Origin of the sequence: Bradyrhizobium algeriense (genome assembly GCF_003062295.1) — a bacterium.
Taxonomy (GTDB): domain Bacteria; phylum Pseudomonadota; class Alphaproteobacteria; order Rhizobiales; family Xanthobacteraceae; genus Bradyrhizobium; species Bradyrhizobium algeriense.
Genome location: NZ_PYCN01000009.1, coordinates 115,343 through 172,031, shown reverse-complemented (window position 1 = coordinate 172,031; position 56,689 = coordinate 115,343). Strand labels below are relative to the sequence as shown.

Genomic DNA, 56,689 nt, shown 5'->3' with positions numbered 1-56,689 from the left:
GACGAAGACGAGCTGGATCGGCACGCCGGTCGCGGCCAGCATGTCGCGATCATCGACGCCGGCGCGCACCATCATCCCGACGCGGGTTCGATTGAGCGCCAGCCACATCCCGATGCCGATCACCACCGCTGCGACGAAGATCACGAGCCGCACCATCGGATAGCGCAGATAGACCGCCTCGCCCGACGATTTGACCGCGGTGACTAGCGGCAATTCGATCGGGCCGACCAGCCAGTTCGGGGTCTGGATCTGATAGAAATCGCCGCCGAATACCCACAGCATCAGGTCCGCAAATACGATCGAAAGCCCGATCGTGACCATGGTCTGGCGCAGATCCTCGCCCTCCATGCGGCGGAAGACGACGATTTGCAGGACGACGCCGACCAGCGCCACACCGATAAACGCGATGATGAAACCGAGCACCCAGGAGCCGGTCCAGGTGCTGATGGCGTAACCGATGTAGCCGCCGAACAGATAGAGCGAACCATGCGCCAGATTGACGTTGCGCATCAGGCCGAAAATCAGGGTGAAGCCGCTGGCCACCAGGAAGTAGAGGCTGCCGAGCGTGATGCCGTTGAAGACGGCGTTGAGAAAGACCCGCTTCCTGCCGATCGCCTCTTCGAGGCCGGGCGGCCACACGGCAAGGATCAGCCACAGCATCACCGCGACCGCGATCAGCAGGATCAGCGCCCATGCCGGATGGCGTTCGATGAATCCTGTCACGGTAAAAGCCCGGCCGTCGCCATACCGTCCTCCCAGACGCCGCGGCCGTTTCGGCTCGCGTTTTCAGGGCATCCTAACGGCGCCGCAAACCTTGCACTTGATTGTCAGTATCTTTTCGCGCCTGATACGCTCAGGGACGCAAGACTTTGGCGGCGCGGCGGTATTCCGTCGGCGCCATCCCGACATTGGCGGCGAAGAAGCGCGTGAAACCGCTCTGGGAAGAGAAGCCAAGATCGAAGCCGATATCGGCGATCGGCACCTCGGTCGCGACCAAGGCGTCCAGTGCCTGTTCCATGATCAGTGTATTGAGATAGAGGTTCGGGGTGACACCGGTCTGGGTGCGGAACAGCCGGTAGAAATGCGGACGCGACAGGCCGGCCTCCCGTGCGATCGAATCCAGTTCGATCTCCGCGCCCGGGCTTTCGGACATCAGCTTGATGGATTTGCGGACGCGAAAATCAGTGACGGCGGCGGCGGTGCGCGTCTCCTGCACCGGCTCGGAACTCTGCCAGCTCTCGTCATGGCAACCGTCGATCAACTGCCTTAGTTCGCAATCGAGGCTGCTTAACGACGGTGCGCCGCAGACCAGCGCGGCGGTTCGCCTGATATGTCGGTCGAGGGCAACCGTACGCTTGAAACAGGTGCGGCCGAACCGCAGGCTGTGGGCCCGCGCCGCATCGGGAGCGAACCATTCGGCGTTGACGTAGAGCACGAAGAAGATTGCCCCGTTCTCCATATCCGTCGGAACAAAATTGTGTGGTTCCCAAGGGTTGATCGCAACAATGGAGTCTTCTGTGAGAAGCCATCGCTCATCGCACACATCAATGCGGGCTGGCGTTCCACCGACATGAAAAATCAGATGCCCTTCGCGATGCGCGTGCATGTTGAAGGGGCGGTTCAACTGATAGACCGTCGCGCGACCGAACCGGCCGTGGAAGACGGCCAGAGCCTTGCTCATGCCTTCCCTCCCGCGGGATGTTCTTGTCTTTTCGACCAGCGTTCAACATCCACCGCGAGAATGCAAGGGAAGATCACAATCCGCCGGATCCCGTCCGGACCCCGGCGCGTGGCCGGGGCCCGTTCGCAAATGCGAAGAACTCAGTACTTCTTGCACTCCGGAACCGTTCGGCTTGGAAGGCCGATCTTGGAGAAGACCGCCGGGTCGTAACCCAGGGTCTGATTCACGTTCGGGATCACCTTCACGACCTTGCTGAACAAGGCGCCCTTGCCGTCATCCACCACTTCGGTGACGAAGTTGGTTCCGATCGCCTGACGGTTGGAGTCGAGCTTGATCTTGCCGTTGGGCGCGTCGAGCTCGATCTTGGCGAGGGCTTCCTTGAGTTTCGCCTGGTTGTTGCTGAGATCGCCGTTGACCTGACGCAGCCCAAGGATCAGCGCCATCGTCGAGTTGTAGTAGTTGGTGGCGAGCAGCGAGGGGCTCGGGAACCGCTTGTTCGGCGGGAAAGCATCCTGATAGGCCTTCACGAACTTCTGCCAGCCTGGATCCTCCCAGGTATCGGCCTGGCCGCTCGCCGCGATGGTGCCGAGCAGCGCATTCTTGGCGTTGCCCTTGGCGGAGAGGATGGTCTGGTCGACCATGATCGAGCCGCCCATCAGATGCGCCTTGCCGCCGGCCTGTTGATACTGGTTCAGGAAGTTGACGGCGTCCGCACCGCCGAGGCCGAGATAGATCGCATCGACATCGTCGGGCAGCGCGGCAATGACGGACGCAAAGTCCTTGGTACCGAGCGGCACCCATTGCCGATTGGTGACCTGTCCGCCGGCGCCGCAGAACTCCAGTACCAGTCCGAACACCTGGGTGTAGATGAACGAATAGTCTTCGCCGACGGTTGCGATCTTTCGGTAACGCTTGGTGTCGTAAGCGTATTTGCCGAGGCCGACCTGCCACTGGGCGCCGTCCATATTGTAGCGGAAGAAGTTCGGCGCCGGGTCGACATAAGTCGTTTCCTGCGCGCCGGAGGCGGCATTCACAAAGGTCAACTCGGGGCGCGTCTTGGCAAAGTTCTTGACCGCGATGCCTTCGTCGCCGGACAAGGGTGAAAGCAGGATCTGGACCTTGTCCTGTTCAATCAGCTTGCGCACGGCGCGAACCGCGGAGTCGGGCGTGGCATCGGTCGATGCGATAATGAATTCGATTTCCTTGTCGCCGACCTTCTTGCCGAGCGTATTGATCGCCGTCTGATGGCCGCGTATTCCGTCCTCGCCGAGCACCGTATAGGTGCCTTCGAGCGTCGCGGTGACGCCGACCTTGATCTTCTCTTGAGCTAAGGCGGCGCCGGAAAGCAACAGACTGCTCAGCGCGACCAATCCCGCACAGCTTTTAATCATCGAACCCCTCCCTTGTATCGCCGGTTTTTGTATTGCCAGATTTTGTATCGGTAGGTCCTGTATCGTCAGGTCGTTCCAGGAATCGCCATGCGGTCGATGCCGGCTGCGTGTCGTGTAGCCGGATTGCATTGCGATCGGAACCGCCGGACGAAAACCTAGCTGATGACAGGGCCGGCGCGCGCAACTTCACCCTCCGCAACTTGACCGGTAGTCTCATTTTGCATGCTGCGCCGCGACGAGACTTGCAGTGATTTGCGAGCGCTGATTCAGCAGCGCAAGCTGTGAAGACGAAGCAATAAGTCTCTGATTTCGCTGACGAGTGCCGCAGGACTCAAACCCGTGACCGGAATGCGGCTCGAGTGCCAGCTTGAACCTCTGCAAGAGCAGTCATCTCGACGGGTCCGCTCGCGACCTCGATCCAAACGGTGACGAGCTTTGCCGTTTCCGTGGTGCGGCCTTGCACTCGGAAAGTTTGCCTTTCCGCAAAAACGAACGAATGTTTGAAGAGAAGAGCATCTTCGATGCGGAACCGCGGAGGCATCGTCATGGCCGATCTGCACAGGACGAGACGCCGGCCTATCGGAATGGGCCGTGGTACGGCCCGCGCGATTATCAGGATATTTATGGCAACCGCCCTGACCTGGTGCGCCGGCACCGTGGCCGCCGCGGGAGCTGATCTTTATCGTGCGAAGGTCACCGTGACGGGCCAGGGCGAGGCGAACCGCATTTTTGGCTTTGCCGTCTGTCTGGAGGACGTCCTCATCAAGGCGTCAGGCGCACTGAAGCTCAGTGGCGATCCGCGATTGGCAGCCTACAAATCGAAAGCAAAAAGTTTCGTCACGGGCTTCAGCTATCGCGACCAGTTTTCTGGCAAGCCCATTCGGGACGAGCAGGGTACCCGCGACCGGCCCTACGATCTCACCGTGGAGTTCGAGGAAAGCAAGATCGACGACATTCTCAAGACGCTTGGCCTCAAGCCCTGGCTTTCACATCGTCCGCGCCTTGCCGTCTTTGTCGAGATGGAACAAGGCGCAAGGAACTATATCGTGACAACAGATGGAACCCAGTCCGACCTGCAGCGCGACGCGTTGCTCGCCGCGGCTGACAAGCGCGGCATGGACATTGTGCTGCCGGGCACGGCGGCGTTGGCGAAGTCGAACATCACGGGCGCGGAGCTCAGGACGGCGCCATTCCCGGCGCTGGCGCCGATTGCGGCCGAGCAGGGTGGCGAAGTCGTTCTGGTTGGGCGATTGGTCTGGAACGATCGGGATCTCGGCTGGGCCACGCAGTGGCAGATGGACTGGGGCGGCCAGCCGCACCGTTGGCAGGTTCGCGGCGTCACCTTCGATGAGGCGTTCCGGCGCGGCATCGGCGGCGCGGCCCAGGTCTTGTCCGGCAACGGCGATCCGGTAACCCGGTCGTCGGCGGCGGGAGGAAACAAGCTTCATTGATTCCCGTAGGTGCCTGATTAGCCGGCGAGAAAGCCGCCATCGATTGCGACCACCGTTCCGGTCGCATATTGCGACGCCGGCATGCAGAGGAAAGCCACGGCGCCGGCAACATCTTCCGGCTGCCCCCATCGTTTGAAGGCGGTGCGGTCGGCAATGCGCTGGTAATGCGCGCGGTCGGATCGGCCGGCGGCATTGATCGAGGTCTCGATATAGCCCGGCGCCACGGCATTGACGCGGATGCCTTCCTCGGCCCAGGCCAGAGCGAGCGCCTTGGTCAGCATCACGACGCCGCCTTTGCTGGCGCAATAGGCGGGAATGCGCGGCAGCGCCAGCGTTGCGTTCATCGAGGCGATGTTGACGATCGAGCCCTTGCTCTTGGCCAGCAGCGGGCGGAAAGCCATGCAGGTCCGGAACGTGCCGGTCAGATTGACGTCGAGCACCTTGGTGAAGGTTTCGATCTCAAATTCCTTGTCGCGCGCCAAAATGCCGGCGCAATTGACCAGCGCGTCAACGCGACCATGCCGGTGCGCAAGCGCCGCGACCGCATCGTCGTCGGTGACGTCAAGCGTCGTCAGCTCAAGTCCTGCCTGAGGCTGCAGCGGCGTCCGGGCAAGATCGGCATCATTGACGGCGGTGGCGGTGACCGTCGCGCCGAGCTCGCGGAACAAGCTGCTGATGGCGGCGCCGATATCGCCGGCGCCGCCGATCACAACGGCATGAAAACCATGGGCCAGCGAGAAGGTGGAGGTCATCGTGATCGTCCGTGTCGTTTCAGGGGTGCAGGCGGGGCCGTCGACTCGCGAACGACGAGCGAGTAGTCGATTTCGTGATGCATGATGGCCTGTTCGCCGGCCAGCCGCCGGACCAGATATTCGCCGGCGCGCTGCCAGGTCTCGCCGGTGGGGACATGAATGGTGGTCAGGCTCGGCCGCAAATGCCGGCTCCAGTCGAGATCGTCGAAGCCGACGACGGAGAGGTCACGCGGCACCGAGAAGCCGCTGCGCTCAGCTTCCAGCAGCACGCCGTAGGCGATGACGTCGTTGCCGCAGACCACCGCGGTCGGGCGGTCATCTAGGCTGAGCAGATAGCGCGCTGCCTCGCGCGCATCGTCGAGCGTATAGGGCACCTCGACATGCCATTTATCCGGCAGTTCGACGCCGCTCTCGGCAAGGGCGCGGCGGAATCCGGCAACGCGGGCGCTGGCGCGGTCGTTGTTGCGCTGGAGCGCGGAGACGACCCCGATCCTGACATGTCCGAGTTCAACGACATGCGCGGCGGCGCGGTAGGCCGCGGCCTCGTTGTCGGTGCCGACGCAGGGGTAGGGACGATCGGGCCGATAGATGCCGACATTGATGAAGGGCACAGAATTGTCGGCGAGCATCTTGCGCAAGGCGTCGTGATGGCAATCGCCGCGCAGCACCAGGCCATCGACGCCGCGACTGATCAGGTTGCGCGCCTGCTCCAGCTCGGCGTCGAGGTCGTAGCCGCTGGTGGTCAGCAGCAGCATGTAACCGACCGAGGAAAGATATTTCTGCAGCGCGGCGATACCGCGCGCGAACATGGTGTTGTCGATGGTCGGCACGATCGCGCCGAGCGTGCGCGAGCGGCGCGACGACAGGATGCGCGCCGGCGCATGCGGGATGTAGCCGACCGCATCGATCGCTTGCGAGATGCGTGCGCGCAAGTCGGGGCTCACCGCTTCGGGATTGTTGATCGCGCGCGAGACAGATGCCGTCGATACGCCGGCCCGCGCCGCGACGGCACGAATGCCTTGTTTCAATGATCTGGTGGCGGGCGGGTTCATGGCGTGATGGATGTAACGTTACACAAATGGCTGACCAACAAAATACGCAAGTTTGGAAATTCTGCAAATTCATCGATGGATTGTCCATTCTCTTGACAGGCGAGAGGTGGCGCTTAGGATGTAAACGGTTTCAGAATGGCGCTGCCGAGCAGGCGGGACAAGCCAGGTCAGGGAGGAGTTCAATGAACGCCAGGATGTTTGCGGCGCGCGTCGCGTTGCCGGTTCTCGCGGTGGTCGCCGTCAGCGCACAGGCAAATGCGGCCGACTTCGACTGGAAGAAGTTCCAGGGCAAGACCGTCACATTCCTCGCCAACAACAATCCCGTGGGGCAGGCGCTGCTGACCTACAAGGCCGATTTCGAGAAGCTCACGGGGATAACGCTCAAGGTCGACGGCTACCAGGAGCAGCAGATGCGCCAGCGGCTGGTCACCGTCATGAATGCGCGCAGCGACGAGGTCGACGTGTTCATGACGCTACCGTCGCGCGAGGGAGAGCAGTTCGCCGTCTCCGGCTGGTATGCCGATCTCTCCGCCATGTCGAAGAACGAGGTGGCTACGGACTACGATCTTGCCGGCCTGAGCCAGGCGCTGCTCAAGGCCGGGACGTTCAACGGCAAGCTGACCAGCATGCCCATGAACATCGAGGGGCCCATTCTTTATTACCGCACCGACATCCTCAAGAAGTGCGGCGTCGAGAAGCCGGCGACCATCAAGGATCTCGAAGCCGCAGCACAGAAGATCAAGGCCTGCGACAGTACCATCACGCCGTTCGTCTCGCGCGGGCTGAAGCCCGCGGTCGCCTACACCTTCAGCAACATGCTGCACAATATCGGCGGCACTTACATGGCCAACGGAAAATCCAATCTTTGCTCGGCGAAGGGCAAGGAGACGCTGGATACCTACAGCCGGCTGCTGCGCGAATATGGCCCGCCCGGCGTGGTCAACTACAGCTTCCAGCAGATATCGGCGCTCTATCGCGGCGGCCGCGCCGCGATGTCGTTCGAATCCTCCAATGAACTGCGCACCGTGATGGACGGCGGCGAGCGGCTCAAGGATACCGGCCTGACGCCGTTCCCGGCGGGCGAGGCCGGTCAGGTGCCGACTGCGATCGGCTGGGGCATGGCGGTGTCCGCCTACAGCAAGGAGCCGAGTGCGGCCTGGTACTTCGTGCAATGGGCCACGAGTCCGGAGATTCAGAAGCGCACGGCGCTGCAGGGGATCGCGCCGCCGCGGCCGGCGGTCGCCAACGATCCTGAATACCGCAAGTGGATCGATGCCGAGCCGGTGCGCAAGGAATGGCAGGCCGCGCTCGACGTGCTCGCCACCAAGGGATCCTCCGAGGTCGGCTACCCGATCGTCGCCAATCCGCAATCGCGCGAATTCATCGGCCAGGCGGTGCAGGATCTGATCCTGAAGCAGAAGACCGTCGATCAGGCCTGTGCCGATGCGGACAAGGCGCTCGATGCGCTGATCGCGCAAAAGTAGCGGTCGACGTCACATCGACGACTGCAATCTGAAAGGAAGCACAAGCATGTCGGATGCCGCTGCGACATTGACGCAGGACCGGCAAAAGCTGGAACTGTCGGCGCTCTCGGCGCCGGCGGTGATCTTCACTGTCGCGATGATCGCGTTCCCGGTCGTCTACACGATCTGGCTCGGCTTCCAGAGCTTTTCGTCGACCGGTCAGCAGTCCTTTGCGGGCCTTTCGAACTACGCCAAGCTCGCCTCCGATTACGAGTTCTGGCACGGGCTGTGGGTCACCATCGCGCTCTATGTGCTCTCGCTGGTCCTGCAGCTCGTGTTCGGCGTCTGGCTGGCGCTGGTTCTGTTTCACGCCAAGCGCCTGCCCGGGATCGTGCGGTCGATGTTCATCTCGCCCTTCATGATGCCGCCGGTGGTCGCCGGCATGATGTGGCTCGTGATCCTCGATCCGTCGCTCGGGGCGGCAAACTACATCCTGCAGTCGCTCGGCCTGCCGCCATCGGAGTGGCTGGCTTCGCCGAGGTGGGTCATTCCGACCGTCGCGCTGATCGACAGCTGGCAGTGGACGCCCTATGTCGCGCTGATCGTGCTTGGTGGGCTGCAGTCGTTGCCGCCGAGCGTCTATGAAGCCGCCCAGATCGACGGCGCTTCGGCGTTCAAGACCTTCCAGCGCATCACGCTGCCGCTCCTGCTGCCGACCATCGTCACCGCAGCCATCCTGCGCAGCGTCGATCTCTTGCGCTTCTTCGACATCATCTACATCACGACCCAGGGTGGTCCCGGCAACGCCTCGAACACGCTCAACATCTACGGCTTCCGGGTCGGGTTTGAGTTCTTCAACATTGGCTATGCCAGCGCATTGATGCTGACGCTGACCGCGATCGTGTTCGGCGCGGTGCTCGCGTTCAACCGCCTGCGCGGCGCGGTCGCCTGGTAGATGCCGCGATGACCGACGCACCGACCACCGATCGCTGGATCCGCCACCTCAACCTGCTGCAGCTCGTGCTCGCGGGCATCATCATCATGACGCCAACGGTATGGATGGTGCTGTCGTCGCTAAAGCCTTCGTTCGAGGTGACGGCCTATCCGCCGACGCTTGTTTTCTCACCGACGCTGGAGAACTACGTCGAGCTGATGAAGACGACGCCGTTCGTCAGCTATGCGGTCAACAGCCTGATCGTCACCATCGGCTCGACCAGCCTCGGGCTCTTGTTCGGAATCCCCGCGGCCTTCGCCGTGTCATGGACCCGGATTTCGTGGCCGGCCATCCTGACGCTGGCGGCGCGCATGGCGCCCGGCACGCTGTTCCTGCTGCCGTGGTACGTCATGTTCCGCCAGGTCGGCATGATCGGCTCCTATACGGCGCTCATTCTCAGCCACGCCGTCATCACGCTGCCGATCGTGATCTGGGTGCTGCTGCCGTCCTTCGATGGCATCCCGCGCAGCGTGTTCGAAGCAGCTCAGGTCGACGGTTGCAGCATCACGCGCATTCTCTGGCGCATCGCGCTCCCGCTGGTCGGCTCGGGCATCGCGGTTGCTGCGATCCTGGCCTTCGTATTTTCCTGGAACTATTTCCTGTTCGCGCTGGTGCTGTCGAACGGCGACAGCAAGACGCTGATCGCGGCGGCCTTCAACTTCATCGGCGAAGGCTCGACGCAATGGGGCGCGCTGATGGCGGCGGCGACGCTGATCGCGCTGCCGCCGCTCGTTCTTGCCGCGCTGGTTCAGCGCTGGCTGGTCTCCGGGCTGACGCTCGGCGCGGTAAAGGGTTAGGTGCTCCGATGAATGTCTCTCCATCAGCCAATTCGATCATGAGTGCCGCCGTCTTCCACGGCCATGAACGCATCACCATCGAGCGCGTGGCGATGCCGGAAGTGGCTGTTGGCGAGGTGCTGGTGCGCATCTCGCGCACGGCGCTATGCGGCTCCGACTTCAAGCTCTGGCACAAGGGCGCGGAATTCACGGCTGGCCACGAAATCTTCGGCGTGGTCGAGCAGCCGGGCCATCGCCTGCATGGCCGTCGCTGCGCCGTCTATATCCCGTTGCATTGCGACCGTTGCGCCGCCTGCAAGCGCGGCGACACGCAGATGTGCCTGGAAGTGTCGAGCCTGATCGGCTGGAACCGGCCGGGCGGCTACGCCGAATATGTGCCGGTGCCGGAGAACTGCCTGCTGGAGGTCCCCGACGACATCGAGGATAGTATCGCGCCGCTGCTGCTTGACGTGATCGGCACCTCGGGCCACGCCGTGCGGTTCGTCAGCCGCGTGGTGCCGCCGCAGGAGGCTGGCCCTGTTCTGGTGATGGGCGCGGGGCCGGTCGGGCTTGGCGTCGTGCTGGCGCTGCGCAGCCTCGGCTATGACGACATCCATGTCTCCGATCCGAACGCGACACGGCTTGCCATCGCGCAATCCTTCGGCGCAAGAGCGCACCCGGTCGGCGACACCTCGAAACGCTTTGCGCTGATCATGGAGTGCTCGGGCGCGCATGCGGCGCGCAACCTCGGCATCGAGCTCGTCCTGCCTCGCGGCGCGCTGGTGCTGGTCGGCGAGAACGCCGCGCCCTGGACCATCGAGGAAGGCAAGGTATTCCGCCGCAAGGACTTTTATATGATCCGCACCTTTTATTTCCCGATCGCCGATTTCGAGCCGAACGTGGCGCTGCTGCGCCGCTACAAGGACGAATACCGCGTCCTCGTCGACGGCGAGTTCGACCTTTCGAGTTTGCCGGAAAATTTCGCACGCTTCGCCAAAGGCGAGTTGATCAAGCCCGTGCTGGCGTTGGACTGACGATCATGGCCTCTATCTCGATCCGCAATCTCGTCAAGCGCTACGGCAACTTTGCCGTGATCCCCGATCTCAACCTCGAGATATCAGATCACGAGTTTGTCGTTTTTGTCGGCCCTTCCGGTTGCGGCAAGTCCACGCTTCTCCGCATCATCGCAGGGCTCGAGCCGATCACGGCGGGCGAGGTCTATATCGGCGACAAACGCGTCAACGGCATCCCGGCGGCGCAGCGCGATATCGCCATGGTGTTCCAGGACTACGCGCTCTATCCGCATATGCGCGTCTACGAAAACATGTCCTTTGCGCTCGAACTGCGGGGGACGCCGAAGGCCGAGATCGACGCGCGGGTGAAGCACGCCGCGGCGCTGCTGCATATCGAACCCTATCTCGACCGCAAACCGAAGGAATTGTCCGGCGGCCAGCGCCAGCGCGTGGCGATGGGGCGCGCCATCGTGCGCAATCCCAAGGCTTTTCTGTTCGATGAGCCGCTTTCCAATCTCGACGCAAAGCTGCGCGGGCAGGTGCGGGCCGAAATCAAGGCATTGTCGCAGCAGCTGAAGACCACGATGGTCTTCGTCACCCATGACCAGATCGAGGCCATGACCATGGCCGACCGCATCGTAGTTTTGCAGAGCGGCGCGGTGCAGCAATACGACACGCCGGAGGCGGTCTATGAGCGGCCGGCCAACCAGTTCGTGGCAGGCTTCATCGGCTCGCCGACGATGAATTTCTTTCCGGTCGAGTGGCGCGCCGACGGCGTGGTGTTTTCGAAAGACGGCGCGGCGGTGCCGCTCGGCGCGGAGAGTTGCGGTCCGCTGCGCAATGCCGGCAATGGCGTGCTCGGAATCCGTCCCGAGCACTTCGCACTGGCGGCGGATCCGGCCGACGGCATGGCGGTGACGATCAAGCTGGTCGAGCCGCTCGGCTCGGATACGCTGATCCATTTCGACCTCGCAGGTGCGTCGGCGATTGCGCGTGTCGATCCATCGCTGCGGCCGAAGGTCGGCGAGATCCTCAGCCTTCGCCCGCAGCCGGGAAAGACCCATCTGTTCGACAGCACCGACGGCCGGGTGCTGCAGTGACCGCGCGCGAGGCGACCGAAGATCGGGAGGCGATCGCGGATATCGCGTCGAGCGCGGAGCGGGTCCGTATCGTCTGCCTCGGGCTCTCCGCGCTTGATCAGGTCTGGCGCGTCGACCGGTTATTTTTAGGCCAGAGCGAGAAGATCAGGAGCCTGGACTATGCGACGCTCGGTGGCGGAATGGCGGCAAACGCCGCCGTGACGGGTGCGCGGCTCGGCGGCTCCATCGCGTTCTGGGGCCGCGCTGGAGACGATGCCGCAGGGCGCGAAATGCGGTCGGCGCTGGCTTCCGAAGGGATCGACGTCGCAAACTTCAGATTATTTCCGGATGGACGCTCCTCGGTCTCGGGGATCATCGTCGACAGATCAGGTGAGCGGCAGATCGTGAATTTTCGCGGGGCCTTTCCCGAGGCGGCCGATTGGCTGCCGCTGGATGAAGTGGGGCAGACGTCCGCGGTGCTTGCCGATCCGCGCTGGGTCGAAGGGGCAATCGCGCTGTTCGGCAAGGCGCGCGCGCTTGGCATCCCGACTGTGCTCGATGGCGATGTCGCCGACGCCGAGGTGTTCGAGCGCCTGCTGCCGCTCACCGATCACGCTGTTTTCTCCGAGCCTGCGCTCGCCTCCTTTGCCGGATCGGCGGATGATGCGGCCCTGAACAAGCTGGCGCGGTTCAATTGCCGTGTCGTCGCCGTCACGCGCGGCAGCGAAGGGGTGAGCTGGCACGAGAACGGCCGCCTGCAGCGGCGCGCCGCATATCCCGTTTCCGTCGTCGATACGACAGGCGCCGGCGACGTCTTCCACGGCGCCTATGTCTTTGCAATCGGCGCGGGCCTTAAGGTGCAGGATGCCATGGCGTTCGCCGCTGCGGCCGCCGCGCTGAAATGCACCCGTTCGGGCGGTCGCGCCGGAATTCCTTCCATCAATGACTGTCTTGCCTTCATGAGGACGCACCAATGAGAACGATCGGAAAAAACCGGGGCATCGCGCGCCTGGCGGATGCGGATGGCCACTTTCGCATGGTTGCGCTGGACCAGCGGCCGCCACTGTTCGACGCCATCGCGCAGGCAAAGGGCATCACGCGCGACCAGGTCGAATATTCCGACGTGACTGCCGCCAAGCGGCTGCTGGTGGAAAATCTCTCGCCGCATTGCAGCTCGATGCTGTTCGATCCGAACTTTGCGGTGCCCGCCGCCATCGACCTGCTGCCCGCGCGCTGCGGTCTCATCATGACGCTTGAGGAGCACCGCGTCGAGGAGACCGCGGGCGGCCGCAAGTCCCGCGCCATTGCCAACTGGAGCGTGGAGAAGATCCGTGCGATTGGCGGTGACGCGGTCAAGGTGCTTGCCTGGTACCGGCCCGATGCCGACGCTGGTGTCAACGAACATCAGAGGCGGTTCGTGTGCGAGATCGGACAGGAATGTGCGCGCTACGACATTCCCTATGTGCTGGAGCTTTTGGTCTATCCGTTCCTCGGTAGCGCCAATCATACCGCTGATTATGTGGAATCGCCCGGCAAGCTGCCCGGACTTGTGATCGACAGCGTGCGCGAGTTCGCCAAGCCGGAATATGGCGTCGACCTGCTGAAGCTGGAGAGCCCGCTCGCCGCCAACAGCCTGCCGCCGCGGGATGGCAGCGCGGCGGCGCAAGCCGCGCAGAAGGAGTTCGACGCCATCGGCGTGATCTGCCGCGAGCGGAACATTCCCTGGGTGCTGCTGTCGGGTGGTGCTGCGCCAGAGAAATTCGAGCGGGTGCTGGAGTTTGCCTATGCGGCGGGCGCCGGCGGCTTTCTTGCGGGACGCACGATCTGGCTTGACGCCGTTCGCAAGCATTTCCCGGATCGCGCGGCGGTCGCGGCAAGCCTGCGCAAGGACGGCGTTGCGGTGCTGGAAAGCCTCAATGCGCTGACGAAGGCAAAGGGCACACGATGGAAGGCGCGTTTTCCCGCCTTTGGCGAGATCAAGCAGGAAGGCGATTTCGCGCGCGCATACTAACCGCGTCGTGACCTGATCGTTACCAAGTAAAATCGCTGGATCCAAAGATGGCCTTCTCCGTTCGCACAATCCAGGCGTTTTGCTACCGCTACCCCCTGTCGACGCCGGTGGTGACCTCGTTCGGCCGCATGCTGAACCGTCCCGCTGTGTTCATTCGCGCCGAAGACGAAGACGGCGTTGTCGGCTGGGGCGAGGTATGGTCGAACTTTCCTTCGACGGGCGCCGAACATCGGGCGCGGCTCGTCAATGAGGTGCTCGCGCCTGCGCTGATCGGGCGCGAGCTCGATGGTCCCGCGCAGGCTTTCGAGACCCTGACGCAGGGCACTTCGGTGCTGGCGCTGCAGTGCGGGGAGCCCGGGCCGTTCGCCCAGGCCATCGCAGGAGTTGATCTTGCGCTGTGGGATCTCCATGCGCGCCGGCACAGGCAGCCGCTGTGGCGGTTGCTGGGCGGCCGTTCCGGCGGGATCAAGGTGTACGCCAGCGGTATCAATCCCGGCGGGGCGCGGCAGACCGCCGAGGCGGCCGTGAGGCGCGGGCATCGCGCGCTGAAGCTCAAGATCGGCTTCGATGTGGCGGCGGATCGCGCCAATCTGGCCGCGCTGCGCGCCGTCGTTGGCGAGGGTATGCTGGCGGCGGATGTCAATCAGGGCTGGTCGATCGATCAGGCGCTGGAGATCGTGCCGCGGCTCGGCGAGTTCGGTCTGCGCTGGCTGGAAGAACCGCTTCGTGCCGATCGTCCCCGGCAGGAGTGGCGGAGGCTGCGCACAAGCGCCGGCATGCCGCTTGCGGCCGGCGAGAACATTGCAAGCTGCGAAGCCTTCGAACAGGTTCTTGCAGAGGACGTGCTTGATGTCGTCCAGCCGGATATCGCCAAATGGGGCGGGCTGACGATTTGCCGTGGACTGGCGGACGACATCCTGAAAGCGGGCAAGACCTTTTGCCCGCATTACCTCGGTGGCGGAATAGGATTGCTTGCGTCCGCACATCTGCTTGCCGGCGCCGGAGGCGACGGCTGGCTGGAAGTAGACGTCAACGACAATCCGCTCCGCGATCAATTCTGTGGACCGGTGTTCGACGTGTCCGAGGGCCTGGTCGCTCTGACCGAGGAGCCGGGCCTTGGAATAGCGCCCGATTTTTCATCGATCGAGCGCTACCGCACGCTATAGGGCGCTCAGGAGACTGCGGGTGCCGCCGGACCCGCTGGGTGCGTCAAGACCCGATCGGGCAAGCACCTGAACGCGAACGGAATCCTGTCAGCGTTGTAATGATCCGATCGCGCAATCGTGTGCGGCCAGGCGGCGCGCCGGACCTAGCTTTAAGTGCAGGTCGTTGCAACGCGTGGAGTGTGAACTATGAAACCACTTTCGCTTCTCTTGTTCGCCGTTTGCCTTGTGCTCTCGGATGCCGCGTTTGCCCGTGGCGGCATGGGATCGCACATGTCGATGCCGATGACAGGCGGCGGAGCGCTCGGCACGAGTGCTGCTGCACCGGGGACGAATTCTCTGGGTACCGCGCTGCCATCGTCCGGCATTGCCGGCCACGTCATGAAGGGGCCGTTACTTGGTACAGACCCCACCATCGACAAGGAAGACGCGCGGCTCGAGAAGATGCTTCAAGGATCAATCTGCCGCGGTTGTTGAGGACGGCCGCCAGCCAGCGAACAGTCAGTTGTCAAAACGTCTCGGTAATCTTGCTCAAGCGAGGGGGACGATCCGGGTCAAATCCGCGAGCGCGCGCCGTCTGCTCGATCATCCGATAGGCCGGAACGAGCATGGTGATCGGGTCGGTGGCGGGGTCATCCTCGGCCAACCAGGGCAGCGAGCCACGCGGTCCGCCGCATAGATGCAGCGCGATCTTTTGCTCGCGCAATTCTTCCGCCAGCGCGTCAACCGTGGCCGCCGTTTCATCCATGAGGCGCATCATGACAACCGGCGTGCGCGATGATAGCGCGGCGCGCGGCCCATGCTGCAGCTCGGCGGCGCTCAGACCGATGGAAGGCAGGCGCAGGATTTCCGAAAGTTTGAGCGCGATCTCCCGCGCCGAGCCCAGGCCCAGGCCCCGCGCCGCCACAAACACGGCTGACGCCTTGGCGAGATCATCGGCAATCCCGGACCAGTCGAGCGCCAGCGCGCGGTGCAGGCGCTCGGGCAGCCTGTCGAGGGCTGACCGCAGCGCACGATCTCCCGCCAGTTCGGCAACAAGTCCGGCGCCAGCGGCCATCGAGCCGATCACGGTCTTGGTCGCCGCTACGGAGTGCTCTTGGCCGGCCTCGATCGGAACGACGAACTCCGCTTCGTTGGCCACCGGCGACGACGTCGCATTGACGATGGCGACGGTGCGGGCGCCCGCGGCGCGCGCCGACCTGGTCGCCGCGACAAGATCCGGGCTGCGCCCGGATTGCGAGATCACGATGAACAGTGCATGGCGCAACATCAACGGCGTGCGAAATGCCGTGATCACCGAAGGAGCGCTGGCTGAAACGGGAAGGCGAAGCCGCGTCTCGACAAGGTATCTTAAGAAAACCCCGGCATGCCCGGAGCTTCCCCGGCCGCACACGACGCACAGGGGAGCGGAGCCAATCGCAACTCGCTGTGCGATGTCGCGCGTGGCGGGGCGGTTACGAACAATTTTGGCGACAACATCCGCGCTTTCCCCGATTTCGCTCGCCATCGCGGATGTCGTCACGGCTCAACCGCTCCGCCTTGCTTGCGCGCCGCCGCTCCCTTGGGATGCCGGTCACGATGCGAGTCACGATCCCCGGCGAGCTCGGCAAACACGCGCCGAAGGTTGCCGTCACAGTTTCTCAGAATGGTCTCGGCATCAACCCTGTCGAGACCCAACGCCAGAAGGCTTGCCGTCTTGATGTCTCCCTCGGCCTGCTCAAGCCAGCGTGCCGCGTCTGGCGGATCACAGTGCGCGATTTGCGCCACCATGGCCTCGGCGCGCCGCTTCAGCTTGGCGTTGGTCGGCGGCATGTTCACCATCATGCCGCGGTACACCCGGCCAAGGCGCAGCATGATCCCTGAGGAGATCAGGTTGAGCACTACCTTCTGCGCGGTGCCCGCCTTCATCCGCGTGGAGCCGGCGATCAGCTCGCGGCCGGTCTCGATCAAGATCGGAAACTTTGCCGACGCCAGCAGTGCGGTGCCGGGATTGTTGGCAACACCGATCGTCACTGCACCGAAAGAGCCTGCCTGCTGCAGCGCCGCGACCGTGAATGGCGTTGTCCCGCTGGCGGCAACCGCGATCACCACATCGTGCGCGGTGAGCTGCGCGGCATTGATCTGCATGACCGCATCATCGACATCATCCTCCGCGCCCTCGATGCTGGTGACGAACGCGCTGTCGCCGCCGGCGACGATGAAGCGGACGCGCTCGCTGGGCCAGGCGAAAGTCGGCGTCAGCTCGGCACCGTCCTGGACCGCCACGCGGGCCGAGGTGCCGGCGCCGACATACACAATGCGTCCGTGATCACCCAGCGCCGCTTTGGCCGCTTCGGTCGCCGCAGTGATCGCGGGAAGGGCATGGCCGATCGCCGCGACTGCCGCAACCTGGCCTTCCCACATCGCTTCCATCGCTGACGTCAGCGACCATGCATCAAGATCGGCAAAGCGGGGATCGACTTCTTCGGTGGCCATATAGTTGATCCATGCGCCATCAAACGCGGAACTTTGAAGCCTGTTCATGGTCAGTTTCTCTCTTGGGCAGCTCAAGCCGCCCTCGCGCCACCAGTAACGCCCCGGCGGCCGCGTCGGCGTCAGGACACCTCAGGCGGGCGCGCAGGTCAGGCGTCAGCCAGGGCGTAATGGCATCCGCCAGCCCGCCCACCAGCGAGAGCCGGTCAATTCCTCTCGCCAGGAACAGATCGAGCAGATCGCCAATGGCATCGGCCGCGCGTTCCACAATGCGACGGCCGACCGGATCGCCCTGATTGGCGTGCCGCATCACGATCGGCGCGAACGCAGCGTAGTCTGCGGCCCTGGCTTCTTCAGACCAGGCCACCGCCTGATAGGGATCATGATCGAATGCGCCCAGCACCTCTGAAAGTAATGGGGTCAGCTCGCCGCGGCGATCCGCGGCCCGCAGCGCCAGTCGAACAACCTGCAGGCCGATGTCGGCACCGCTGCCTTCGTCCGACACGGGAAAGCCGTAACCGGCGAGACGGATTTCGCGGCCGTCGATCAGGCCGACACCCACCGAGCCTGTGCCGGCTACCACGATGGCCCCGTCCGCGCCGCTGTGGGCGCCGAGACAGGCCGCCAGGCCGTCGCTGATGAAGATGACGGACGCAAAGGGATGCGCGATCTTGTTGAGCGCCGCTTCCGCACCCCGGCGACCGAGACCGGCCAGGCCAATTCCGGCGTGCATCCGCGCGAAATCCTCGCGCGTCAGCCCGGCCTGCGCGGCTGCCGCTTCAGTGGCCTCCATGATGGACCGCCAAGCCTTCTCGAAGCCAATCCGCGTCGTGGCAGGCCCCGAGCTCGCTTCACCGAGCACCCTGCCGTTTTCGTCCTCGATCCGGGCGCGGCAGCGGGTTCCGCCGCCATCAATGCCGAGATACGTGGTACCTTTTGTTGCCATGGAAAGTTAACGCCAAGGGTTCGCTCCGGGTCCTCCCAAAGCTCCTTGGTGTACATATGAAGTCCTGCACGGGACTCAGCCTCACGAGTCCGTGACTGCTATTCTCGGATCAATACTGATGGGCGACGCTAATCCTTCCTCTCTCACAATTGCCGCGCAGCACATCTTTGACGGTGCCGCCATGCGCGGGCCGGGATCGGTCAGGATCTCGCAGGGGCGGATTGAAAGCATGACCTTCGGCGAGGCGGAGGCGCGCGCCTCAATCCGCCTTCCCGCAGACGCGATCCTTGCACCCGGATTCATCGACATCCAGGTGAACGGAGGTGGGGGCGTTCTTCTCAACGACCAGCCCACGGAGGCTGGCGTTCGACGCATCGTTGAGGCGCACCGCAAGGCGGGGACCACGGGCTGCTTGCCGACCCTCATCACCGATCGCAGCGAGGTCATCGAGCGATTGGCTGCAGTCGCCCAGGATTGTCTGAAGATTCCCGGCGTTCTCGGCTTTCATCTGGAAGGACCGGCCCTCAACAGGTCTCGCAAGGGCATTCATCCGGAAGCCGAGATACGCGTGCCCGATCGGCGCGATCTCGCCGCGATCAAAAGTTTTGGGGGCCGCGGCCGCTCCATTGTGACCTTGGCCCCGGAATGCGTGCCCGCGTCCATGATCGATGAACTGATCGGCGCCGGATTGCGTATCGCGGCCGGCCACAGCGACGCCACCGCAGCCGAAATCGGGCAGGCGGTCGATCGCGGTGTCTTGGGGGTGACCCATCTGTTCAATGCCATGTCGCAGTTGAACGCCCGGGAGCCGGGCCTGGTCGGCGCCGCGCTGGGCGATGACCGGCTGTTTGCAGGGATCATCTGCGACGGCATCCACGTTGACCGCGCCGGTTTGCGTGTTGCCTTCCGCTGCAAGGGACGCGATCGATTGATGCTGGTCACCGATGCCATGCCATTGGTGGGCACGAACGACCGGCAATTCATGCTGCAGGGAAGGCCGATCACGTTGCACGAAAATCGCCTGACTGGCCCCGATGGCACCCTCGCGGGCGCTCACCTCACCATGATCAAGGCGGTGCGCAACGCCGTTGCGCTGCTCGGAATCTCCCTTGCAGATGCCCTCATTATGGCCTCGCGGACATCAGCGGCATTTCTGGGCCTTGAGTCCGAGCTTGGACGGATCGCGCCCGGGTACCGCGCGGACCTTGTCGCCTTCAATCCGAACTTTGAAGTCGTCGGCACATGGATCGGCGGTGCCGGTTCGATGGGCGAGGCGAGCGAGGCTTCTCACCGAGGTTAGATGCGCAACCATCTCATCATCGTTCAAAAATACGGCGGTGTCTGTCTTGAAACACCGGCGAAAATTCGCGCGGTTGCGCGCAGCCTCGCCGATCTGCATGGCCGTGGTCATCGTGTCGTGGCGATCGTCTCCGCCATGGGCAAGACCACCGACCAATTGATCGAGATGGCTTATCAGGTAAGCCCTGCTCCCAATCGCCGTGAACTTGACATGCTGCTAACGACCGGTGAGCGCATCAGCATGTCCCTGATGAGCATGGCGCTTGCCGATCTCGGCGTGCCCGCGATCAGCTTCACCGGCAGCCAGGCCGGCGTGATGACCGACGACTCCCATTCCTCCGCACGCATCTTGGATGTACGGCCCATTCGCGTGCGCGAGGAACTTGATCGTGGGCGCGTGGTGGTGCTGGCAGGATTTCAGGGCGTGAACCCGGTGACCAGGGAAATCACCACGCTTGGCCGGGGCGGCAGCGACACCACGGCCGTTGCGATGGCCGCGGCGCTGAAGGCAGAACGCTGTGAAATCATCAAAGAGGTCGACGGAATTTGTTCGGCCGATCCGCGCATCGTGCCTGACGCAAAGCCCCTGCGGCGAGTGGACTTCGCATCCCTGTCCGAAATGTGCTTCTGGGGTGCAAAAATCCTGCATTTTCGCAGCGTAGAGCTGGCGCAAAGTCAGGATGTGCCTCTGGTTCTCAAGCAGTGGGGTCGCGTTAAACACGGCACGCAAGTGATGAAAGAGGTTGCAGGCATGGAAAACGGAAAGGTTCTGGCCGTCAACTCGATGGCTCGCATTGAGCATGTGGAAATCGATTCCAACGATCTCAATCACGGTTTCGAGAAATTCGCGCAGCATCTCAAGCAAAACAGCCTGTCCTGGCCGCAGCTCCTCGCCTCGAGCTACGTCGCGGGAAGAACCAGCATGACCGTGGCCTGCGATTCAGAGTGGCTCGACGCCCTGTTGCGCACGCTGGAGCAAAGCCAGGATCTGCGCAAGCAGCGCGACGCTTCAAGCTCGGTCAGTCTCACCTGCTTCGGCGGCGTTTCGTCGGAGTTGCCGTTCAGGGCGTTGCAGGTTCTCGGACATCACGGGATTGTCCCCGACAAGTACGTGTTGTCGCCGCATTCGGTCAGTCTGTTTGTCCCTGTGGAGAACCGGGAGGCCGCGGTCAGGGCGTTGCATTCGCTTGTCCTGCAAACGTAGGTTCGAGGAGCGGCAGGGATCGCTTTCGCATACGTAGTTCGCGTCTCCGGATATCTGGTCGCCTGCTCATGGTTGAGAGTGAGGGAGGCCACCACTTGATTTGTTGGTGGGCCCGGCATCCTGGCGAGCCTTGGCAACGAGTCCGGCCTAGCTGGCTTGCACGCGCTTCTCGATAGTGACCTCCAATTCTCGCGTCTTTTCATCGAGTTCACGCTGCTTCCGCAACGTTTCCGCGTGGGCCTGTTGGGCCTCGGCGAGCTTGGCGTTTGCGCGCTTCCAAGAGCCGCTTGCCCTCAGCCAACTCACGGCAAGTTGATGGTCTTTTTCAAGAGGAGCTCGAGGCGATCGCCGCGATCTGACCTTGGTGTCCGAGTACTTCAAGCGCGTCGGAATCTCTCAAGCATGGCGAGGGAAACATGCCTGCACCAGCCAACTATTCTCTCGTGTTTGCAGACGAATTTACTGGGCTGAGTATTTCCAACACCACGACGGCAACCGCCAATTGGTACACCGCTCAGCCTTGGGGCGGCGGCTTTGGCAGCGCTTCGTTCTTGCCTGTTGGCAGCGGTAGTTCTCCGTTCTCGATCGTGCAACAGGGCGGCGAGAGTGCCCTGCAGATCGAAATGACGCGGAATGCGGCAGGCCAACTCCAGAGCGGCCTCATCTCGAACACGTTTCCGGACGGAACCAGCACCACTCCGCAGGATGGTGATCCGTATGGGTACTACGAGGTCAGAATGTGGTTGCCCGCAGGCCAGGGCGTGTGGCCCGCCTTCTGGGCCATTGAGGAAGAGCGTCTCTCGACGACAAGAGACCATGTCTTTGAGATCGACGTGATGGAGCAGCACGGTATCGCACTGGTCGATCGATATTCAAGCTCTTTGCACGACTGGAATTGGAACGGAACGGTCCTGGAAGGCCACACGAACCAATCCCATCAAAACCTGGTCGGTCAAGGTGTGCTGACGACAGGATGGCATACCTTCGGCGTCGAAATCAGACCAGATACCATGACGTTTTCCATGGACGGCCACGCCCACTTTTCGCTGCCCACGCCTGCCACGCTCAACACGGATCTGATGTTCATGATCGATCTGGCCGCAGGTGGCGGCTGGCCGATTGATCCAGCGCTCGATCATCAGATGCTGTATGTAGATTATTTTCGTGCCTATGAATTGGACAGTCTGGTGCCCGGCCCCGGTCCGGTGCTCGTCGGAACGAATGGCAACGACACTTTCGTCGTTGATATCGCGACCACTGGAATACACGAACAGCCCGGAGGCGGGTTCGATACCGTCAATGCAACGGTATCCTATACCCTACCCGAGAACGTCGAAAAGCTGCGTCTTTCTGGTTCAGGCCCCCTCGACGCGACCGGAAACAGCGGAAACAATCAGCTCTATGGCAATGGAAACGCCAATGCGCTGTCGGGTCTGGCCGGCGATGATTATCTGTACGGCGATGCCGGCAATGACAGGCTGCTTGGAGGGAGTGGGAACGATAAGCTCTACGGTGGAAACGGGACCGATCTGCTGACAGGTGGTCTTGGTATCGATCGGTTGGACGGCGAAGGCGGGGCGGACACGTTCCGTTTCGAGAGTATCGCGGAAAGCCCGTATTCTGCGCGGGACACCATTATCGCGTTTTCAGGGGCCGCAGGAGATCGCATCGACTTTAGTGCTGTTGATGCCAACGCGCTGGTCAGTGGCAATCAAGCTTTTACCTTCATAGGATCGGATCCCTTTACCGCAGCAGGACAGCTTCGATTGAGCAACGGGATTCTGTCAGCCGACGTCAACGGCGATCACATGGCCGACTTTGGTGTGGTCATTGGCTCGGCGCATCTGGGTCCTGATTACTTCATCCTCTGAGGCTTTAATTGTTGCGCATGGACGGCGGTTTGCTGCGCTGTCGCCTTCGAGGTGAGGCAGCGGAAAGGCGCCATGGTCACGACCATCAATAAGCATCCTCACATTTCGATGGGCCCACAGCAGCAACGCTAAGGACCATGCGAGGCCTTCTCTTTCCCCACGATCGCGGCGTCGTGCTCGTAGATCCATGCGGCGGCCCTGAACGACCAATCGGTTGATCCGGCGGTCATCTCGGCGTCGCGCTGTCGCTGCTCCGGGCCATCATGGAGGTGGAAGCGCGTCTTGTTGTCCGCCGACTGTGCTTGGAGGCGCGACGTTCGCGAAATACGCAGCCTCTCATAGTGGCGCAGAGACTCGGCGATGTCCGTTCCCGCCTCGGCGAGACACGCCGTCAGCGTCGCTCCGTCCTCGATGGCTTGGGCGGCTCCTTGACCCATAAAAGGCAGCATCGCGTGGCATGCGTCGCCGAGCAGCGTCACCCGCCCTGCGGACCAGCGCTCGAGTGGAGCACGGTCGAACAGCGCCCAAATGAACGTCTCGTCGACGGCTCCCAGGATCGACCGGACTTGCGGATGCCAGCCCTCGAAAGCCGCAAGCGCCGCCGCGACTTCCCCGCGGTCGGTCCATGACTCGCGTCTCCACGTTTCCTGCTCGACGACGGCGACGAAGTTAACCAGACGACAGCTGCGTACGAAATAGTGGACGAAGTGCCGGCCAGGGCCCATCCAGACCTGCGCCGTCACCTCGAGCTCCAGTTCGCGCAACCGCTCGGTCGGTATCAGCCCGCGGTAGGCGACGCAGCCCGTGAAGCGGGGGCGTTCGGGTCCGAACAGAATTCGGCGCACCTGCGAGTGGATTCCATCGGCACCCACCAGGACATCGAAATGTGCACGGACGCCGTTGGCGAAACGTGCCTCGACGCGATCCCCGTGATCCCTCAGATCGACGAGGCGATGAGCGAGATGCACGCGCTCGCCTGGCACCGCGCCGGCCAGCGCAGCTAACAGGTCGGCGCGATGTATCTGGTAGTGAGGGAAGCCGAACGCCGCTTCGAGAGGCTCCCCGAGCGGCGTGCGCAGGAGGGTCCGGCCATTTTCCCAGCGACGCTGATGCCAGGCCAGTGGTCGTACACCCGCCCTCGCGAGCTCCTCGGCTAGACCGAGTCGATGCAGGATGCGCGAGGCGTTCGGACTGATCTGAACACCGGCGCCGACCTCGCCCAAGGCCGACGCCTGCTCGTAGACGTGGACGTCGAAGTCGCCGCGAAGCAGCGACAATGCCGCAGCAAGACCGCCAATGCCTCCGCCGACGACGCCGATCGAAGCTCGTTTTCGCCCGCGTAGCGCCGAACGCCCCCGGTGCTGCGTGGCGGCCGCCGGCAACGCGTCGTTTCGGTGACGATCATGAGCTCGCACCGCCGCCTCCTTATGGTTTGCGGCCGATCACGGCGCCGTTCGCGGCGGGTGCGTCGAACCAGACCGTCTCGATGTGCCGGAAGCCGGCTTCCTCGAGCCACGCTGAATATTCGGTCGGCGTGTAGTTTCGTCCTTCCGTCTCGATCAGCATGTTGAGGCTCATCAGCGCGGCCGGCGCCGGCCCGGTCTTTTCGTCATTGACGAGAAGCTCGCTGATGACGACTGCGCCGCCGCTCGGCAAAGCCTCGAAGGACCGGCGCAGCAGCGCGCGGTTCTTCGCCTCATCCCAATCGTGCAGGATCATCGACAGGAGATGCACGTCGTGATCCTCGGGAAGCTGTTCGAAGAAGTTGCCGCCGGCGGTCTCGATGCGGCCGGTCAAGCCGGCCTCGGTAATTTTTCCCGCGGCGATCGCGGCCACGTGCGGCAGATCAAATACGGTCGCGCGCAGCTCCCCGTACAGTTTGCAAAGCTCGATGTCGTACGCGCCCGATCCGCCGCCGATGTCCAGAAGGCGGCGGAAATGATTGAGATCCACGGCTTCGCCGAGCTTGCGCGCGGTCATCGTGGAGACCGAATGCATCGCCTCCCAGAAGAGTGCCAGCATCGTCGGATCCTCGCCGTCGAATATCGAGGATTGCACTGCCGGGTCCCACGTGGTTGGCCGGTTCGTGCGCAGCGCTTCGGTAAGTTTGCCCCAGCCCGCGTAGAGCCGCTTGTCGGCCATCTGCACGAAGCCGCCGAAGTAATACGGCTTCCCGCGCACGAGAAAGGCTTCGCTTAAGGGCGTATTGCGATAACGGCCGTCCGTTTTCTCCAGAAGCCCGAGTGCAGCGCAGCCGGTCAACAGCATCTCGGCCGGGCGTGGATGCAGACCGAGCGCTTCCGCCAGCTCCGCAACCGTGGTGCCGGCGCCGCCTGCAAGGTGACTGAACAGGCCCTCCTCGTGTGCTGCAGCCAGGGTCTTGAAAGCCCAGAAGCCGGTCGAAAGTGCCATTAGCGGGACGGCGGAAGGAAGCTCCTGCGTGGTGACGATCGGTTGATCGGCCGCGCGCAGCCTTGTCTCGCCCGAGATCGAACCGGGCTGGCGGGCAAGCGTTGTCCTGTGCGCAGCAGCGCGCTGATGGTTGGGCATAGTGCTCTCCTCAGGTGTTGACGGTTAATTCGCAGCTCTTAAGCCGAGCGGGGGTATGCGCGCCGAGGCCGACCCACGATAAGGCGGTCGTTCTTCTGCAAAAGCTTGATGTGCATCACCTAATCTCCTTCAGCTCGATCATCGGGACGCTGCTCGCGGGCTGCTCCCTGTCTTTCGGCGGTGGCGAGAATGCGTTGGAGCGCGAATGCGCTGGCGAGCCCGAGCAGAGCGGCCGGTGCCAGGATGGCCGGCGCGGGGCCTGCCAGTCAGACGATGCGGGCGCATAGCGAAGCTCCCAGGGCCATCAGGAGAATCCCGGTGAGCCTGTTGAACCGATCCAGCGCGGCTTTCTGCAGGCTCCGAAACATGGTGTTCGTACTGAGGGCGAGGAAGAGATACCAGGATGCACTGCCCAGCATCACACCGATGGGCGTTGCCAGCGCGCGATCCATGATCAGCGGTTCGCCGGTTTCCAGCGCGGACGTGACGCCCAGGTACGGCAGTATCGTCATCGGGTTGGCGGCCGCGATCAACAGGGTCGATGTATAGGCCGAAAGCAAATCTCCGCATGTCGCGTCTCCGCATGTCCAGCCGTGCGCCGCGCCCGTGGACACGAGAATGGTTCTGAGGCCCATCAAAATCAGGACGATCCCTCCAGCGATGCGCAGCGGCGTGTGCAGGGCGAGCGTCATCTGCGTCAACACGGTCCCGCTCATCGTGGCCAGGCAACTGAACATGCCGTGCGCTGTTGCCGCACCCATGCCGCTCGCGATCCCAAACCGGATTCCGAATGCCAGCGTCCGCTGCACGCACATCAAGCCAATCGGGCCGAACGGGATAGCGACGCACAGGCCCAGCGCCGCCGCCGGCAGCAAGTGCGCGATGAACGGCGTCATTTCCAGAACGGCTTGGCCGCTTCGGCCATTGCCTCTTGCCGCGTCTTGCCGATGTCCTTGAGATGGTGGTCATCGAGCTCCGCCAGGGCTTGCCGCTGCCGCGACCGCTCCGAACACTGGGCACACCAGCTCAAGAATCGTGTTCCCCATCCAAGTCGACGTGTCTCGGCGCTGTCGTGACGGCTGGACGCCGCGGCTGCTTTCCGACTCGTGAACGAATTGCCGCCTGCGATTGCAAAAATCATCGGATGCTTCATGCGAAACCTCCTGTTCGATTCGATAGGTCAGCGTGCAGTGGCTGATTAGGTCGAGCTGCGACTCGTGGCCGTGAATTGCTTCACAACTCACGCGCTCGTGTCTCCAAGTTGTGAGTTCGCGATTTTGCAGGTCGGCGGACGTCCGCTTTAATGCGATCTGCGGTGATGATTGATCTGCGATTTAGAAAGTGCGTGCGGGTGCGAAATGGAACGCGCCCGCCCTGCATCGGTTCGTCGACCTTTTCAACGGTCCGACACTAGAAAGCGAAGCGGTATGACGGAAGGTCCAATTTCTGGATATTCAATCAGTCCAATTCATGCGGCGTATCGTGCAATCGCGCTTTCGCCGCGTGCCGTCACCTCAAGCGACATTGCTCATGCCGCTTTCGAGCGTCGAGATATACGTTCATCGAAGCATCTGCGCAGCCGCCTCAGCCCTTCGGCAATCTGCGCTGTCTCGATCGCCCCATATCCCAGCATGATGCCGACCTGAGGCTCTCCCTCCAGCGGGAAGGATTGAACGGCAACGCCGAGATCAAACGCTCGCAATGCAATCGCATTGATATCATCAACCGACGCTCTTCGCGCGTAGGCGGCGATATGCAGCCCGGTGCTCGATGGAACAAGGTCGAGGTAATCGCTGAAGTTCCTCTTGATCTCTGCGGTCAGTATCTCATGCCGTTCGCTATAGGTGCGGCTCACCCGGCGAATGTGGCGCGCAAACGCGCCCTCGTCGATGAACTGCGCCAGCGCGCTCTGCGCTACTGTCGCTGTATGCCAATCGGTGACGAACTTCGCCTTGTGCGCCGCCTCTCGCAGTGACGGCGGCACAACCATGAAGGCCAGCCGGAGAGCCGGCAGCAATGTCTTTGAGAACGTGCCGACATACACAACGCGTCCGGTCGAATCGATGGTCTGAAGCGGCTCGAGCGGACGTCCGCCGAAGCGAAACTCGCTGTCATAGTCGTCCTCGACGACAATCGCGTTGTTGCGGTCGGCCCAGGCAAGCAGCGCACGTCGACGCGACAGGCTCATGGCCATGCCGAGGGGAAACTGATGCGAGGGCGTCACGTGGACGATCCTGGCCTCGGCTGGTAGCGCCGCCACGACGAGACCTTCGCTGTCGACCGGCACACCGATCACGCGCGCGCCTAGCGCCTTGAACAAGTCCCTTGGAGGCCGATAGCCTGGTTTCTCCACCGCAACGACATCGCCGGGCTCGAGAAGCACGCGGGCGATGATGTCGAGGGCCTGTTGGGTGCCATTCGTCACGATGATGTCGTCGGGCGATCCGGAAACGCTTCGTGAGATGCCGATGTGGCGAGCGATCGCCGCGCGCAGGTCCCAATTGCCCGCAGGATTCTCGTAGACGCCTGCCGCCATCTCGCCCGAGCGCAGCGCATGGGCGACGACCCGCCGCCAGGCTCGGTGTGGGAACAACGAAGCGTCCGGAAGCCCGGCTCTGAAGTCGAAACGCGCCGCGCGGAGAAAGAATGTCGGAAGCGGTATTGTCTCCCAAACTCCACGCACCCGAATTGCGCGGACCGTCGATCGCCTTGTTTTCGATGCCGGACGTTTCGTCTCAAGATGATGGCTGACGAACGTCCCGGAGCCGGTATGGGATGTCGCAAATCCTTCTGCGAGAAGGCTTTCATACGCGACCGTCACAGTCGATCGTGAGACCCTCAGCGCGGTGGCCAGTTCTCGCGTGGGTGGCAAACGCTCTCCAGCTCGAAGGCGCCGGTCCAGAATTGCTTGCCGGATCTGACGGTAGATCTCGCCGCTGAGGTCAGTTCGACCAACAAGACTGACGTGAAAAGCCACGATCCTGGTCCATCTTCCATTGCAATGGACCAGCAACCCTGCACAACGGTGAACGTTCCATCATACCGCTTCACAGATGTGGAGATCGCAACCGAAGGTTCCTTGAGCGTGAAGCTTATCAGTCAAGGGCAGGGGCCGGTGTTCGTGGAATGCGTGGTCGTGGAACGCCCGCTCCCGACGCAAGGCGGTCTATCGCGAAACATGGTCGACCGTTGACGGGCCGTACGATGAACAAATCGAGCAGTGCGGTTTCGCCTGTTTGTGCGACATTGCCGCCAAGTCTACGAGGAGAGAGCATGGCCCGATCGAACATTTTTCGGAATAAGGTGTGAAGGCGGCATGAGCTCGGGGACTCGCTTCCTTCCCTCCGTTGGCGCGATCCTCAAGGACCTTGCGCCGGAGCCGGGCAGTGAAGTTCTGCTTCTCGTCAACGGGTTCGGCGCAACGCCGCTGATCGAGCTTTATTTGATGGTCAACAGCGCCAAGCGAATTCTGGAAGGTGCGGGGGTCACGGCAGCGCGGTTCCTGACCGGATCCTACGTCACATCCCTCGACATGGCTGGCGTGTCTATCACCGTGTCCGTGCTCGATGGCCAAACAAAGGAATTGTGGGATGCTCCCGTCCACACCGCGGCGCTGCGCTGGGGCACATGATCACCTCTCGCGGCATAGTTTTTCGTTGCAACCGAAGAGCTGCGCGTCGTGAGTGCTTTTGGCGTTGGATCTAGCCGCGCCTTACACGTCGCTGAGGCTTGTCCACATGCTCTGATTGTCACTCGATCGGACCGCGGCGGCGATGAATTCCATTCCTTCAATTCCGTCAGCGAGCGACGGCAGGTCGGGACAGGCAGTGTCTCCGGAGCGGATCAGCTGAGCAAACTGACTATAAAGTGTGGCGAACGCCTCGAGATAACCTTCGGGGTGCCCGCTCGGCAGTCGAACCTGAATCGGAGGGGTGTCACCGGAAATCGCGCCGCCTCGCGTAAGAAGTTGCTTGGGCCTGCCAAATTCGGTGAACCACATCTGGTTTGGATTGTCCTGGCGCCACTCAAGCCCGGCCTTTTCGCCGTAAACGCGCAGCTGCAGACCGTTTTCGCAGCCTACGGCAACTTGGCTGGCCCACAGCATCCCGCGTGCATTGCCTTCGAAACGCAGCAGTATGTGCACGTTGTCGTCGAGCCGTCTGCCCTCCACGAAAGTCGACAGGTCCGCACTTACGGCCGCCGTTTTTAAGCCCGTGACAAATCGTGCAAGGTTATAGGCGTGCGTACCGATGTCTCCGATAGCACCGCCCGGTCCTGAACGAGCAGGATCCGTGCGCCAATCCGCCTGCTTGTTTGAAAGAGGGCGAGTTAGCCAATCTTGCGGATACTCGACTTGAACCACCCGAATCTTGCCCAGGTCACCATTCGCCACCATGGCACGCGCCTGTCGTACCAAGGGATAACCGGTGTAATTGTGCGTCAGCAGAAACTTCGCGCCGTTCTTGGGCTTGATTTTGGCCAGCGCACGAGCCTCATCGAGCGTTGACGTAAGGGGCTTGTCGCAAATCACATGAATTCCAGCCTCAAGAAATGCCTTGGCCGGCGCAAAATGCAGGTGATTTGGCGTGACGATTGAGACGGCCTGAATGCCGTCTTCGCGGGCGGCCTCTTTAGCCGCCATCTCGGCAAAGCCGGTATATATCCGGTCTTCGGCCAGCCCAATCTTTCTACCGGATTCCTGAGCCAGGGCAGGATCGGAGGATAGCGCTCCCGCAACCAGTTCGTAATCGTCGTCAATTCGCGATGCAATTCGGTGCACGTAGCCGATGAAGGCTCCGATCCCACCACCGACCATTCCCAATCGGATGCGCGATGCCTCGCTGTCTCTCATGACATGCCCTCATCTGACCGCAGACCAAGCATTCTCAGATTTGCTTCCCTATTTGTGCCGGAGCCCGCAAAGTCGTCAAAAGCTCGCTCGGTTACCCGTATGATGTAATCGGAGATCAACCGGGCTCCTTCCCGAGCGCCATCTTCCGGATGCTTTAGTGCGCATTCCCACTCCAGCACGGCCCACCCCGCGTAATCGTAGGCCGTGAGCTTCGAAAAAATTGATCGAAAATCAACCTGACCGTCTCCGATCGATCGGAAACGTCCGGCGCGGTTGACCCACGACTGAAAACCTCCGTAGACACCTTGCCTGCCGGTTGGATTGAATTCGGCATCCTTGACGTGGAACGCCTTGATGCGCTGGTGATAGATATCGATGAAATCGAGATACTTGAGTTGCTGCAGCACAAAATGACTTGGGTCGTAAAGAATATTGGCGCGAACGTGGTTCTTCACTTGATCGAGGAACATTTCGAAAGTTGCACCGTCATGCAGATCTTCGCCCGGATGTAACTCATAGCAAACGTCTACGCCGTAGTGATCGAACTCATCCAGAATTGGTAACCATCGGCGGCCAAGCTCACTAAAGGCATCGTCGATCAGGCCCTCGGGGCGTTGGGGCCAGGGGTAGATGAAAGGCCACGCAAACGCGCCCGAAAAAGTTGCATGGGCGTTCAGACCAAGGTTGCTCGAAGCCCTTGCGGCCCATTTCAATTGTTGAATGGCCCACGCCGTCCGAGCGGAGGAATTGCCATGGACTGCAACCGGCGCGAAACCATCAAAAGCACTGGAGTAGGCCGGATGCACAGCGACCAGTTGGCCCTGAAGGTGTGTCGACAATTCGGAAATCTCGAGTCCATGACGATTGACTGTGCCATGCAGTTCATCCGCATATGTTTTCGACGTCGCAGCCTTTTCCAGGTCAATAAAGCTGGAAACCCAGCTAGGTATCTGCACGCCCTTGTATCCAAGATCCGCTGCCCAGGCGCATATGTTATCCAAGGTATCAAACGGAGCAGCTTCAGCGGCGAACTGAGCCAGGAATATTGCCGGTCCCTTGATGGTGCGCACAATTAATCTCCTCTCTCTTGTCTTCGAAGGGCCTGGGCCCGACGGCTCTGGACCCCACCGCAGTTCTGCTTCTTACGCCACGGCGCGACGTGGTCACGGTTGCAGGGATCGCGCTGCACCTCTTCTCCGTCTACATCGTGACGGCGAGATATTTCGCCTCCATGAACTCGGCGATGCCATGCCCCCGTCCGCCTTCGCGTCCAATGCCGCTCTGCTTGACGCCGCCGAACGGGCGGCCGGATCCGACATGAGGCCGCGATTGAGCGCGATCATACCAGCTTCAATCTTCGCAGCTACACGCATGCCGCGGGCAAGATCGCGGGTGTAGATGTAAACAGCGAGCCCGTATTCCGTATCGTTCGCCCGCTCGATCGCCTCGCTCTCCTGTTCGAAGCGCGAGATCGGCGCCACAGGACCGAAGATTTCCTCCTGCGCCATCGCGGCGTCGGCCGGCACGTCGCAAAGGACTGTCGGAGGATAGTAAAATCCCGTCCCGCTCCCGACCGAGCCCCCGCACAGAACGCGCGCACCACGCGCGACGGCGTTCTGAACCAGCCGATCGATCTTATCGACGGCCTGCTTCGTGATCATCGGACCGCATTCGGTGGCGGCTTCGACGCCCGCGCCCACTTTGAGCGCCGTCATGCGCTTTCGAAGTCCTTCGGCGAAGGCGTCGTGGATGCCGGATTGCACATAGAAGCGGTTTGCGGCGGTGCAGGCTTCGCCGGCGTTGCGCATTTTCGCTACCATCGCGCCGTCGAGCGCAGCCTCGAGATCGGCGTCGTCGAAGACGATGAACGGCGCGTTGCCGCCGAGTTCCATCGAGCACGAGATGACGTGCTTGGCCGCTTCGGCGAGGAGGAGGCGGCCAACTCCGGTCGAGCCGGTGAACGACAGTTTCCGCACCCGTGGATCCGCCAGCATGGCGGCGGTGGCCGGAGCAGGATTGGAAACTGTAAGGACGTTGACGACGCCCGGGGGAACGCCGGCTTCTTCATACAGCGCAGCGAGCGCGTAGGCCGTGAGAGGCGTCTCGCTCGCGGGCTTGAGCACAACCGTGCAGCCCGCTGCCAGGGCGGGAGCGATCTTGCGCGTCGCCATGGCCGCCGGGAAGTTCCAGGGCGTGATCAAAACGCAGACGCCGATCGGCTGATAGTCAACGATGATGCGGTTCGCGCCCGAAGGAGCGAGGCCAAATTCGCCGATGATTCGCACGGCTTCCTCGGCGTTCCAGCGGAAGAACTCGGCGGCATAGGCGACCTCGGCGCGCGCATCGCGCAAAGCCTTGCCGTTCTCGATCGATATCAGCTCGGCGAGCGTTTCCGAACGCTGGGTCATCAATTCGAAGCAGCGCCTCAAAATTTCGGATCGCTTGCGCGGCGGCGTCTCCCTCCAGCCGGCCGCTGCCCGGGCGGCGGCCTCCACCGCTGCCTCGACGTCGACCAAGGCCGCGTCGGGAACCTCGGCGATCACGCGCTCGGTGGACGGATCGACCACCTCGATAAGCCGGCGGTCAGCGGCCTGCCGCCATTGGCCGTCGATATAGAGGCCGCGCGAATAAGCGCGGAGGTCGAGGGTTTCGTGGTCGGTCTTCAATGTGTGCTGGGGCATGTCCATGATGGGGGCCTGTGAGCTCAGATGGCGCTGCCGGCGAGATCGCCGTCGTAGGCGGCTTTCACCAGTCGTTTCATCGCGGGAAGGTCGAACGGGCGGGGATTGTTCTTGATCAGCCGATCGATGCCGAGGGCGAGTTCGGCGGTCCAATCAATCTTGTCGGAGGGAAGTCCAAGACCGGCCAATGTTGGAGTGATCCCAATCGCCGCGAACATGCGGCTGATTTCTTCAATCGTCGCGCGGGCCATCTCGCCGTCGCTCCGGCTCGATCGCTCGAGGCCGAGAGCGACTCCGACTTTGGCGATTTCGGTTGTCGCCGCGGAGCAATTATAATTCATCACATAAGGCAGCATGGTCGCGACGCCGAGCCCGTGCGGCGTGTGGGTTAAGGCGCCGATCGGATATTGCACCGCGTGCGCGGCTGCTGTTCCCGCGGTTCCGAACGCGCAGCCGGCCGCCAGAGCGCCCATCATCACATCCGCCCGCGCGTCCTCGTCGGCGCCATCGCGGCAGGCCTTCTCGAGACTGCGTCCCAGGAGCTTGATGGCGAGCAGGGCGAAGTGATCGGTAAGCGCCGTCTTGCCGATGAAAACATGTTTCTGCGGCAGGTCGGAAGCGACATCGCGTCTAACCGCAGTGAAGGCCTCGATCGCGTGGGTCAAGGCGTCGGCCCCTGCAATTGCCGTCAGGGACGGCGGACACGTCATCGTCAGTTCCGGGTCGCAGATCGCAGCGGTGGCAATCAGGTGCGGGCTCGAAATGCCGATCTTCAAAATTCGATCAGGATCGGAGATCACCGCGACCGGCGTCACTTCCGAACCGGTGCCCGCTGTGGTCGGCACGGCGATCACTGGCAGGATCGGACCCGGCACCTTGAACTCACCATAGTAGTCCTGAAGCTTGCCGCCATGGCTGATCAGCAAGGCCGCACATTTCGCAAGATCGAGACAGCTGCCGCCGCCGATGCCGATCACCATATCGGGCATGAAGCTCCGCGCCTCCTCAACGCAGACGCCGACCGTGTCGACCGGCACGTCCGGCTGCACGCGATCATGAACGAAAATCTCAACCGACGACGCTTTTAAGCCCGCGACGATTTCGGAAAAAACGGCCGTGCCGGCGAACCGCTCGTCGGTGCACAGGAGCGCTCGACGCCCATGTTTGGCTGCGACGGTGGAAAGCGCGTGGCGCTGACCCTTGCCGAATAAAATCTCGCGGGGCAGCCTCAGGGCGGCGAACAGGGTCATAATGCATATCCTCTGGCGACGGACGAATTGGATTGTGCGCGACCGAGTTCGCTCCAGAGGCGAGGTTCAATCTCAAAGCCGTTCTCGAGCGCCTCGGCGCGACGGCGGGCCGCGCTGCCGCCAGGACTGCCGACAGGCGCGTCGGCCTTCAAGGGCGGCGCAGCGCGAACCAGATCCATATAGCCGGAGAGTCTCGGTACCGATTCCGGAGCGGAGCCCAGATCTATCGCAAGGATGACGTCACCCTTGCAGGTGGCGTCGGATCGCCAGCGCCCGACGCTGCGCGTGCGGGATTCGATCAAACCGCGTTGAACACGATGGAGTTGTTGCAGGCCATGCGACGGGTGCCCCGTCAGTTCGGCATCAAAGAGCACGTCGGCTTGGTGAAATTCATTTTCTTCCAAAGCATCACGCTCCATGAGCAAGCCCACGCCTGCGCCCGAGTTTGCACCGTTCAATCTTCGCCGATTAAATCCTATATGATATAGGATTGAATATTGCGCAAGATCCTGCTAGAACCGACTTGTGTCAAGAGGCAGGCCGAAATCGATGAACGTCACCAATCCTTCTCAAACCAATCCTTCTCAAACCGGGGCCGCCAGCGGGCAGATCGATCGCCCGACCAGTCTGGCCGGCGACGTGTATGAGGCGATTTTTGCGCAGCTCATGTCGCTCAAGATCGCGCCCGGCGCCCGCATCACGGTCGATAGCCTGGTCCGCGAATTCAACGTGTCGCAAACGCCCATCCGTGAGGCGCTAGGTCGGCTCGAGGGTGAAGGGTTGGTGCTGAAGACGCACTTGATCGGGTATCGCGCGGCGCCGCAGATCACGAAGCGCCAGCTTGACGAAATCTATGAGCTTCGATTGCGTCTCGAGCCCTACAGCGCCGCGAAGGCGGCGGCGCGTATGGACGACACGAAGCTGGCGATGCTTCGCGAAGCGGCCGGCATGATGGCCCGCCGGGAAGGCAAGGACGAACGCCTGCGGTATTCGAACTTCGCGCGGCAGGACGCCGACTTTCACGACAAGATCTTGGCCTGCGCTGAGAACGAACTCATTCGTCAAGCCATCGCTTTCCAGCACACCCACTTTCACATTTTTCGTCTCATGTTCCATTCGCGTGTCACCGAAGAGGCTCTCGACGAGCACGAAGCCATACTGGCAGCCTTCGCGGCTGCGGATCCCCTGGCCGCCGAAGAAGCGATGCGCGTTCATATTGAACGCTCTCGCGATCGCCTGCTGTTAGCGTTCGATTGAGCCGCCCCCAGATGTCGATGAACGTCACAACGGACAGAGTAAAAGTGGTCGTGCGGCTCGGAAGCGGCGAAGCGAAGGCAGTTGAGCCTGTCCTGCAGGCGACGAACCTCTCGAAGCAACACGGCTCAGTGACCGTGCTTGCGGAGGTTACGCTCGGCGGTGGTCTGGGAGATGGCAATGGGGCAGTCTGAGAAATCTGCACTGCGTTTGACAAATGTAAGCAAGTCATACGGCCGCGTGCGGGCCCTTGAAAACCTGTCCTTCAGGGTGGCGGAAGGTCGTTTCTTCGTATTGTTTGGGCCGAGCTCAGTTGGCAAGACGACGACGCTTCGCACGATCGCTGGTCTCATCGCTCCCGAACGCGGGCACGTCGAGATTTTTGGCAAGGATTGGACGCATGAGCCGATTGCGGGCCGGGGCGTGTCAATGGTGTTCCAGTCCTTCGCGCTCTATCCGCACCTCACCGTTTACGACAACCTCGCCTATCCGCTGATCGAAGAAAAGCGCCCGCGTGAGGAGGTCGATCGCCGCGTGAAGGAGACGGCGGCGATGCTCCGGCTCGACACGAAGGTCAATCGAAAGCCCAATACGCTTTCGGGTGGCGAACAGCAGCGCGTGGCCTTGGGTCGCTCCTTGATACGCCGCCCCAGGATCCTGTTGCTGGACGAGCCTTTGACCAATCTCGACGCGAAGCTCCGCCATGAGATGCGGGCGGAACTGAAGCGCCTTCACCGCCAGTTTGGTCTTACCATCGTCTACGCCACACCCGATGAGCTCGAAGCCCTCTCGATGGGTGAGGAAATCGCAGTGATGCGCGACGGCGGCGTGGTGCAGATCGGAACGCCGGACGAACTCTTCGAAGCGCCGTGTGATCTGTATGTGGCAAGCAAGATCGGCTCGCCCCACATGAACATGATCAAAGGCAGGCTGGCCACAGACAGCTCCGCCCTCGAATCTGCAATCGGGCCATTACCTTTCGTGAAAAAGCTGCAAGCCGCAGAAGCAGGCGAAGCGGCCGTGGTCGGCATCCGCCCGAGCGACGTGCGCTTTGCCGGGAAAGGCGAGCAAGGCCTCAAGACCAATATTTCCATGCTTGAGCCGCTGGGGGACGTCACGATCGTGTCCGTGGAAACCAGCGGCGAAACGCTGCGCATGGTGTTGCCGGAATCTGCCGCCTCGGGTTTGCAGCCCGGCCAACAGGCGGCAGTTATTCTCGATCCAAGCAAATTCTACATCTTCCGCGCTTCGAGTGGACGGACGATGGCCTGAGGCGAGCGATTCAAAGAAAAAATGAAACCCAAACGGAGGAAACCAGGATGACCGCGACAAGGGAGATCAACAGGATAGTGATGGCGGCCGGGCTTGCCGCTTCGCTGGTGCTGGGAACGACATTTGCTTTCGCCGGTGATGTGACGCTGACGATGGCTGTGCCGGATTGGCCACCAACGCGCATCATGAAGAAGTTTTTCGACGAGCAGTACAAGCCAAAGTCCGGCAACACGGTGAAGCTCCAGGTGGATTTCATTCCGTGGCCAGACTTCTATACCCGCGTGAATGCGTCGCTCACATCAGGCGAAAAGAAGTATAACTTCATCGTGTCGGACTCGCAGTGGCTGGGCGCGTTCGTCGAGGGCGGCTATTTCCGGAAGGTCAACGATCTGCTCAACGCAGATCCCGAGTTCATGAAGACGTTCAAGGATATCCATCCGAACGCACTGAACTCCTACTCAACTTATCCGCACAAGTCGGAAAATTACTACGGCTTTCCGCAGTTTCCCGATGTGCTGGTGAACTTCGCGCGAAAGGACATTATCTGCCACGAAGCAGAACAGAAGAGCTTCATGGCGAAATTCAACAAGAAACTTCCCTGCACGGGCGAAGAGCTCGACGCCATGACCTGGGACGACTTCAAGAACGTCGGCGAATTCCTTCGCCGCAAGAAGGGCGAGATGCTGGCCGGCAAGCCTGCCGAAGACGATTTTTACGGCATCGCGTTTCAGGCGGGCAAGAGCTACGACTTCTCGTCTATGCAGATCAACGGCTTTATTTGGCAAATGGGTGGTGACATCTGGGATGAGACCCAGGCACCCACCAGCAAAGCGGAAGGCGTTGTGAACTCGCCGGCAGCCGTGAAGGCGCTGGAGAAATATCTGAGCCTGATCGCATACATGCCGCCTCTCGCGAGGACGGGCACGATGGACATCTTCAAGTCGGATGAGCTGTTCCGCCAGGGTAAGGTGGCCATGAGCATCAACTGGATCGGCCTTGCCGAAGCCTCGCTTGATCCGAAAACTTCGAAGGTCTCAGACAGCCTGGTGTTCGGCATGATGCCGGGAACCAAAGGTGCTGACGGCAAGCTGGTCCGCTGGTCCAATATTGGCGGCCAGCCCTTCGTCCTGACCACCTGGACGACCGACGCACAGATCAAGGAGGCCGTGGAATTCGTGAAGTGGTGGCTGTCGTCGAACATCCAGCACCAGTTTGCGGCGGCCGGCGGTCAGTCTGCCATTAAGTCCGTGTACTCGGATCCGAAGTACGTAACTTACCGCCCCTGGAACAGGGCCTGGGCTCCTTCGCTGGATTGGCAGAAGGACGTGTGGCACGTGCCGCAGTTCTTCGAGTTACTGACCCAGCAGCAAGACCAGTACGATCTCGCCATCACTGGCAGGCAGGATGCCAAGACGACCTCGGACAATATCGCCAGGTTCCAGCAGCGCCTGCTCAAGGAGGTGGGGCTGATTAAGTGACATGACGCGTGAGCTCTGCGAGCGGCGGCAATGGCGAGGCCTGGCCGGGGAAGAGACTTTGTCCTCCTTCCCCGGCCAATTGAAAGACATGGCCAGACGCCGACCGCGGTCGCAGCACGAGGCCGCTCAGCAATGCACGGGAATTGCTTTTCCACGGAAGCTTCATGCAACTGATGTCAACCATACAATCGGTCAAGACCGCACCGGCTCTACTTGAGCTTTCAGCCGACAATTGGCGGCTTGCAATTCTCGCGGGGCTTGTTGTCTCCGCGCTTGCGGTGGTGACGCTGCCAGCGTCCGGTTCCTTCTGGGTCGTTGGCGCCATGTCGGCTTTGGTCGCCGCGGCATTCGCGGTGAATGCCTACCGCCGTCGCTATTATGGCGGGCTCCTGGTCGCGCCCGCCATCGCCGTTCTATTCGTGATGAACATCTTTCCGCTGCTTTGGTCCCTGGGGCTTTCATTTTTTGCCTACCAGTCGAACCTGCAGTCCATCCGCTTCGTCGGCCTCAACAACTACATCAAGGTTCTGACCGACGAGGTCGCGGCGCCGGCCAACTGGAACGCCCTCATCAACACTGCCATGTTCGCGGTGTGCACAGTTTCTGTACAGATGATCGTGGGGTTTCTCCTGGCGATGCTTTTTGCCAAGCAGTTCCCGCTGCGGAAATATCTGCTGATTCTGGTTCTCACACCGATGATGCTGTCGGTCGTGGCCTCAGGTGTCTTCTTCACCTACTATTATGATCCCACCTTCGGCATCCTGAGCTATGTGATCAATAGCGTCGCGGGCGGCCAGTTCATCGTCATGGACAGCAAGGCGGGCGCTGTGGCCGGTATCGTTTTTGCCGACGCCTGGATGTGGTCGCCCTTCGTCATGCTACTCGTGCTGGCGGGCCTCGTGTCCGTGCCGAAATATCTCTACGAGGCAGCGGCCATCGACCGGGTCTCCGCCTGGCGGCGCTTCTGGAGCATCACCTTCCCCTATATCCGCGGGCTCCTGATGTTGGCGCTGCTGTTCCGCACCATCGAAGCTTTCAAGCTGGCAGACCTTGTGATCGTGCTGACCAAGGGCGGAAACGACACAATGACGATCTCCTACCACTTGATCCGCATTGCCAACGAACAGAACAAGACAAGCGAGGGAGCCGCCATCTCCTACATCATCCTCTTCATAGTGATCGTGCTCACGAACCTTTATCTCTACGTTGCCAATCCCAAGAACAGGGAGGCCTGAGCCATGACAGACAGAGTTTCTTTCTGGGAGCGGATTGGCTTTCGTAGCGTCGGCGGCATCGCGGAGGCGGGTTGGGGCCGCACGCTCGTCGTGGCGGTTGTTAGCTTCATCTACTTCCTGCCGGTCCTCTTCATCATCTTCACGGCTATAAAGCCGCAGGGGCTGGCGCTTTCAGTGCCGCCAACGCTTTCGCCTACCTCATTCTTTGGTCTCATCCCCGATCAGTTTGTCTTCACACCGACATTGGACAACTTTGCCTCGGTCTTTTCCCGCGTCATGACGGCGGGTGGCCAGCCGGAGTCCACCGGGTTTGACCGATTCTTCTTCAACTCCATCGTGATCGCGTCGGCATCCGTCCTGCTTGCCCTCGTTATCGGCACGTTGGCCGCCTATGGCTTCTCGCGCTATCCGCTCAAGGGCAACGATACCTATCTCTTCATCATTTTGACGACCCGTATGCTGCCTGCGATCGTCGTCATCATTCCGGTGATCCTGATGTTCCGCGCCGTGGGCCTTTCTGGATCCTATCTCGGCATCATCATGCTCTATACGGCTTTCAATCTCGCATTTACCGTCTGGATGATGAAGAGCTTCTTCGATGAGTTGTCGACAGACGTCGAGGATGCAGCCCGTATCGATGGGTCGTCAGAAATCAAAGTGTTTTTCAAGATCTGCCTGCCGCAGGTTGTCGCGGGTCTTGCCGCAACATTCGTTTTCGGCCTCATCCTCACCTGGAACGAATTCCTGTTCGCGCTACTCCTGACGGGCCCTGATACACGCACCGTGCCTGTCGCCATGAACCAGGCCGTGTCTTCCGGCGGGCGCGGAACGGACTGGACGCTGCTGGCTGCCATTGAAACCCTGTTTCTTGTTCCCGTTTTCCTTGCCACCTTCTTTTTGCAGGATCACCTGCTGCGTGGCGTCACGTTCGGAACGGTCAGGAAGTGATCATGTCGACCATCGAAATACGTGACCTCACCAAGAAGTTCGGCGCATTTGTCGCCGTCAAGGATGCCAACCTTTCCGTTGCTGCAGGTGAAATTGTTTGTCTGCTCGGTCCTTCGGGCTGCGGCAAGACGACTACGCTGCGCACGATTGCCGGCCTCGAACGCGCCACGGCAGGGGACGTCGTCATTGCAGGGCAGCGCGTGAATAATCTGCCGCCGGAGAAGCGCGACATCGCAATGGTCTTCCAGTTCTATGCTCTCTATCCGGCACTGAGCGTTGGGCAGAACATTGCAATGCCGCTTCACCGCGAAGCAGTTGGGAGCACGGAAGTGGCAGCTCGCGTCAGGAAGGTGGCTGACATCCTGCATCTTCGCGATATCCTGGACCGACTGCCGGGACAGATTTCGGAGGGCGAGAAGCAACGCGCCGCCGTTGCCCGCGCCATTGTTCGGGATCCCAAATGCTTTCTGTTCGACGAACCTCTCTCGCGGCTCGATGTGGAGCTGCGTCACTCCATGCGCGGCCAGATCAAGGCCGTGCTGTCAAATCTCACGAAAGCTACTGTCATAGTCACCCACGACCAGCTTGAGGCCCTGACCATGGCAGACCGTATTGCCATCATGCGCGACGGGCTCATCGAGCAGGTGGGGAGCCCGCACGAGGTCTTCGCAAAACCCGCCAACGTCTTTGTTGCGAGCTTCATCGGCACGCCGCAGATGAACCTGATCGACGCACAATTCAAGAGCTACGGCAATGGCAAGGCGAAAGTGGTCTTCGACGAGCAGGATGTCGATCTGAGCGTCCATCCCGCGGTCGCAAACCTGAAGGCTGGAAAGGTCACCGTGGGAATTCGCCCGCGAGCTTTCACCGTTGTCTCCGAGGACACCAGGGACACGATCGACGCCATGGCCGAGCTCATTGAGCCAATGGGTGCCGAAACGCTTATTCACGCGCGCACCAAGACGGGCAGCGACATCCGGGTCGTCGTGCCGCGTGACAAAAGGGTGAAGATTGGCGAGGCGCTCCACCTCGTTCCAGATCCCGCGCAAACCCACGTGTTTGCAGACGACGGAAAGGCGGTGCGCGCATGAGAAATGGCGAGCAAGGCAATGGCGGACTGACGCCGACGGCGGCGCGGACGCTGGAATACAGCATCATCGGGCTTGGCGTATTCGCGCTTCTGATGATTTTTCAGCCGTTCAACATCTCGCTTTTCACAGTTGGCTGCGCGCTGATCGTTTTGGCTGGGCTGGTCAACAACGTCCTGCCTCTGGCGCAACCTGGTGTGCCCAGGCGCTCGCTGGTAACGGTGGCCATGGTCGTCGCCATGATCTTCTGCATTGTGCTGCTCGCTTCCATCGTTGTCGCACATCTCTACGGCGCATTCTTCCTCAGGCCGCCGGATCCCAACACCGTGCTGGGCAGAGTTCAGCTCAACGCAACGCCTTGGTACATGCATGGCTTCACATGGACTGTTGCGGTTATCGCTGCTGCTTTAGCTGGCCTCATCACGCTGCAGAGTCGCCGCAAGGAGTGAAGCCTGTACCGTCAAGACATCCACGGATTCTATGCCTGCCGATAAAACGCTTTCAATCAACAGACCCGTGCATTTAGGGCGGATCGTTTTCTGATACCTTTAGTCGCGAATGTGCCAATCAACCTCGTTCAGGAGCATGAAAGATGAGCGCGTCTCCGCAAGCCACGGCCTTCAACCGCATGCAGCAGCTAATGTCCTCTTCGCCGGTCCCATCTATTTCGACGGAATTGTTGGTGACGGCTGACGGCGAGTTGAATCGGGAGCTCAAGAGCTTCCTGCTTGATCCGCCCACAAATCCAGGTCTGCTCAAGGACAAGCGCATCGCCATCTGCTGCACCAATGGCGTGGAGGAAGTGGAGATTCTGGGTGCTCATCGCTGGCTCACCGAACACGGCGCCACCGTTCATGTTGTCTCGCCCCGCATAGGTGAGTTTGATCCGACGCTCGGCCTCCGCTTCCCGCCGCAATGCGCCACCCATGTCCTCGCCATCCGCCTCATGGAAAATGCAGGTTGGCTGAAGATCGACCGCTACACGGACGAAGCCAGGGCGGAGGATTACGACGCCATGCTTCTGCCGGGCGGATGCTGGAACCCTGATGCGCTGCGCATGGACCAGCATGCGCGCGCGTTTGTGAGCGCCATGTATGAAGCGGGTAAACCCACATGCGCCATCTGTCATGGCCAATGGGTTATGGTGAGTGCCAAGATCCTCAAAGGCAAGCGCGCCACGGCTGTGTGGAACATACAGATCGACCTCGAAAACGCTGGCGCTACGGTCCTGGACGAACCCTGCGTGGTCGACGGCAACCTGATTACGGCCCGCTTCCCTTATGACCTCCCGCGCCTGATTGACGCGATGGTGAAGCAACTGGTGCCTGCAAAGGGCTAAGCCGCGGAACTGGCCCCGGATCGCCTGCTGTAGGAGAGCTCAATGGGAAGGCGCGGATGAAGTACGGATTCAATCTGCTGCTCTGGACAGGGCATGTCACCGACGAACACGCGCCTGTGCTGAAGGCGCTCAAGAGGACGGGTTATGACAGCGTGGAGGTTCCGGTCTTCGAAGGCACGATCGATTCCTACGCAAGGCTCGGAGAGCAACTTGCCAAGATGGATCTCGACGTCACAACCGTGAGCGTGCTGGGGGCGGGGCACAATCCACTCTCGGACGACAAGATGGAGCGGCAGGCCGCGGTCGAACGGACCAATTGGGTCATCGACTGCACCAAGGCGCTTGGAGGATCGATCATCGCCGGCCCGATGCACTCCGAACTCGGTCGCTTCACTGGCAGGGGGCCCACGGCGGATGAGCGCAAGCGCGGGGTCGAATTTCATCGCCGCGTTGGCGACCATGCCGGAACGCACGGCATGAGCTTTGCCCTTGAGGCGGTGAACCGCTTCGAATGCTACTTCCTCAGCACGATGGATCAGTTGGCCAGCTATCTGGACGAAGTCGATCATCCCGCAATCAAAGGGATGTACGATACATTCCATGCCAACATCGAGGAGAAGGACCCGGTCGCCGCCATAAATACAATCAAGCGACACATGATCCATGTCCATATCTCTGAGAATGATCGCGGCACCCCGGGGAAGGGCCATGTGCCGTGGGGTCCCACTTATAAGGCGCTGAGGGCCGCAAAATATGATGGCAGGTTGACGATCGAAGCCTTCGGCCGCGCCGTTCCGGCGCTCGCCGCCGCCACCCGCGTGTGGCGCGACTTCTCCCCCAACGAGGAGGAGGTTTATGAGTTCGGGCTCAAGGGCATGCGGCAAGGCTGGGCCGAGGCCGGGTCCTGAATGTCAAGGTCTACCCCATCGGCACCTGTGACCGCTGACAAAAGCCCGAAGCGTCAGCTTCGCTGAATCTATCGGGCGGACCATTTTCTCAGCAATGGTGCCGAAGCGCTTCGTGGACCAAGCGGACATAGATCCTTTTCCTCGGGAGATCGAATGGGTCGAGATGTGAGGGCTTTGCCGAGTTTTTCGGGATCGATCCCGATCTCGTGGAGGCGGCGGCCGGAAGAGTTGTTCGATCGCATCGAATTATATTTTCTGGCGGGTGGCGGCTCCCGTGGGGTCGAAGCATGCAGACGTCCCGCGCGAAGCGGCGGGCTGTTGTCATTTGTTCGGCGCCGATACCATGAGCGGCAAGAAGCTGATAAGGTTGCAGGCTCGCTTACGAAGGAGAGCGTGATGCAGCTATCGAAGCAAGCGGTCGGCGAAGCGGCCTTCATCCAGCGATTGTCCGGTCGGCGGACGGCTCATGCGCCGTCCTTGCCGCTCGTGACGGACGACTTCATCTATCGTTCGGCAGACCGACAGAACATCTTTCTGCGTACGACCATCGACGACGAAATCTCCGCAGTGTTTGGCAGGTTCGAACTCGATCGACCGGCGATCGTCCACCTGCAGCCCGGCTCACGTTTCCTTTTGACATTCTACCTGACCGGCAACATCGCCGGCGAGGCGATTGGGCGACGCTCGAAGCCGCTGGATCTCAGAACGGGATACGCGCATCTGCGCGCTTCCAACGAACGAGGGGGCTTCCTCGTTGGGCTCCCGGCAGGTCCAGCTTCGTTCTTTCAGATCAGGCTGACGCCGGGCGCCTTGATGCGTGTTGCCCGTGACCTGCAGCTCGACCTCGACAGTGAATGGCCGCCCGCCCTCGGTGCGCATGATGGGAGCGTCATCGTCAATGCGCCGTGGTCGGGGCGGGAGCAGTCGATCCTGGAGGGCTTCGCGCCTTGGGAAGCCAGTGAACGGATGATGCTCCGCACGCTTGCCGGCCGCGGCACCGAACTCACCTGCGCGTTCATGCGCCACACCTTTCACGATATCGTTGCTGACACGCGTCCGGGATCCGCCGAGTTGTTCCAGCGTATTCTCGCGGGGCGATCCGCTTCTGCCGTTCCCGCTCGTCTCAAGGCCGTGGAGGATAAGACCGGACTTGCGCGCTCGACCTTGTGGCGGGCCAGCAAGGCCCGGCATGGAGAGTCGCCGGCACGAATAATGCGCAACCGGCGGCTCGATCGGGCATTCCTGGCCCTGCAATCGACCGATGACACGGTCGCTGCCATTGCCCTCGATGCGGGATGGGCCTGCCCGTCCAAATTTGCCGCCGCGTTCCGCCGGCAGTTCGGACGGTCGCCCGGTGCGACGCGACGTGCTCTGGCTGTGCAACAAAAGGCCTGAACGTCCGCAACGTTCGGCACCGCGAGCGGCTTCGGCGGACGCTAAGCTTTCCCTCATCGTAAGGAGGGTATGATGAACCGCCGTCAATTCGTCGCTGCGATGATCGGCTCGGTCGCCGCGGGATCGGCGGCGCGTGCCCAGACCTATCCAGCCCGTCCCATCACCTTCATCGTTCCCTATTCAGCGGGCGGTCCGCTGGACGCGACCGCGCGTTTGGTCGGCGAGGGGATGTCCCGACGCGTCGGACAGACCGTGGTCGTGGAGAACCGGACCGGCGCGAGCGGTATGCTTGGCGCGAACGCGGTCGCCAAAGCGCAACCCGACGGCTACACGCTTTTGTTCACGGTCATCGACACGCAAGTCAACAATGTCGCGCTGTTCAAGACCATCGCCTATGATCCCGTGAAGGATTTTGCACCAATAACCCAGGCCTTCCTGGCGCCGATGATTTTGGTGGCAGGCGGGAAGTTCAGTGCGCGCACGCCTCAAGAATTTGCCGAACAGGTCAAGACCCCAGGTCAGCCGCTCGCTTACGGGTCGTGGGGCATCGGCGGATCGGCCCATCTCGCCGGCGAAGCATTATGGAACCGGCATTTCAAGCTTGGTATGACGCACGTTCCCTATCGGGGTGAGGCGCCGATCGTCAACGATCTGCTCAGCGGCCAGATTCCGGTATCGTTCGCATCCATCGCCAATACGCGGCAGCATATCGAGACTGGCACGCTGAAGGCGCTTGCTGTCTCCGGAACCAAGAGATCGTCGGCGCTGCCTGACCTGCCGACCCTGACCGAGCTTGGCTTCGCTGATCCGGTGTTCAAGATCGGCGTTTGGCTCGGCGCGTTCGCCCCCGGACAAACGCCTCCGCCGATCGTCGACCGGCTATCCCAGGAGATGCGGGCGGTGGTCCGCAGTCCCGAAGTCTCGGACAGAATGGTGCGGCTCGGCTTCGAGCCGGTCGCGTCGACGCCGGAGGAGTTTGCCCGCAATCTGGAAACCGAGATTGCCACGATCAAGGCCGTCTTCCGCGACCTCGGGCTCGAACAGCAGTGAACGATCCGCTCGATGCGCTTCTGGATCATGCCTTTTCCGTCGATGCAGCGAAAATCCCGACGGAGACGATGAATTTCCAACTGCGTCGCGTTCTCGACAATCTTGGCTGTCTCGTCGCTGGCTATGATCAAGCCGGCACAAGCGTGGCATTATCGCTCGCACGGCGCTGGAGCGGTGCGCGCGAGGCTACGGTAATCGGATCGACCGAAAAACTTGCCGCGCCCCAGGCGGCCTTTGTCAATGCGGTGAGGGCGCGAGCCCTTGATTTCTGCGATGTGCTGTCGCCCGGATGGCATCCGAGTTCGTCGGATGTGCCGGTCGCTCTCGCTGCGGCGGAAATGTCCGGTGCCGGCGGCGAAGCAGTGCTTGCCGCCCTGGCCGTCGGACAGGATGTGGGCCAGAGGATCAATCGGGCCGCGCAGGCAAACGGCTTCTTTTATCGAGGGTTCGACAGCAACGTGCTTGGGCTGTTTTCGGGCGCCATCATCGCGAGCCGGCTCCTTGGGCTGACACGCGCGCAGATGAGCGACGCCATCGGGCTTGCCTTCGATTTCGGTATCGGCACGTTCCAGCACTATCAAGACAAGGTACTTGCCGTGAGGATCAGTCAAGGACTCGTGGCCCGCCACGCGCTTGAGGCCGTGTTCCTGGCTCAATCGGGGATCAGCGGACCGAAGCGGGCCCTTGCGGGTGAATGCGGCTTCTTTCGGCTCTACGGGCCCGCAGAGCCGGATCTGACGCTTCTCGGCGAAAACCTAGGAGAGAGGTTTTTTGGCGAGGAGGCCACCTGCGTCAAGCTCTACCCAAGCTGCGGAGTGACCCTGGCGCTGACCGAGGCGTTGCTTGCCGCACGAGGGCGCGGCGAGATCGCGTTCAACCAGACCGCCGGCCTGTCGCTGCGCATTTCGCCGGCCATGAACGTAATCTGCGGCGGCCCCTACGCACCGGCGGAGACACCCGAAGTCGATGCGCAGTTCAACGTCCGCTACGTCGCCGCCAATGCCATATTACGCGGCCGCGCAACGCTGGACGAGTTCACTGCAAGCGCTGCGACTGCGCCAGACATTGTAGCCTTTGCGCAGCGCATCGATGTCGCAGAAGAACCTGCTTTCGGTCATTTCGATCAGTGTGAGGCAATCATCTCCAACAAGGACGGCGCCAGGCGCGTCATCCCGGCGCAGTTCGGACGAGGCTGGCCTGAGAACCCGCCAACACAGAACGATCTCATTGCGAAATTTCTCCAGTGTGCGGCCTTTTCAGGAAGGCCTGGCTGGCGTGACGGTGACGCCCTGATTGCGGCGATCAAGACTCTGCGCTCGGCACCATCAGTCGAACCGCTTATCGCGGCTTTTGCTGCATGAGAGCCCATCGCACTGAGCTGATCGGCCTCGTCGGCGGCATGACGTGGCATTCGACCGCTCGATATTATCGTATGCTGAATGAGCGGGGCGAGGCCTTGCGGGGCGCACGCTCGACGCCGGAAAGTCTCGTCGTGACGCTCGATTTTGCGCCGTTGTTTCAGATGGCCCTGAAGGACGAATGGCAGGCGATCGCAGACCGGCTCGTGGGCGCTGTCGCAACGCTTGCCGCTGGCGGTGCGGGCCTGGTCGCGCTCACAGCCGTGACCGCGCACCGGGTGTTTGCATCCATCGCTGCCAGCACGAGCCTTCCGTGCATTCACGTCCTCGATCCGGCCGGGGTGCTTCTGCAGCGACGCGGAGTGAAACGCATCGGCGTGTTGGCAACGCGTTTCGCCGCCAGCCAGGATTTCATCGACGCGCGTCTTGAGCGGGCCGGCGTGACCGGTGTCTTGCGGCCCGATGCTGCCGGCCAGGCCGCGGTCGATGCGATTATCGAGGATCAGCTCGCGCACGGCATGATCACGCCCGCCGCACGCCGCAAGATTGACGATATAGCCGACGGTCTGCGGCGTCGCGGTGCCGACGCACTGCTCCTGGCATGCACGGAGCTGCCGTTGCTCTACCCGAACGGCAACATGCCGAACGATGTTGTCGATGCCGTCACCCTGCACGTTGATGCGCTTCTAGATCATGATCGAGGGACACCGTGACTGAAAACCCCGTTAAAGCCATCGATCATCTGCTCACTTTCGTCCACGATCTGGATGAGGCCGCCCGCTTTTATGATCGGCTTGGCTTCACGTTGACGCCCGAGAGCCGAATTGAGGCCATGGGCATCGTCAACCGGCTAATCCTGTTTCCCGACGCGAGCGAAGGGTCGGCGAACTTCATTGAGTTGATGAGCGTATTCGATACGGACCGGCTGCCTCCGGCTATGGCCGCGCTGCTGTCCGGTGACGAAGGAATCAAGTCGATGGTTCTTTCGCTCGGTGATGTCGAGGGGGCCCGCGCTCATTTCGTCGAGCTCGGCTGTCCGTTCGGCCCGCCCATGCATGTCCGGCGCGAGTGGAGGCTCTCCGCCACCGAGTCCGTCTGGCCGGAATTCGACGTGTTGCTGCCGGTCGACGATGTCGTAACCTTCAACGGTTGCCGATACTACAATGTCGAGCTGTACCGCCTTCCTGCTTGGACCACGCATCGCAACGGCGCTCGTGCGTTCGACCGGATCGACTGCGCTGCTGCGGATCCGCAAACTGCCGCATCCCGCTTGGCGAATGTTCTCGGTACGACGGCGACCGGCGGTACCGTTGCGCATCGCGACATGACGATAGATATCCGCCGCGATGGCGCCGCCGCGACCTGGCCGATCCGTATCGCGGGATATCGCGTAACCGGGCTCAACGAAAATTATCTGGCGCAAGCACTGAGTACCCACCGCGACATCGGGCAAGCAAATCAGGTCACGGCTTTCGGGCAAACAATCGAGCTTTCATCCCAAGCGCCACGCGCGTCATGAGCCGCGAAGCCCAGCAATCTCAATGGATTGTTGGGCTTTGTTTTTGATGTTGGAATCCACGTCAATACCATCAAAGACTTAGCTTGTAAGTTCAAATCACCCGCAACCAAGTGTCGTGGTGCAGGCCGTGCGGTGAACCACAACGATTGCGCATTCCGTCGTCTCAAGGACGTGATCCTGAGGGAAACCATCGCCGGATACACCAAATCCCAACAGATGCCGCGCGACAGGCAATGGAATGGTCGTCGTTTTGCTGCTTCTGTATCTGAAATGAGGGTGGTGGCACAACTTTTGCTCGTGACACGGAAGCGATAAAGGCAGATAGCGAGGGCTGAACTTGAAGAACGTTCTGATCCACCGTGTGAGCAATTGGTGTGCGAAAGTCTGGCGCGAAATAAGGGACTCCGTAAAGCATGCGCCAATGCACTAGCTAGAGGTGGACCACATGCAGTGCAGCTAGTAGCTCGGAGCAGCTTGCACTTCTGGCTGCAAATAGTTCGGTCCACTTGGGTGTTTTCCGCCGATCTTCTTCGATTGCTTGTCTCGTACCTCTCCTGCGGCGATTGGTTCTGGGTTAGGCGGTACCTTTCAGGCGTTTCGCTCGGGACAAGATCAATCCTTGAACCATATAGAAATCCGTCGAAGCGCATAGTTTCTTTTGATTTCTGCTCCGAGCAAAGGCTCTTTAAACTTTTAGTCGCGCGCGGGCCGGCGTTACGCAGGGTTGCGTGTACTTCACTTCGGGGAAAATCTGCACATCTGGGATCATTGAGAGCATTTCATCCGTGCGATACTTCGGACGGTGCTGATTGGTTTCGAGGCGATGCCTGACTTCTGTGCGAACAGATATGAAAGCGCGGCCATGACGTCTCCCACCATCTATTTCCTGAACGGCCCCAATGCCAATCTCTACGGGCTCGACAAGAGCGGCACCTATGGCCGCGAGAGTTTCGGCTCGATCAAGAAGCGCTGTGAGGATCACGCTGCGTCGCTCGGGCTGGTGATTGAATTCCGTCAGTCCAATCATGAAGGTGTTCTGGTTGACTGGATACAGGAGGCGAGGGAGAAGGCGGAGGGGATCGTCATCAATGCTGCCGGGCTCACTTACACCTCCATTGCGATCCTCGACGCGCTACTCGCTTTCGAGGGGCCGATCATTGAGGCGCACATGAGCAATATCTGGAAGCGCGAGCCGTTTCGCCATCACTCTTACGTCTCGCGCGCAGCCACGGGCGTGGTCGCAGGTCTCGGCGCGCTCGGCTACGAACTCGCATTGACAGCGGTGTCGCGTCTGATCTCTGAACGGGCCGCTCAATGACGTCGGAGGTCATGGCGTTCTATAGCGCCTTCGATGACTTCGAGACGTGGCGCGCTGCCCTTGCAGTCGAGGGGATCGATCTTCGCCAGGCGGATGACATCGGCGATCCGGATATCGTGCGGCAAGCGCTGGTCTGGAAGCCGCCCCAAGGGTTTTTCGCGCGCTACTCAAATCTCGGGCTCGTCGTCAATCTCGGCGCCGGCGTCGACGCGCTGGTCGGACGCGATGATCTGCCGGACGTGCCGATCACCCGCCTGTCCGACCCGAAGATGGCGCGGATGATGGCCGGCTATGTGCTGTTCGCGGTGACGCGTCACGCCCGCGATATTTCGGCCTTCGAGCGTGCGCAGCGTGAGCGCCGCTGGCACTATATCCATCCGCGCGATCCCGAGACCATCCGGGTCGGCGTGCTCGGTCTCGGTGAGTTGGGGTTGACCGCGGCGCTGGAATGCGCGCGGCAGGGCTATCGGGTGCGCGGCTGGTCCAACACATTGAAGTCAGTGGATGGCATCGAGACCTCTGCCGGCCTGCCGGCATTGGCGGAGATCCTGGGGGAGAGCGATATTCTCGTCTGCATGCTGCCGCAGACGCCGCGGACCTGTGGCCTGCTCGATGCCGAGCGCCTGGCGCAGATGAAGCGGGGCGCGGCCTTCATCAATGTCTCCCGCGGCAGCATCATCGATGAACCGGCTTTGATCGAAGCGCTCCGCTCGGGTCATATCGCGGAAGCGACGCTGGATGTGTTTGCCTCCGAACCTTTGTCGCCGGAGAGTCCCTTATGGGCGATGGACAATGTTCTGGTGACGCCGCATCTGGCCTCGGTCGCGCTACCGGGATCTGCGGCGCGACAGATCGGCGAGAATGTGCGCCGGCTTCGTGCCGGGCAGCCGCTGCTAAGCTGCGTCGATCCCGGCCGGGGCTATTGAGCCGGGCGCGAACTGACCGCCAACGGCAAAGGCCTCGCGCGCGTAATCGGCAAATGTCTGCACCGCCGGCCGCAGCGCATGGCGCTTCAGGCGGAGCGCCATGACATGCGTTGGCGGCAGCCGTTCGGTGATGGGCACCACGGCGACGCGGCTTCCGTCATAGCCGATGGTGGTGCGCGGAACGGCATTATGGATGGAGTATCCCTGCCTATGCCCGATCAGCCCGCGGATCATTTCGGATGACCGGGTGCGGAACGAGATGCGCGGCTCGATGCCGGATGCCGTGAAAAGGCTGGCGAAGTAATCGCGCGAATGCGGCAAATCCAGCAGGATGAATGGCTCGTCGCGCATTTCGGTCAGGCTGATCGAAGACCGGGTCGCCAAAGGATGATCGGCCGACAGCATGAGATAGGGCGGCAGTTCGCAGAACTTTTCACCGACGATCTCGTCAGGAACGGCAAAGGAATAGGACAGTGCCAGTTCCGTACGCCCGGAAATTAAGGCGTCGATGATCTCCTGCTGGTCGCCTTCTTCCAGTTTTACCGAGATGCCCGGTTGGCGCTCGCGAAAGCCTGACAGCAGCCCCGGCATGAAGCGCGTGGCAAGCGTCAGGAAGCTGCCAACCACGATCTCGCCGTGCAAGGTGCTGCCGAGCGACTGGGCGCTTTGGGCGAAATCGCGGGCATGGTTGAGCAGCAGTCTCGCGTCATTCACCAGCCGCTGGCCGGCCGGGGACAGTGTCACGCCTTTGGCGAGATGGCGGACGAATATCTGGACGCCGAGTTCCGCCTCCAGCTGGCTGACCGCGGCCGAGATCGAGGGCTGGGAGACATTCAGCCGCTTGGCCGCCTCCGTCACGCTGCCCGCGTCGGCCGTCTCAACCACGTAACGCAACGCCCGGAGCGAGAACCTCATCGCATTTTCCTATGCATCTCCAAACATAAAAATATTTTCCTTATGATAGGCGCTCCGGCACCCTGTCGTCCAGTCGAACAGGAGCCAATGAATGATCCGCACGGGTGAAGAGTACAAACAGGGCATTCGCGATGGCCGCGAGGTTTGGGTCGATGGCGAGCGCGTCAAGGACGTGACCAGTCACCCGGCGCTGAAGCCGATCATCGATATCAAGGCCCGCATTTACGACATGGCGCATGAAGAGCGCTACAGCGGCGATCTAACCTATGTCGAAGGCAATGAGCGGCATTCGACCTTCTATCGGCCGCCGCAGGAACAGAAGGACTGGCGTGACAAGATCAAGGCCGTCGATCACGTGATGAAGGATATCGGTGGCGTCGTCACCCGCGTGGGCGACGAGACCATCGGGGAGATGTGGTCGCTCACCGATGGTCGCGACGTGCTGGCGGAGATCGATCCGCGCTTCGCCGCCAATATCGACCGGCATATCCGCGCCGTGATCGAGAAGGACATCTTCCACGTGTCGGCCAATACCGACCCGAAGGGTGATCGCTCGCTGCCGCCGCAGCAGCAGGATCCCGACCTGATGGTCCACGTCACCCGTGAGACCGATGCCGGCATCATCATCCGTGGCGCAAAATATGAGACCGCGGCGGCTTACGCCGATCAGGCCTATCTGAAGCCAACCGTCGGCGCCTGGGCCAATGAAAAATTGTCCGACTATGCGGTGGGCTGTATCGTCAAGATGGGCGCGCCCGGCGTCAAACATATCTGCCGTGGTGGCTTCGCCAACCGCAGCAGTGCCAGGGATTATCCGCTCGCAAACCGCTTCGACGAAGTCGAGGCGCTGGTCGTGTTGGACGACGTTCTGATCCCTTGGGAAGACGTGTTCTTCTATCGCCATACCCGCGCGGCACAATTCGTGCGCTCGACGCTGCATCGCTATTCGGCATTCCCTTACGTTCTGCGCCTGCTCTACACCGCGGACATGATGATCGGCGCGGCGATGTGGAACGCCAAGCAGACCGGTCTAGATAAGCTGCAGTCGGTGCGTGAGAAGCTGGCCGATCTCGTTTGCTACCGCGAAGGCATCAACGCACATCTCACCGCCTCGATCGCTATGGCGGAGAAGAGCCCGGGCGGCCTTCTGATGCCGCAACAGTCGATGCTTTATGCCGGCCGCGTGTTCGCCTGTTCGCAGCTTCCTGCGATGATGCATATCGCCCGCGAACTCTGCGGCGGCCAGATCTGCATTACGCCGAACGCGGATGCATTCGATGCCGAGGGCAGCGGCAAATGGCTGAACAAGTTCTATTCGCTCAATGACCAGTGGCAGGCCGACGATCGCCGCAAGCTGCTCGCATTTGCGCGCGATTTGTTGAACTCTGATTATGCCGGTCATCGCCTGACCTTCGTGCAGTTCGCACAGGCGCCGCACTTCAATCATCTGGCGGCCGTCTATAACAGCTTCGACTTTGCCGGCCCGCTGGACTTTGTGAAGAAGTCGGCCGGATTGTCGGACCGTATCGACGGGGCGAAGTCGTGAGCACAGCGGCGCATCCCCTGGTCGAGGTCGATACCTTCCGCGACGCCATGCGGATGACGGCCTCGGGCGTGGCGGTGGTAACCACGGATGGCGAGGCGGGGCGCGCGGGTATCACGGTGTCGTCGCTGTGTTCACTGTCGATGGAGCCGCCATCGGTGGTGTTCAGCGTTCACCGCGACAATCGCGGGCTCGAAAAGCTGCTCGCCAATGGCGTGTTCGTCGCCAACGTCCTGTCCGATGCGCAGGAGCGTGTCGCCAGCAGCTTCGCCGGGCTGATCCCCGAATTGCGTGACAACCGCTTTCTCGCCGGCGACTGGTCGGAACTGCTCACCGGCGCGCCAGCGCTCGACGGCGCGCTGTGCAATTTCGATTGCCGTGTCGCCAGCGTGTTCGATTTCGGCTCGCATCGCATCGTCGCGGGGGAGGTGCTGAATGTTCGCAACCAAGCTGCACTGCCCTTGATCTTCTCCGATCGCACATTCCGTCGTCTCGCCGCCTGAGGATCTGCTCTATGATCACCCACCAGCGTTTCCGCAAGTTCAACACCAAGGATGCCTATCCCGAGCAGTCGCTCGACAACGACGTCTGCATGGTCGTGCGCGCGAACAACACCGTTTATGTGCGCGGCCAGACGGCGATGGATCTCGAGGGCAAAATCGTCGGCATCGGCGATGCTGCCGCGCAGACTGAAAATGCCATGGCTTGCGCCAAGGTGCTCTTAGAAGAGGCAGGTTCATCCCTGCAGGATGTGGTGAAGATCGTCATCTACATCACTGACCGCGCCTATCGCGAGCCTGTCTATCGTGTCGTCGGCAAATGGTTGAAGGGCGTCTATCCGGTTTCGACCGGGATCATCGTTCAGGGACTCGCCAAGCCTGAATACATGATGGAAATCGACATCATCGCAGAAATTCCGGCGTAATACCGCGCCGGTTTTCGACGTCGAAGGTTAACTGCGATCACTCTGGAGTCAGACCTTTCGAACGGAAGGTCAATGAAGCTTCATGTGCCGTAAATACTTGAAAAATATCGCTAAATTCGTCCGCTTGGCATGATGCTTGCTTTTCTTTCGATGTCATAATCCTTGTGAGGTTTCGAGATGAAGCGCGCCTTGAAGTTTACAGCCTTGATGTTGCTATCGACGCTCGCGATCGGCGGGCAGGCATCTGCCCAGGAGAAGCTGGTCGTCAGCACCTGGGGTGGAAGTTTCCGCGATCTGATTGATGAAGCGATCGCGAAGAAGTTCACCGCCGAGACCGGCGTGAAAGTCGAGTACATCACCGGCGGCACGATTGATCGCCTCAATCAGGCCAAGCTCGCCGCCGCCAAGCCCGAGAGCGATGTCACCTTCACGACGGCCCATGTCGGTTGGCTCTATGCCAACGACAATCTGTTCGAGAAGCTCGACATGGCGAAGATTTCGAACGCCAGCCATCTGGTCGAGCAGGCCAAGATCAGCCCGTATCACATTGGCGCCTGGGCTTATGTCTACACCATCGGCTATCTGCCCGATCGTCTGCCCAAGGGCGTCAGCTTCGACAGCTGGGAAGGCCTGTGGAATCCCGCGCTCAAGGGCATGATCTCGTCGCCCGATTTCGATCCGAGCCATGTCATGGTCGTGGCCGCCAAGCTGTCCGGTGGCGACGCTGCGAATTGGGAAGTCGGCGAAGCCAAGCTGAAGGCGCTGAAGGCGAACTACAAGGCGTTCTACACCAACGACGCCAACAGTCAGCAGCTGTTCGCCACCGGTGAAACGCCGGTTCAGGTCGTGCTGTCAATGAATGCCTATTACATGCAGGCCCAGGGCGTGCCGATCAAGCTCGTCATCCCGAAGGAGGGCGCGGTGCTCGGTGTCGATACGATGGGTATCACCAAGGGCTCGACCAAGGCCGAACTGGCCTACAAGTTCATGAACATGGCCCTCGATCCGGACGTACAGGCGAAGATCGCTGAACTGAAGAAGGGTAGCCCGGTGGTCGACAACGCCAAGCTCAAGCCCGAGATTGCAGCATTGCCTGGCGTCTTCTCCACGCCGGATCAGTGGGCGAAGCAATCTCTGGTGATCGACGCCAAGCTGCGGGCCGAGAAGACCGGCACCTGGCGCAAGTGGTTCACCGAGAACATCATGGCTCCGTAACATAGTCGGGGTCGCGATCCGGTCGATACCGCCGGATCGCGCTCGATTGCGCCAAGTTTTCCCAACTCGAGTTTGTCCATGAACGCGCGTCCATTCCTGGGATGGTTCGTTTCGCCGGCCGGCCTCGTCGCCGTGGGGCTGCTCGCGGCGATGCTTGCCGTGTTCCAGTACAGCGTGCGGGCCTATATCCCTGGTACGCTGGAGGTCGGTGGGTACACTTGGGCGAATTTCGAGGCCATGCTGCGGCCGCTCTATGCCCTGGCATTCTGGAATACGGTGCTCATCTGTTTCGAAACGGCGGTGTTCACACTGCTTCTAGCCTATCCGCTGGCCTATGCGTTGACGCGCACCAGCAACTCGGCGCTGCGCTCCTTCATCCTGATCGTGTCGGTCACGCCGCTGTTTCTGGGAGAGGTGGTGCGGACCTATTCCTGGATGATCGTGCTCGGCAATAACGGCTTCTTGAATACGCTGCTGCTCAAGCTCGGCGTACTGGATCGCCCGGTACAGATGATGTTCACCGGCGGCGGCGTGGTCGCCGCACTGGTGCATGTGACGATGCCGATCATGGTCATCATGCTGGCGGCGGCGCTGTCGCATATCGACCGCAACTACGAGAAGGCCGCCGAAAGCCTCGGCGCCGGCCCGATCCGCATCTTCATGACCATCACGCTGCCGCTATCGATGCCCGGAATTGTTGCCGGCTTCTCGACGGCATTCGCCTGGACCTTCAGCGCCTTCGCGACACCGCAGCTGATTGGCGGTGGCCGCGTCAGTACGGTGTCGACGCTGATCTATCAGCTCGGCTTCTCGTCGTTCAATTTCCCCTTCGCCGCCAGCCTCTCCATCATCGGCCTCGCGCTGTCGCTGGCCGTGATCGCGCTGCTTAAGAAGGCCGCGAGCCCACTCGAGCGCATGGCGGGCACGACGTGAAGCGCTCGCCCGGTACCTTGCTGTTGCGATGGTCGGGACGCGTCCTCGTCGCCGCCATTCTTCTGTTCGTTCTGCTGCCGGGCGTCGTGGTGGCGATCTCGGCCTTCAACGATCGCGCG

55 protein-coding genes and 2 pseudogenes (2 of these 57 cut by a window edge) are annotated in these 56,689 nt (G+C 61.5%); 38 read left to right on the top strand and 19 right to left on the bottom strand.

From position 1 onward, the window contains the following. From C7G61_RS19485 to C7G61_RS19475, 3 genes are all read right to left on the bottom strand, one after another. On the bottom strand, nt 1-723 hold the 5' portion of the coding sequence (locus C7G61_RS19485) for a branched-chain amino acid ABC transporter permease (protein ID WP_108517230.1). The gene continues 288 nt to the left of window position 1, outside the view; 723 of the gene's 1,011 nt are visible here — the first part of the coding sequence; the start codon lies at nt 721-723; its stop codon lies beyond the left edge, outside the window. 130 nt (nt 724-853) lie between these two features. After that, nucleotides 854-1,681, bottom strand: a complete 828-nt coding sequence (locus C7G61_RS19480) for a helix-turn-helix transcriptional regulator (RefSeq protein ID WP_108517228.1) — start codon at nt 1,679-1,681, stop codon at nt 854-856. 140 nt (nt 1,682-1,821) lie between these two features. Then, complete coding sequence (locus tag C7G61_RS19475) at nt 1,822-3,072, bottom strand: ABC transporter substrate-binding protein (protein ID WP_108517226.1); 1,251 nt, start codon at nt 3,070-3,072, stop codon at nt 1,822-1,824. A 623-nt stretch (nt 3,073-3,695) separates the two neighbouring features. Between C7G61_RS19475 and C7G61_RS19465 the strand changes: the two genes are divergently transcribed. Then, nucleotides 3,696-4,523, top strand: a complete 828-nt coding sequence (locus C7G61_RS19465; protein WP_244608371.1) for a DUF2066 domain-containing protein — start codon at nt 3,696-3,698, stop codon at nt 4,521-4,523. A gap of 17 nt (nt 4,524-4,540) precedes the next feature. Here C7G61_RS19465 and C7G61_RS19460 read toward each other — a convergent pair whose 3' ends face one another. Continuing rightward, nucleotides 4,541-5,275: an SDR family NAD(P)-dependent oxidoreductase gene (locus tag C7G61_RS19460; protein WP_108517219.1), complete on the bottom strand. Its 735-nt coding sequence runs from the start codon at nt 5,273-5,275 to the stop codon at nt 4,541-4,543. Next, complete coding sequence (locus C7G61_RS19455; RefSeq protein ID WP_108517217.1) at nt 5,272-6,327, bottom strand: LacI family DNA-binding transcriptional regulator; 1,056 nt, start codon at nt 6,325-6,327, stop codon at nt 5,272-5,274. The genes C7G61_RS19460 and C7G61_RS19455 overlap by 4 nt, the downstream gene beginning before the upstream one ends. Before the next feature lie 182 nt (nt 6,328-6,509). On the opposite strand from C7G61_RS19455, the gene C7G61_RS19450 reads away from it, so the two are divergent. The 9 genes from C7G61_RS19450 (at nt 6,510) to C7G61_RS19410 (ending at nt 15,303) form a co-directional block, all read left to right on the top strand. Further along, on the top strand, nt 6,510-7,811 hold the full coding sequence (locus tag C7G61_RS19450) for an ABC transporter substrate-binding protein (RefSeq protein WP_108517215.1): 1,302 nt from the start codon (nt 6,510-6,512) through the stop codon (nt 7,809-7,811). A 46-nt stretch (nt 7,812-7,857) separates the two neighbouring features. Next, the gene (locus C7G61_RS19445; protein WP_108517213.1) at nt 7,858-8,745 is read left to right on the top strand and encodes a carbohydrate ABC transporter permease; all 888 of its coding nucleotides are present in this window, start codon (nt 7,858-7,860) and stop codon (nt 8,743-8,745) included. An 8-nt stretch (nt 8,746-8,753) separates the two neighbouring features. Further along, complete coding sequence (locus C7G61_RS19440) at nt 8,754-9,581, top strand: carbohydrate ABC transporter permease (protein WP_108517211.1); 828 nt, start codon at nt 8,754-8,756, stop codon at nt 9,579-9,581. Nucleotides 9,582-9,589: 8 nt separating this feature from the next. Next, nucleotides 9,590-10,594: an alcohol dehydrogenase catalytic domain-containing protein gene (locus tag C7G61_RS19435; RefSeq protein ID WP_108517208.1), complete on the top strand. Its 1,005-nt coding sequence runs from the start codon at nt 9,590-9,592 to the stop codon at nt 10,592-10,594. A gap of 5 nt (nt 10,595-10,599) precedes the next feature. Next, a complete protein-coding gene (locus tag C7G61_RS19430) occupies nt 10,600-11,673 on the top strand; it encodes an ABC transporter ATP-binding protein (RefSeq protein WP_108517205.1) in 1,074 nt (357 codons plus the stop codon). Further along, nucleotides 11,670-12,629: a sugar kinase gene (locus tag C7G61_RS19425; protein WP_108517203.1), complete on the top strand. Its 960-nt coding sequence runs from the start codon at nt 11,670-11,672 to the stop codon at nt 12,627-12,629. The genes C7G61_RS19430 and C7G61_RS19425 overlap by 4 nt, the downstream gene beginning before the upstream one ends. Then, nucleotides 12,626-13,663 carry a tagatose 1,6-diphosphate aldolase gene (locus C7G61_RS19420; RefSeq protein WP_108517200.1) on the top strand — a complete coding sequence of 346 codons (1,038 nt, stop codon included), beginning with the start codon at nt 12,626-12,628 and terminating at the stop codon, nt 13,661-13,663. Before C7G61_RS19425 ends, C7G61_RS19420 begins: the two co-directional genes overlap by 4 nt. 47 nt (nt 13,664-13,710) lie before the next feature. Further along, nucleotides 13,711-14,829, top strand: coding sequence for a mandelate racemase/muconate lactonizing enzyme family protein (locus C7G61_RS19415; RefSeq protein WP_108517198.1), 1,119 nt, complete (start codon nt 13,711-13,713; stop codon nt 14,827-14,829). A 186-nt stretch (nt 14,830-15,015) separates the two neighbouring features. Further along, entirely contained in the window at nt 15,016-15,303 is a 288-nt protein-coding gene (locus C7G61_RS19410; protein ID WP_108517196.1) for a hypothetical protein, read from the top strand. A gap of 31 nt (nt 15,304-15,334) precedes the next feature. On the opposite strand, the gene C7G61_RS19405 is transcribed toward C7G61_RS19410, so the two are convergent. The 3 genes from C7G61_RS19405 to C7G61_RS19395 are packed head-to-tail and all read right to left on the bottom strand — an operon-like array spanning nt 15,335 to nt 18,244. Further along, on the bottom strand, nt 15,335-16,333 hold the full coding sequence (locus C7G61_RS19405; RefSeq protein ID WP_108517194.1) for an SIS domain-containing protein: 999 nt from the start codon (nt 16,331-16,333) through the stop codon (nt 15,335-15,337). Between the two features lie 11 nt (nt 16,334-16,344). Beyond that, nucleotides 16,345-17,301 carry an N-acetylmuramic acid 6-phosphate etherase gene (locus tag C7G61_RS19400; RefSeq protein WP_108517191.1) on the bottom strand — a complete coding sequence of 319 codons (957 nt, stop codon included), beginning with the start codon at nt 17,299-17,301 and terminating at the stop codon, nt 16,345-16,347. A 19-nt stretch (nt 17,302-17,320) separates the two neighbouring features. Then, the gene (locus tag C7G61_RS19395) at nt 17,321-18,244 is read right to left on the bottom strand and encodes a glucosamine kinase nucleotide-binding domain-containing protein (protein WP_108517188.1); all 924 of its coding nucleotides are present in this window, start codon (nt 18,242-18,244) and stop codon (nt 17,321-17,323) included. Between the two features lie 118 nt (nt 18,245-18,362). On the opposite strand from C7G61_RS19395, the gene nagA reads away from it, so the two are divergent. The 3 genes from nagA (at nt 18,363) to C7G61_RS19380 (ending at nt 22,618) form a co-directional block, all read left to right on the top strand. Beyond that, the gene (nagA, locus tag C7G61_RS19390) at nt 18,363-19,544 is read left to right on the top strand and encodes an N-acetylglucosamine-6-phosphate deacetylase (protein WP_108517186.1); all 1,182 of its coding nucleotides are present in this window, start codon (nt 18,363-18,365) and stop codon (nt 19,542-19,544) included. Then, nucleotides 19,545-20,747: an aspartate kinase gene (locus C7G61_RS19385; protein ID WP_108517183.1), complete on the top strand. Its 1,203-nt coding sequence runs from the start codon at nt 19,545-19,547 to the stop codon at nt 20,745-20,747. Nucleotides 20,748-21,163: 416 nt separating this feature from the next. Beyond that, nucleotides 21,164-22,618 (top strand): family 16 glycosylhydrolase, encoded by a 1,455-nt coding sequence (locus C7G61_RS19380; RefSeq protein ID WP_108517181.1) that lies wholly within the window; start codon nt 21,164-21,166, stop codon nt 22,616-22,618. Between the two features lie 128 nt (nt 22,619-22,746). Here the strand turns inward: C7G61_RS19380 and C7G61_RS19375 are convergent, their stop codons facing one another. The 5 genes from C7G61_RS19375 to pdxR all read right to left on the bottom strand — a co-directional run bounded on the left by C7G61_RS19375 (nt 22,747) and on the right by pdxR (nt 28,145). Next, the gene (locus C7G61_RS19375) at nt 22,747-24,033 is read right to left on the bottom strand and encodes an FAD-dependent monooxygenase (RefSeq protein ID WP_202975783.1); all 1,287 of its coding nucleotides are present in this window, start codon (nt 24,031-24,033) and stop codon (nt 22,747-22,749) included. A gap of 10 nt (nt 24,034-24,043) precedes the next feature. Further along, nucleotides 24,044-25,168, bottom strand: a complete 1,125-nt coding sequence (locus C7G61_RS19370; RefSeq protein WP_244608370.1) for an acetylserotonin O-methyltransferase — start codon at nt 25,166-25,168, stop codon at nt 24,044-24,046. 266 nt (nt 25,169-25,434) lie between these two features. Continuing rightward, nucleotides 25,435-26,064 carry a LysE family translocator gene (locus C7G61_RS19360; RefSeq protein WP_108517176.1) on the bottom strand — a complete coding sequence of 210 codons (630 nt, stop codon included), beginning with the start codon at nt 26,062-26,064 and terminating at the stop codon, nt 25,435-25,437. Beyond that, entirely contained in the window at nt 26,061-26,198 is a 138-nt protein-coding gene (locus C7G61_RS46095) for a DUF1127 domain-containing protein (RefSeq protein WP_244608369.1), read from the bottom strand. The genes C7G61_RS19360 and C7G61_RS46095 overlap by 4 nt, the downstream gene beginning before the upstream one ends. 498 nt (nt 26,199-26,696) lie before the next feature. Next, nucleotides 26,697-28,145 (bottom strand): MocR-like pyridoxine biosynthesis transcription factor PdxR, encoded by a 1,449-nt coding sequence (gene pdxR / locus C7G61_RS19350; RefSeq protein WP_108517174.1) that lies wholly within the window; start codon nt 28,143-28,145, stop codon nt 26,697-26,699. Here pdxR and C7G61_RS44735 point away from each other — a divergent pair. Further along, on the top strand, nt 28,077-28,361 hold the full coding sequence (locus C7G61_RS44735) for a hypothetical protein (protein WP_190241891.1): 285 nt from the start codon (nt 28,077-28,079) through the stop codon (nt 28,359-28,361). The genes pdxR and C7G61_RS44735 overlap by 69 nt on opposite strands. 159 nt (nt 28,362-28,520) lie before the next feature. Then, a pseudogene (locus C7G61_RS19345) lies at nt 28,521-28,799 on the top strand (dihydroxyacetone kinase subunit DhaK); the annotation flags it as partial. Between the two features lie 81 nt (nt 28,800-28,880). On the opposite strand, the gene C7G61_RS19340 reads toward C7G61_RS19345, so the two are convergent. The 5 genes and pseudogenes from C7G61_RS19340 to C7G61_RS43985 all read right to left on the bottom strand — a co-directional run bounded on the left by C7G61_RS19340 (nt 28,881) and on the right by C7G61_RS43985 (nt 34,370). Next, nucleotides 28,881-30,020, bottom strand: a complete 1,140-nt coding sequence (locus C7G61_RS19340) for a Gfo/Idh/MocA family protein (protein WP_108517172.1) — start codon at nt 30,018-30,020, stop codon at nt 28,881-28,883. Further along, entirely contained in the window at nt 30,017-31,090 is a 1,074-nt protein-coding gene (locus tag C7G61_RS19335) for a sugar phosphate isomerase/epimerase family protein (protein ID WP_108517170.1), read from the bottom strand. Before C7G61_RS19335 ends, C7G61_RS19340 begins: the two co-directional genes overlap by 4 nt. 130 nt (nt 31,091-31,220) lie before the next feature. After that, a pseudogene (locus C7G61_RS19330) lies at nt 31,221-32,701 on the bottom strand (NAD-dependent succinate-semialdehyde dehydrogenase). A 23-nt stretch (nt 32,702-32,724) separates the two neighbouring features. After that, the gene (locus C7G61_RS19325) at nt 32,725-33,951 is read right to left on the bottom strand and encodes an iron-containing alcohol dehydrogenase (protein WP_108517168.1); all 1,227 of its coding nucleotides are present in this window, start codon (nt 33,949-33,951) and stop codon (nt 32,725-32,727) included. Next, nucleotides 33,948-34,370 carry a hypothetical protein gene (locus C7G61_RS43985; RefSeq protein WP_145963655.1) on the bottom strand — a complete coding sequence of 141 codons (423 nt, stop codon included), beginning with the start codon at nt 34,368-34,370 and terminating at the stop codon, nt 33,948-33,950. Before C7G61_RS43985 ends, C7G61_RS19325 begins: the two co-directional genes overlap by 4 nt. A 130-nt stretch (nt 34,371-34,500) precedes the next feature. Here C7G61_RS43985 and C7G61_RS19315 point away from each other — a divergent pair, with 130 nt between their 5' ends. The 17 genes from C7G61_RS19315 to C7G61_RS19240 all read left to right on the top strand — a co-directional run bounded on the left by C7G61_RS19315 (nt 34,501) and on the right by C7G61_RS19240 (nt 51,039). Then, nucleotides 34,501-35,208 (top strand): GntR family transcriptional regulator, encoded by a 708-nt coding sequence (locus tag C7G61_RS19315; protein WP_108517163.1) that lies wholly within the window; start codon nt 34,501-34,503, stop codon nt 35,206-35,208. 177 nt (nt 35,209-35,385) lie between these two features. After that, the gene (locus tag C7G61_RS19310; RefSeq protein WP_244608367.1) at nt 35,386-36,477 is read left to right on the top strand and encodes an ABC transporter ATP-binding protein; all 1,092 of its coding nucleotides are present in this window, start codon (nt 35,386-35,388) and stop codon (nt 36,475-36,477) included. Nucleotides 36,478-36,524: 47 nt separating this feature from the next. Further along, nucleotides 36,525-37,955, top strand: coding sequence for an ABC transporter substrate-binding protein (locus C7G61_RS19305; protein WP_202975782.1), 1,431 nt, complete (start codon nt 36,525-36,527; stop codon nt 37,953-37,955). Nucleotides 37,956-38,119: 164 nt separating this feature from the next. Beyond that, nucleotides 38,120-39,190, top strand: a complete 1,071-nt coding sequence (locus tag C7G61_RS19300) for a carbohydrate ABC transporter permease (protein ID WP_244608366.1) — start codon at nt 38,120-38,122, stop codon at nt 39,188-39,190. Between the two features lie 3 nt (nt 39,191-39,193). Then, nucleotides 39,194-40,138 (top strand): carbohydrate ABC transporter permease, encoded by a 945-nt coding sequence (locus C7G61_RS19295; RefSeq protein ID WP_108517156.1) that lies wholly within the window; start codon nt 39,194-39,196, stop codon nt 40,136-40,138. Nucleotides 40,139-40,140: 2 nt separating this feature from the next. Beyond that, on the top strand, nt 40,141-41,229 hold the full coding sequence (locus C7G61_RS19290; protein ID WP_108517154.1) for an ABC transporter ATP-binding protein: 1,089 nt from the start codon (nt 40,141-40,143) through the stop codon (nt 41,227-41,229). After that, entirely contained in the window at nt 41,226-41,675 is a 450-nt protein-coding gene (locus C7G61_RS19285; RefSeq protein WP_108517152.1) for a hypothetical protein, read from the top strand. Before C7G61_RS19290 ends, C7G61_RS19285 begins: the two co-directional genes overlap by 4 nt. Nucleotides 41,676-41,818: 143 nt before the next feature. Next, nucleotides 41,819-42,565 (top strand): type 1 glutamine amidotransferase domain-containing protein, encoded by a 747-nt coding sequence (locus C7G61_RS19280; RefSeq protein WP_108517150.1) that lies wholly within the window; start codon nt 41,819-41,821, stop codon nt 42,563-42,565. Between the two features lie 56 nt (nt 42,566-42,621). Next, the gene (locus C7G61_RS19275) at nt 42,622-43,473 is read left to right on the top strand and encodes a sugar phosphate isomerase/epimerase family protein (protein WP_108517148.1); all 852 of its coding nucleotides are present in this window, start codon (nt 42,622-42,624) and stop codon (nt 43,471-43,473) included. A gap of 396 nt (nt 43,474-43,869) precedes the next feature. After that, nucleotides 43,870-44,868 (top strand): AraC family transcriptional regulator, encoded by a 999-nt coding sequence (locus C7G61_RS19270; RefSeq protein WP_190241886.1) that lies wholly within the window; start codon nt 43,870-43,872, stop codon nt 44,866-44,868. Between the two features lie 72 nt (nt 44,869-44,940). After that, nucleotides 44,941-45,918 (top strand): Bug family tripartite tricarboxylate transporter substrate binding protein, encoded by a 978-nt coding sequence (locus C7G61_RS19265; protein ID WP_190241885.1) that lies wholly within the window; start codon nt 44,941-44,943, stop codon nt 45,916-45,918. Further along, the gene (locus C7G61_RS19260) at nt 45,915-47,279 is read left to right on the top strand and encodes an MmgE/PrpD family protein (protein ID WP_108517142.1); all 1,365 of its coding nucleotides are present in this window, start codon (nt 45,915-45,917) and stop codon (nt 47,277-47,279) included. Before C7G61_RS19265 ends, C7G61_RS19260 begins: the two co-directional genes overlap by 4 nt. Next, entirely contained in the window at nt 47,276-47,989 is a 714-nt protein-coding gene (locus C7G61_RS19255) for an aspartate/glutamate racemase family protein (RefSeq protein ID WP_108517140.1), read from the top strand. The genes C7G61_RS19260 and C7G61_RS19255 overlap by 4 nt, the downstream gene beginning before the upstream one ends. After that, nucleotides 47,986-48,795, top strand: a complete 810-nt coding sequence (locus C7G61_RS19250) for a VOC family protein (protein WP_108517138.1) — start codon at nt 47,986-47,988, stop codon at nt 48,793-48,795. The genes C7G61_RS19255 and C7G61_RS19250 overlap by 4 nt, the downstream gene beginning before the upstream one ends. A gap of 27 nt (nt 48,796-48,822) precedes the next feature. Then, entirely contained in the window at nt 48,823-49,110 is a 288-nt protein-coding gene (locus tag C7G61_RS43980) for a hypothetical protein (RefSeq protein WP_145963654.1), read from the top strand. 547 nt (nt 49,111-49,657) lie between these two features. After that, nucleotides 49,658-50,113, top strand: a complete 456-nt coding sequence (locus tag C7G61_RS19245; RefSeq protein ID WP_108517416.1) for a type II 3-dehydroquinate dehydratase — start codon at nt 49,658-49,660, stop codon at nt 50,111-50,113. Then, nucleotides 50,110-51,039, top strand: coding sequence for a 2-hydroxyacid dehydrogenase (locus C7G61_RS19240; protein WP_108517135.1), 930 nt, complete (start codon nt 50,110-50,112; stop codon nt 51,037-51,039). The genes C7G61_RS19245 and C7G61_RS19240 overlap by 4 nt, the downstream gene beginning before the upstream one ends. On the opposite strand, the gene C7G61_RS19235 is transcribed toward C7G61_RS19240, so the two are convergent. Further along, the gene (locus C7G61_RS19235; protein WP_108517133.1) at nt 51,007-51,954 is read right to left on the bottom strand and encodes a LysR family transcriptional regulator; all 948 of its coding nucleotides are present in this window, start codon (nt 51,952-51,954) and stop codon (nt 51,007-51,009) included. The genes C7G61_RS19240 and C7G61_RS19235 overlap by 33 nt on opposite strands. A gap of 91 nt (nt 51,955-52,045) precedes the next feature. On the opposite strand from C7G61_RS19235, the gene C7G61_RS19230 reads away from it, so the two are divergent. The 6 genes from C7G61_RS19230 to C7G61_RS19205 all read left to right on the top strand — a co-directional run. Then, nucleotides 52,046-53,500 (top strand): 4-hydroxyphenylacetate 3-hydroxylase family protein, encoded by a 1,455-nt coding sequence (locus tag C7G61_RS19230; protein ID WP_108517131.1) that lies wholly within the window; start codon nt 52,046-52,048, stop codon nt 53,498-53,500. Then, a complete protein-coding gene (locus C7G61_RS19225; RefSeq protein ID WP_244608364.1) occupies nt 53,497-54,000 on the top strand; it encodes a flavin reductase family protein in 504 nt (167 codons plus the stop codon). The genes C7G61_RS19230 and C7G61_RS19225 overlap by 4 nt, the downstream gene beginning before the upstream one ends. Nucleotides 54,001-54,011: 11 nt before the next feature. After that, nucleotides 54,012-54,422 (top strand): RidA family protein, encoded by a 411-nt coding sequence (locus tag C7G61_RS19220; protein ID WP_108517129.1) that lies wholly within the window; start codon nt 54,012-54,014, stop codon nt 54,420-54,422. Nucleotides 54,423-54,599: 177 nt separating this feature from the next. Continuing rightward, the gene (locus tag C7G61_RS19215) at nt 54,600-55,637 is read left to right on the top strand and encodes an ABC transporter substrate-binding protein (RefSeq protein ID WP_108517127.1); all 1,038 of its coding nucleotides are present in this window, start codon (nt 54,600-54,602) and stop codon (nt 55,635-55,637) included. Between the two features lie 78 nt (nt 55,638-55,715). After that, nucleotides 55,716-56,570, top strand: coding sequence for an ABC transporter permease (locus C7G61_RS19210; RefSeq protein WP_108517125.1), 855 nt, complete (start codon nt 55,716-55,718; stop codon nt 56,568-56,570). Next, nucleotides 56,567-56,689: the 5' end (the start) of an ABC transporter permease gene (locus C7G61_RS19205; RefSeq protein ID WP_108517123.1), read on the top strand. Its footprint extends 693 nt past the window's final position; only the first 123 of its 816 coding nucleotides appear in the window; it begins with the start codon at nt 56,567-56,569; its stop codon lies off the right edge, out of view. The genes C7G61_RS19210 and C7G61_RS19205 overlap by 4 nt, the downstream gene beginning before the upstream one ends.

Coding starts and splice junctions, on each gene's coding strand:
- C7G61_RS19430 (WP_108517205.1), top strand. CDS start 10,600: ATGGCCTCTATCTCGATCCGCAATCTCGTCAAGCGCTACGGCAACTTT.
- C7G61_RS43985 (WP_145963655.1), bottom strand. CDS start 34,370: ATGGAGCGTGATGCTTTGGAAGAAAATGAATTTCACCAAGCCGACGTG.
- C7G61_RS19405 (WP_108517194.1), bottom strand. CDS start 16,333: ATGGCGAGCGAAATCGGGGAAAGCGCGGATGTTGTCGCCAAAATTGTT.
- C7G61_RS19420 (WP_108517200.1), top strand. CDS start 12,626: ATGAGAACGATCGGAAAAAACCGGGGCATCGCGCGCCTGGCGGATGCG.
- C7G61_RS19360 (WP_108517176.1), bottom strand. CDS start 26,064: ATGACGCCGTTCATCGCGCACTTGCTGCCGGCGGCGGCGCTGGGCCTG.
- C7G61_RS19455 (WP_108517217.1), bottom strand. CDS start 6,327: ATGAACCCGCCCGCCACCAGATCATTGAAACAAGGCATTCGTGCCGTC.
- C7G61_RS19255 (WP_108517140.1), top strand. CDS start 47,276: ATGAGAGCCCATCGCACTGAGCTGATCGGCCTCGTCGGCGGCATGACG.
- C7G61_RS19280 (WP_108517150.1), top strand. CDS start 41,819: ATGAGCGCGTCTCCGCAAGCCACGGCCTTCAACCGCATGCAGCAGCTA.
- C7G61_RS19245 (WP_108517416.1), top strand. CDS start 49,658: ATGACGTCTCCCACCATCTATTTCCTGAACGGCCCCAATGCCAATCTC.
- C7G61_RS19475 (WP_108517226.1), bottom strand. CDS start 3,072: ATGATTAAAAGCTGTGCGGGATTGGTCGCGCTGAGCAGTCTGTTGCTT.
- C7G61_RS19480 (WP_108517228.1), bottom strand. CDS start 1,681: ATGAGCAAGGCTCTGGCCGTCTTCCACGGCCGGTTCGGTCGCGCGACG.
- C7G61_RS19325 (WP_108517168.1), bottom strand. CDS start 33,951: ATGACCCTGTTCGCCGCCCTGAGGCTGCCCCGCGAGATTTTATTCGGC.
- C7G61_RS19415 (WP_108517198.1), top strand. CDS start 13,711: ATGGCCTTCTCCGTTCGCACAATCCAGGCGTTTTGCTACCGCTACCCC.
- C7G61_RS19435 (WP_108517208.1), top strand. CDS start 9,590: ATGAATGTCTCTCCATCAGCCAATTCGATCATGAGTGCCGCCGTCTTC.
- C7G61_RS19270 (WP_190241886.1), top strand. CDS start 43,870: ATGCAGCTATCGAAGCAAGCGGTCGGCGAAGCGGCCTTCATCCAGCGA.
- C7G61_RS19230 (WP_108517131.1), top strand. CDS start 52,046: ATGATCCGCACGGGTGAAGAGTACAAACAGGGCATTCGCGATGGCCGC.
- C7G61_RS19445 (WP_108517213.1), top strand. CDS start 7,858: ATGTCGGATGCCGCTGCGACATTGACGCAGGACCGGCAAAAGCTGGAA.
- C7G61_RS19310 (WP_244608367.1), top strand. CDS start 35,386: ATGGGGCAGTCTGAGAAATCTGCACTGCGTTTGACAAATGTAAGCAAG.
- C7G61_RS19460 (WP_108517219.1), bottom strand. CDS start 5,275: ATGACCTCCACCTTCTCGCTGGCCCATGGTTTTCATGCCGTTGTGATC.
- C7G61_RS19315 (WP_108517163.1), top strand. CDS start 34,501: ATGAACGTCACCAATCCTTCTCAAACCAATCCTTCTCAAACCGGGGCC.
- C7G61_RS19240 (WP_108517135.1), top strand. CDS start 50,110: ATGACGTCGGAGGTCATGGCGTTCTATAGCGCCTTCGATGACTTCGAG.
- C7G61_RS19275 (WP_108517148.1), top strand. CDS start 42,622: ATGAAGTACGGATTCAATCTGCTGCTCTGGACAGGGCATGTCACCGAC.
- C7G61_RS19400 (WP_108517191.1), bottom strand. CDS start 17,301: ATGGCCACCGAAGAAGTCGATCCCCGCTTTGCCGATCTTGATGCATGG.
- C7G61_RS19380 (WP_108517181.1), top strand. CDS start 21,164: ATGCCTGCACCAGCCAACTATTCTCTCGTGTTTGCAGACGAATTTACT.
- C7G61_RS19235 (WP_108517133.1), bottom strand. CDS start 51,954: ATGAGGTTCTCGCTCCGGGCGTTGCGTTACGTGGTTGAGACGGCCGAC.
- C7G61_RS19440 (WP_108517211.1), top strand. CDS start 8,754: ATGACCGACGCACCGACCACCGATCGCTGGATCCGCCACCTCAACCTG.
- C7G61_RS19410 (WP_108517196.1), top strand. CDS start 15,016: ATGAAACCACTTTCGCTTCTCTTGTTCGCCGTTTGCCTTGTGCTCTCG.
- C7G61_RS19370 (WP_244608370.1), bottom strand. CDS start 25,168: ATGCCCAACCATCAGCGCGCTGCTGCGCACAGGACAACGCTTGCCCGC.
- C7G61_RS19300 (WP_244608366.1), top strand. CDS start 38,120: ATGCAACTGATGTCAACCATACAATCGGTCAAGACCGCACCGGCTCTA.
- C7G61_RS19295 (WP_108517156.1), top strand. CDS start 39,194: ATGACAGACAGAGTTTCTTTCTGGGAGCGGATTGGCTTTCGTAGCGTC.
- C7G61_RS19385 (WP_108517183.1), top strand. CDS start 19,545: ATGCGCAACCATCTCATCATCGTTCAAAAATACGGCGGTGTCTGTCTT.
- C7G61_RS19215 (WP_108517127.1), top strand. CDS start 54,600: ATGAAGCGCGCCTTGAAGTTTACAGCCTTGATGTTGCTATCGACGCTC.
- nagA (WP_108517186.1), top strand. CDS start 18,363: ATGGGCGACGCTAATCCTTCCTCTCTCACAATTGCCGCGCAGCACATC.
- C7G61_RS19265 (WP_190241885.1), top strand. CDS start 44,941: ATGAACCGCCGTCAATTCGTCGCTGCGATGATCGGCTCGGTCGCCGCG.
- C7G61_RS19210 (WP_108517125.1), top strand. CDS start 55,716: ATGAACGCGCGTCCATTCCTGGGATGGTTCGTTTCGCCGGCCGGCCTC.
- C7G61_RS19395 (WP_108517188.1), bottom strand. CDS start 18,244: ATGGCAACAAAAGGTACCACGTATCTCGGCATTGATGGCGGCGGAACC.
- C7G61_RS19220 (WP_108517129.1), top strand. CDS start 54,012: ATGATCACCCACCAGCGTTTCCGCAAGTTCAACACCAAGGATGCCTAT.
- C7G61_RS19450 (WP_108517215.1), top strand. CDS start 6,510: ATGAACGCCAGGATGTTTGCGGCGCGCGTCGCGTTGCCGGTTCTCGCG.
- C7G61_RS19465 (WP_244608371.1), top strand. CDS start 3,696: ATGGCAACCGCCCTGACCTGGTGCGCCGGCACCGTGGCCGCCGCGGGA.
- C7G61_RS19340 (WP_108517172.1), bottom strand. CDS start 30,020: ATGAGAGACAGCGAGGCATCGCGCATCCGATTGGGAATGGTCGGTGGT.
- C7G61_RS19285 (WP_108517152.1), top strand. CDS start 41,226: ATGAGAAATGGCGAGCAAGGCAATGGCGGACTGACGCCGACGGCGGCG.
- C7G61_RS19290 (WP_108517154.1), top strand. CDS start 40,141: ATGTCGACCATCGAAATACGTGACCTCACCAAGAAGTTCGGCGCATTT.
- C7G61_RS19305 (WP_202975782.1), top strand. CDS start 36,525: ATGACCGCGACAAGGGAGATCAACAGGATAGTGATGGCGGCCGGGCTT.